The organism is Bradyrhizobium frederickii (assembly GCF_004570865.1).
Taxonomy (GTDB): domain Bacteria; phylum Pseudomonadota; class Alphaproteobacteria; order Rhizobiales; family Xanthobacteraceae; genus Bradyrhizobium; species Bradyrhizobium frederickii.
The window spans coordinates 454174-511844 of the sequence record NZ_SPQS01000001.1 but is presented as its reverse complement, the minus strand read 5'-3'; the positions used below and the strand labels follow the sequence as shown (position 1 = coordinate 511844).

The following is a 57671-nucleotide window of genomic DNA, read 5'->3' as shown; positions in this document are numbered from 1 at the left end:
CGAAGAAGGCCGACTATCAGCAGCGTACCACCGATGCTGCCGAGAGCCAGCTTGCCATGCTGGAACGACTCGAGCTGCCGCAGGCCGCGCATCGCACGCTGATCGAACGGGCCACGGAGCGCGGTATCGAATTCCTGTCGACGCCGTTCGACGACGCTTCGCTCGCCTTCTTGCTGTCGCTGGGGCTGCCGCGCATCAAGATCGGATCCGGCGATCTCACCAATGCACCGCTGCTGCATGCGGCCGCGAAAGCCGACGCGACGTTGATCCTGTCGACGGGCATGGCAACGCTCGGCGAGATCGAGGAGGCGCTGGGCGTCCTTGCGCATGGCTACGGCCCATCCGACGACCCACCCGGTACCGCCGCCTTCCGCGCGGCATGGCGCGATCCGGCCGCACGCACGGCGCTCGCACGGCACGTCAGCCTGCTCCATTGCACGACCGAATATCCCTGCCCCATCGGTGACGTGAACCTCGCGGCGATGGCGACGATGCAGACCGCATTCCAGCTTCCGGTTGGTTATTCCGATCACACCGATGGTTTCGAGGTTTCGGTGGCCGCCGTCGCGCTCGGCGCGACGGTCATCGAAAAGCACCTGACGCTCGACCGCAAGTCGCAAGGCCCCGATCACGCCGCCTCGGTCGAGCCGGACGATTTCAGGCGCATGGTCGTCGCCATCCGCAACGTCGAACGCGCGCTCGGCGACGGCGTGAAGACGCCAAGGGGATCCGAGATCAGGAACGTCCCTGTGGCGCGCAAGAGCATCGTTGCGGCGCGTGCGCTGAAGGCTGGCGAGACCATCGGACCCGCCGACATCACCGCCAAGCGACCCGGCGGCGGCCGGCCGCCGATCGACTATTGGTCGCTGGTCGGAACGGTCGCGCCGCGCGCGCTCGAGCCGGACGAACCGATCTAGCCTTGCGGCTTGGCTGGAACGCCGCGCAGGGCGGAGCCCGGCGGGCATGGAGCCGTGACCACCGACCCCATCGCGACCAGCGTATCGTTACCGATCGCGATATGATCCCTGACCCGGCTACCGAGACCGATGAAGCAGTTCTCGCCGATCTGGGCGCCTCCACCGACCACGGTTCCCGGCGACAGATGCGTGCAATCGCCGATCCGCACGTCGTGCTCGACGACGACAGCGGAATTGATGATGCAGTGATCGCCGATCCGGCTCCGCGCATTGACGATCGCGCCCGGCATGATGACGGTACCTGCGCCGATCATGGCCGACGGCGAGACGATCGCACGAGGGTGAACCACAGATGCCCAGCGTTTGACCTGCATGCGGTCGACGATCTGCCGGCGTGCGGGCCCCGCCTGCATCGATCCGATTCCCACTACGAAGGCAGCATCGGGATACTCAGGCGCGGCCTCGTCGGTTCCGAGATAGCTGACGTCGCCAAGCGTTCCGGGTTGGCGATCGAGGAAGCCGACGACCCTGAACTGGCCGGACGAGAGCGCCGCCTCGTAGACCATGAAGGCATGCTCGCCGCCGCCTATGATGATGAGATCATCCATCGCGATTCCCCTGCGCAGGGCGATCTTAACGGGGGACCGCGGGTCTTCAAACCGTCGATTCAGACCGCGAAACCCTGAGGTTAACAGAGGTGCTCACGGGGTGCCGTTGGGGTTGACGCCGCCTCTCGCAGCCGCGATATAGCAGGCTCAGCGGTGGGCCACCCCCGATATCTGGCGTAAACGAGGCAGATTGCCATGAAATCCTGGCGTAAGGCCGTCGTTGGAACGCGGGCGACCGTGGGCGAGGCTATTGCCGCCATCGAGAGCGGAAGCATTCAGATCGCGCTCGTGCTCGACGACCAGAATCGCCTGCTCGGCTTGGTCACCGACGGTGACGTGAGGCGCGGGCTGCTGCGGGGTGTACCGCTCACCGGCCTTGCGACCGACATCATGAACCGTGCACCGGTGTCGGTTCCTGCGACGCTGCCGCGCGAGGATCGCCTGCAGTTGATGCGGCAGAGGTCGATCAAGCAGCTCCCGCTTGTCGACGAGGGCGGCCATCTGGTCGTGGTCGAGACGCTCGATGAGCTGCTCGAGCCGGCTCACTATCCGAACCCCGTCCTGATCATGGCGGGCGGCCTCGGCGAGCGCCTGGGCGCGCTGACGCGCGACGTGCCGAAGCCGATGCTCAATGTCGGCGGCCGACCGCTGCTCGAGACGATCGTCCGCAACGTCGTGCAGCAGGGTTTTGGCAACATCTTCATCTCGGTCAACTACAAGGCAGAGACGATCAAGGACTACTTTGCCGATGGCGCCGCCTTCGGCGCCAATATCCAGTACATCCACGAAACCGAACGCCTGGGGACTGCAGGCGCGCTCGGACTGTTCAGGACGCCGCCGGACCTGCCGATGATCGTCACCAATGGCGACATCCTCACCACGATCAATTATGGGGCCCTGCTCGATTTCCACAACGGAACGCCGGCGGAAGCGACGATGGCGGTGCGCGAGCACAAGGTCCACGTCCCCTATGGCGTGGTATCCACCTCGGACGGTTTTCTCGATGCCATCCGCGAGAAACCGACGGAGAGCTGGTTCGTCAGCGCCGGGATTTACGTGATCGGCCAGTCCGTCTTCAGCCACGTTACGCCCGGCGTCAGCATCGACATGCCGACGGTGCTGGAGCGGGTGATCGCCGACAAGGGACGGGTCGCAGTCTATCCCATTCGGGAATACTGGCTCGACATCGGCCGCCTGGAGGATTTCGAGCAGGCTCACGCGGAGTTTCACGAGGTCTTCCCGTGACCTCGACAAAAGCCGTCGTGGTTGGCCTAGGCTCGATCGGTACAAGGCATGCGCGCATCCTGCGCGAGCTCGGGCTGGGGGTCGCGACCGTCAGCCGCCGCGAAGGCGGCGACTACGGGTCGATCACGCAGGCCATCGTGGCGGCGCAGCCGGACTACGTGGTGATCGCCACCGAGACCGCTCGCCATGCGGCCAATCTGCAAGAGCTCGCGCAGGCCGGCTTCGATGGCAAAGTCCTTGTCGAAAAGCCGCTGTTCGCGACACCGGCTCCTCCCCCGAAATATCCGTTCGCCCATGTCAGCGTCGGATACAATCTGCGCTTTCATCCCGTGATGACGACGCTGGCCGAACGACTGCGCGGGCGCAACGTGATCACCGTCGCCGCCTATGTCGGCCAGGACATCAGGGACTGGCGGCCCGGCCGCGATCATCGCGCGACCGCATCCGCCACGGTCGATTCCGGAGGCGGCGTGCTGCGGGATCTCAGCCACGAACTGGACTATCTCCTGTGGCTGTTCGGGCCGTGGCATCGCGTCGCGGCGCTCGGCGGCGCATCCGGCGCGCGCGACATCGACGTCGACGACCACCTCGACTTGCTGCTCGATATGCAGCGGGCGCCATCGGTCCACGTCCATATGGACTACCTCGACCGGCAGGGCATCCGCCGCATCCGCGTCAATGTCGATGAGGACACCATCGAGGCCGACCTCGTCGGCAGCCGCCTCACGGTCAACGGCAAGACGACGGAGATCCCCAGCGAGCGCGACCAGAGCTATCGCGACATGCATGTCGCGGCGATGCGTGGCGCCAGCCCGGCTTGCTCGCTGCCCGAGGCGCTCGGCGTCGTCCATCTAATCGACGCCAGCGAGCGGGCTCTACGCACCAAGACCTGGATATCGCCATGAGTCTCCTCTGCACCATCTGCGCGCGTGGGGGCTCGAAAGGGGTCGTCGGCAAGAATGCGCGCGATCTCCTGGGCAAGCCCGTGCTCGCGTGGAGCATCGCGCAGGCGCGCGAGACCGGCTTGTTCGATGCGATCGCCTTCAGCAGCGATTCCGACTCGCTGCTCGACTCGGCCCTGAAGGCCGGCGCCGACATCGCGGTCAAGCGTCCCGACGAGATGGCGACCGACACCGCGCCGAAGCTGCCGGCGATCCGCCACTGCCTCGAGCAGGCCATCGCGCAAACGGGCAAGACGCCGGAGATCTTCGTCGACCTCGATGTCACCTCCCCGCTCCGGCTGGCCTCCGACATCGCCGGCGCTGTGGCACTGCTGCGCGAGAGCGGCGCGCGCAACGTCATCACCGGCGCGCCGGCGCGCCGCTCGCCCTATTTCAACCTGGTCGAGCAGCGCACCGATGGCAGCATCGGCCTTTCCAAATCCGCCAATCCTCCGATCACGCGCCGGCAGGATGCGCCGCGCTGCTTCGACATGAACGCGTCGATCTATGTCTGGCGCGTCGCGCCGTTCCTGGAGCAGCCGGCGGTGTTCTATCCCGACACGCGTCTGTTCGAGATGCCGGAAGAGCGCTCGATCGACATCGATTCCGATCTCGATTTCGCGCTGGTCGAACTGTTGCTGCGCCAACGACTGTCGGCCTGAGGAGGCCCAAGCGATGACCACGAGCTTCAAGGCTCTGTTCGATCTGACCGGCCGCACGGCCGTCGTCACCGGCGGATGCGGCATCCTCGGCCGTCGCTTCGCCGAAGGCCTCGCCGAGTTCGGCGCCAATGTCGCGATCGTCGATCTCGATCAGGCTGCGACCGATGCGGCGGCCACCGACGTCACATCACGCCACGCCGTCCGCGCCAGGGGCTATGGCTGCGACATCACCGAGCCCAGTTCCGTCCGCACCACGGCCGATGCGATCGAGGCCGACCTCGGGCCAGTCTCGATCCTGCTCAACAACGCCGCCAGCAAGACCCGCGACGTCGATGCCTTCTTTGCGCCCGTCGAGAAATTTTCCCAGGACACCTGGCGCGAGATCATGGCGGTCAACCTGGACGGCATGTTCAACGTCGCGCAGGTGTTCGGCGGCCGGATGGCCGAGCGCGGATATGGCGCCATCGTGCAGACCGCCTCGATCTATGGCCTGATGGCGCCCGACCAGCGCATCTACGAAGGCTCCGAATATCTCGGCCGCGCCATCAACACGCCCGCGGTCTACACGGCCTCCAAGGCCGGCGTCATCGGCCTGACGAAGCACTTGGCGACCTACTGGGCGGCGAAAGGCGTTCGGGTCAATACCCTCACCCCCGGCGGGGTGGAGAGCGGCCAGAACGAGACCTTCAAGGCGCGCTATGGCGCCCGTATCCCGCTCGGCCGCATGGCGCGCGCGGACGAGATGGTGGGGACCATGCTGTTCCTGGTGTCGGATGCCGCGTCCTACGTGACCGGCCAAAACATCGCCGTCGATGGCGGACTGAGCGCGTGGTGAGCCGGCCGGGCATGCTCAGACAGCTGATCCGCAACACGTTGATATCCAGCGCGGCCTTCGGGATCTCGGCGGTGCTCGGCCTCGTCGTTATACCTGTCATCATCCGCACCTGGGGCGTGACCGAGTTCGGCCTGATCGTGCTGGCCCGTATCCTGCTGCCGAGCGGCATGATGGGACTGCTCGATCTGGGCCTCTCCGAGGTCACGACGCAAGCAGTCGCGCGGGCGCGGGAGCATCGCAATTGGCGGATCGCCGGCCAGCAGCTGGCGCTTCTGACCGTGATCGCGGGCTGCCTCGCAGGACTTGTCGCGGCCGCCATCTGGATCAGTGCGCCTTACCTGACCATCGCACTCCGTGTCGATACCGCTCACGCCGACAGGTTCTCGGATATTTTGCGCTACACCGCACTTGCCAACCTGGTGTTGATCCCGGCGCTGGTCTGGGAAGGCATTGTCAAGGGCTTTGAGCGCTACAACGTCCTGCGGCTCGCGGAGGTGAGCTCAACGATAGCCTACGTCGCCTGCACGATCTGGGCCGCCAATGCCGCGGCTTCGTTCGAGCTGGTCGCCTATATTTACCTCGCCAGCACCTTAATGCGCGCATGTCTGGTGTTCGTCGCTGCCTTCGTCGCCGTCGTGCGCAAAGTCAGACTTGCTATGTGGGACGCGCCGATCCGGCGCGAGCTCATTCACCGATGCGCGCTGTTCGCGCAGGGGAAGCTGACGGGCGGATTGGCGCTGCCGGTTCAACCCTTCCTGGTCGGCCTCTTGTTCGGGCCCAAGGGTGTCGGGGTGTACGACACCTTGGTCAGGCTGCCTCGGGTATCCAAGGTCGTCGTTGGTCTGCTGACATCGGCCCTGCTACCGGTGGCAAGCCGCCTCGACGAGCGCGGCAACGCTGCGGCGTTCCAGCGCCTCGGCGAATTTGGGCTGATCATCCTGCCGATGTTCACGGTTCCGCCGCTGGTGGCGGCCGCCGTGCTATCCCGCGAGATCATGCAGGCATGGATCGGCCCACAGATGGCTCCCTACGCCTTCTGGATGGGCTTGAGCTTCCTGGTCCCGATCTGCGCTCAGTACCTCGCCTTCGGCAACGTCATGTTCTTGACCCGAACAGACGTGCAGTCGCGTCTGAACCGGCTCATGATCTATCAATTGGCGGTGTGGACCGCAGTCGCGCTTGCGACGCTGCACCTGTTCGATGAACGAGCGTTGATCCTTGGCCAAGTAGTGGGGAACGCCGTCATTCTACCGTTGCAGATCCGGGCCGTGAGCCGCGGGTTGCAGCTTGACTCCTACCGCCTCCTGAGAGCACTTCTCGCCCAGGCCGTCATTCTGGTGGTCCTGGGCCTGTTGCTGCTCAAGCTTGCAGACCATTTGGCAATCCACAGCCTCTGGGGACTCGGGCTTGCGATCACCTCGTTCTGCGCGGTGAGCTGGGCCATCCAGTATTTTCTCGTTCTGGAAGACCGCCAGCGGGCGATCTTCGCGGAACTTGGCCAGCGTTTCGGCTGGGCGTCGACCTAGCTCGCAATGTACACCAGTATGTTCAGGAGATCGATGAACACCTTGATCGACACCAGGAGACACGAACGGTGCGCATAGGCCTGGTGGTCGATCACCCCAAGCGTGACCTGCCGGGGGCAGTCATGCTCGGTTATCAGCTCGCCCGGCGCGGCGCCGCCGTCGCGCTGGTGCCGATGTACGAGCAGGCCGTCGATGTCCCGCGACTTGGGCTGGACGCACTGGTCGTCAACTACGCACGTCCCGTCAATCTCGACCTGATGCGCAGCTTTGCCAGAACTGGCCTGGCGTTGTACGTGCTCGATACCGAAGGCGGCGTGCTGGCAGAAAAAGGCGGCAACTCGCCGCCGGCGATGGCCGCCCACATCAAAAGCAGCGGCTACGCCGACATATTGGCAGGCTATTTCTTCTGGGGTAGCCGGCTGCACGACGCCTTCCTCGCGGCCGGAACCATGAAGCCGGAGCAGCTTCATCTCACCGGGTGTCCGCGCTTCGATTTCGCTGCCCCGCGCTGGCGCGCGCTGCTCGACGGCGAGCCGCGAGGCTATCTGCTCGTCAACGCCAACTTTCCGCTGGTCAATTCGCGCTTCACCGGCAAGCCGGGCGGCGAGCGCGAGGCCATGGTGCGGGCCGGTTGGGACGGCGCCTACGTCGATCGCTTCATCGCGGACCTGAAGCAGGTCTTCGCCAACTATCTCGTCGAGATCGACCGGCTCGCCGCCGCGCGGCCCGACCGCAACATTCTCGTGCGTCCACACCCCTTCGAGAGCGAGGACGTCTATCGCAATGCGCTCTCGCGCCACGCCAACGTCCTGATCGACGGCACCGGCAGCGTGCTCGACCGCATCCGCAATGCAGCCGCGGTCATCCATCTCAACTGCGGGACGGCCGTCGAATCGGTATTGCTCGGAAAGCTTCCGCTCCAGCTCGAATATTTGAACACCCCGACCACGGCAGGCCACGCCGCGTTGCCCGCGCGTGTCAGCCGTCAGGTCGCCTCGTTCGAAGAGCTGCTCGGCGCGATCGATCACATCGAGCGCGAGACTGAGACCTTCGATTTCGCCCGCGTTCACGCCGCCGATATCGAGGCCTTCTTCCATCTCAACGACGGAAAAGCCGCCGAACGCGTCGCCGATGTTCTGATTGGCACAACGAGCTCGCACCGGCCTTACGTCTCGCTGCTTGCCACAGTGAAGGGAACGCGTGCCAAGCCGAGCCTTGGTCAGATCGTCAAGGGCGCCGCCAGCGCCGCGCTCGGCTCGGCGGTCACCGAGCGGCTACGCAGCCAGTTCAATCCGGCCCGGCGCGACAAACGGATCGCGCCGCCCTTCGTCCAGTCCCTACTCCAGCGCATCGCCGCTCACGATCAGGCCAGTCCGTCTCGATTTACGGCAAAACGCGCGCATTGCGCGACGACGGGCTTGCCGCTCGCGAGCATTGCGATCGAACACGCCAAATAGAGCCATGGCAACATCTGCAAAGACCATTCTCATCACCACGCTCGCCGAATACCAGACCCGGTTCTGGATTCCGGTCGCACAGCGATTGCGCGCGGCAGGCCATGACGTCGAGTTGCTTGCCTTCGACGATCGCAGCGCGGAGATGTCGGCTGCGGAGGGCGTTCCGGTCACGAATATGTATCGCGAGGGCCTCAAGGCCGGCCCCTCACCCGACGATCGCGGCGCGTTCGACGCGCGCGTCGCATCCTACGGGCTCGACGGGACCAATTTCCTGTTCAGCCACGAGCGCTTCACCTTCGGCATCCGCGACACTGCCGCGCTGCGTCGGCGCTTCATGATCTATGGCAACGCGATGGAGACGGTGCTCGACCGGCTGGAGCGGCAAGGCAAGCGCGCCGAGCTGGTGCAGGAGCTGGGCGGCTTTCTCTCGGTGCTCGCGAGCTTCTATGCCGCCAAGCGCCGCAACATTCGCAACTGGTTCATCGAGCCTTCGTTCTTTCGCGGCCGCATGTACTTCACGCCCGACACGCTCGGTGCACCCGACGTGATGCCGGCGCCGGCGGACGCCGTGTCTTCGGAGGTGCGCGCCTATCTGGACGACACGCTGACGCAGCGCGCGATCGTCATCCCCAAGAAGGACCAGCATCATTATTCGGCGGCCTTCAAGAAGGTCGTGAACCTGCGCAACGCCCGCCGTCTCAGCGAAAAGCTGTGGGACCAGTTCGCACTCGGCAAGCACCAGGAGTTCGGGCACAATCTGCGTCACGCCCGCGTGCACGCCGCGATGGCGCTCAACGCGACACGGCTGCGCAAGCTCTACAAGCCAATGCCCGAGGCGCCCTTCGTCTACTATCCGTTCCACGTCCCGGCCGACATGGCGCTGACGCTGCGCTCGCCAGACTATCTCGACCAGGTCGCGACCGTCGACTTCCTGCTGCGGACGATCCCGGACTCGCATGTGCTGGTGGTGAAGGAGCATCCCGCTCAGATCGGCGCGATCTCTGCCGACCGCCTGTTCGAGCTGGCGCGCCGGTTCGACAATTTCGTGCTGCTGCCGCCGCAGACCAACAATTACACCGTGCTCAATCGTGCCGATGCGGTCATCTCCGTCAACAGCAAGTCGGGTGCCGAAGCGCTGTTGCTCGGCAAGCCGGTCGTGGTGATGGGCGATGCGTTCTACCGCTCTTGTCCGCTGGTATATGCGGTCGATCGTCTGGCCGACGTACCTGCCCGGCTGCGCGAGGCGCTCTCCGCCGGGTCTTTCGATCCGGCCAAAGGCGCACCCTATTTCGAGTCTGCCTGGCGCCGGTCTTATCCGGGCGAGCTCTATATCAGCGATCCCAAGCTGCTCGACACGTTTGCGGCCTCCTTGCGCGCGGCAATCGCCGAGCCGGCCCGCGTGAACTGAACGGACCCACCATGCCGCTCGTCTCGATCATCACACCGTCCTGGAACGTCGAAGGCCTGATCGAGGAGACGATCCGCTCGGTGCAGCGCCAGACATTCGCCGATTGGGAGCTCTTGATCGCCGACGACTGCTCGACCGACAAGACGCCTGCGATCATCGCCGCCATCGGCGAGCGCGATCCGCGCGTCAAGCTGATCCGCCAGGCCAGGAATGGCGGCCCGGCGCTGGCGCGCCAGGCGTCGATCGACGCCGCGCAAGGCCGCTATCTCGCCTTTCTCGACAGCGACGATCTGTGGCTGCCCGAGAAGCTGGAGCGGCAGCTTGCCTTCGCCCAGGAGAAGCAGGCCGCGCTCAGCTACACCGCCTTCCGCCGCATCAACGAGACCAGCACGATCACCGGACGGCTGATCGAGGTCCCGGCCTCGCTCACCTACGACCAGCTCCTGAAGAACACCGCGATCGCGACGCTGACGGCGATGGTCGACCGCGAGATCGCCGGCCCCATCGCGATGAAGAACGAGGGCTATGACGATTTCTGCCTGTGGCTCTCGATCCTCAAGCGTGGCCACACCGCCTACGGCCTCAACGAGGATCTGGCGCGCTACCGCGTCAGGGGCTCCTCGGTCTCCAGCCGCCCGGTGCGCTCGGCCAAATGGGTCTGGCAGATCTACCGCAATGTCGAGCACCTCTCCCTGGTCCGATCGGCCTGGTGCTTCGGCCATTGGGGGGCACGGGCCTGGTTGAAGCGGCGGGAGTTCTAGGCTGATCGCCGGGCGACCGGCGCGCCCGCCACAAAAACTGTGAAAACAACCCCATGCACAGTAGAGGTGTTTAGATACCTCGATCCAAGGCATTTGGCTATTGGCGAGTCCGGCCGTTGCCGATACCACTCAGCCGCTCCCTTGCGAACAATCTGGAACCGATCATGCCGTTTGAAAACTACAAGAACAGCCGCATCCTTGTGACCGGGGGAGCCGGGTTCATCGGATCCCACCTCTGCGAGCGACTGCTCGAAACCGGGGCCGAGGTGGTGTCCGCGGACAATTATTTCACGGGCAGCCGGCGCAATATCGCCCATCTGATCGCAAATCCGCTGTTCGAGGCGGTCCGGCACGACGTCACCTTCCCGCTCTATATCGAGGTCGACGCGATCTTCAACCTGGCCTGCCCGGCCTCGCCGATCCACTACCAGCGCGACCCCGTGCAGACCACCAAGACCTCGGTGCACGGCGCCATCAACATGCTGGGGCTCGCCAAGCGGCTCAAGGCGCGCATCTTCCAGGCCTCGACCAGCGAGGTCTATGGCGACCCGCTGATCCATCCGCAGACCGAGGATTACTGGGGCAACGTCAATCCGATCGGCATCCGCTCCTGCTACGACGAGGGCAAGCGCTGCGCCGAGACCCTGTTCTTCGACTATTGGCGCCAGCATGGCCTGCCGATCAAGGTCGCGCGCATCTTCAACACCTATGGCCCGCGCATGCAGCCAAATGACGGCCGCGTGGTGTCGTCCTTCATTGTCCAGGCTCTCAAGGGCGAGCCGATCACCGTGTTCGGCGACGGCGGACAGACCCGCTCGTTCTGCTATGTCGACGACCTCGTCGAGGCCATCATGCGGTTGATGGCGACTGCGGAAGAGGTCACCGGCCCGATCAATATCGGCAACAATTCCGAGTTCACGATCCGCGAGCTCGCCGAGAAGGTCATCAAGCTCACGGGCTCGCGTTCCAAGCTGGTGTTCAAGCCGCTGCCGCAGGACGATCCGCGCCAGCGCCAGCCCGACCTTGCCAAGGCCAAGGCGGTTCTGAACTGGGAGCCGAAGGTCGCGCTCGAGGACGGGCTGAAGGAGACGATCGCCTACTTCAAGCACACGCTCGACATCGCCTGAGCTGCTGCGGATGTCCGCAGCGAGCTTCCGGAAATGGGCGCGCCGCGCGGCATGTTCAGCGATTTACGCGCCCGGCTGGACCGGAACGCGGTGCTGACGGCTTTGGGCCGCTACACAGCGCCGCCACCGGCCTGTCGCTGAGGTGATCTTCGGCAGGGCCGTCGGCTACGGACCGGAGGTGGGCTGCGGTTCACCGCTGATCTTGCGACCGTCACTTTGTGCCGGCCCCTCCCGGGCCGACTTGCGGGCGCGGCCGCGCCCCCCAACGACAGTGGCCCTCCCTGCCCCAACTGGCCCGATCCGTGGCGTCATCAACCCACCGTCCGCCACCGAACGGGCTCGGGCATTCCGGCCTGCCCCGTTGCAATGCATGAATATGTTGCCCGGTAGCCACGACGGCTGAAAATGCAAGGCGAAACAGGCCGGAAACGAGCGCAAATGGATCGCCATTCATTGCAGGTCGTTGCGGCGCCATGGGAACATGGCGTGGGTATCGGGCCAATACACGCATAGGCTGCATATTCCCGATGATTTCTTTGTTGATTTGAGAAGAGCTGATGGCCGGACCGACAAAGGCAGGTGGACGGATCGGATACGGGCTGCGATCCATCGTGCGCCATTCCCTGGCGACACTCCTCGCCACCACCGGGCTCGGCGTCGTCACTGCGCATGCCGTGGACGGCACCTGGAGCGGCGGCTCCTCGGACTGGACCAATCCGGCCAACTGGTCGTCCAACCCCAGCGTGCCCGACGGGACCGCGACCTTCGCCAACACTGGCAGCACGGCGGTCGACAACAACAACGGCGGCGTCAGCATCGGCACCATCCGCTTCGCGAACACCTCGCAGGCCTACACGTTCACGATCGGCAACCCGTTCGTCGTCAACGCAACGGGCATCATCAACAACGACACGGTCAATACCCAGAACTTCGAGGTCACCTCCGGCAACAATCTGGTGTTCCAGAACAGCAGCACCGCGAGCGGCGGCGCCGGAATCGTGATCATCACGAACGATGTCGGCGGCAACGTCAGATTCATTCAGAGCAGCACGGCCGGAACGGCAAGTCTCGCCAACAGCGGCATCGTCACGTTCGAGGATTCGGCCTCTGCCGGCAGCGCCACGATCACCACCGACAACGGCGCCACGACGAACTTCACCGGCACTGCAACCGGCGCCAGCGCCAAAATCATCACCAATGCAGGCGGCACCTTCGATATCTCGGGCCTGACCAGCGGTGGAATGACGGCCGGATCGATCGAAGGCGCCGGCAATTATGTGCTCGGTGCCAACACGCTCACGACCGGCAGCGTCAACACCTCGACCCAGGTCGACGGCATCATCTCCGGCACCGGCGGCCTAACCAAGGTCGGCACGGGCACGCTGACGCTGGCCGGCACGAACACCTACACCGGCGCCACGACGATCTCGGCCGGAACGCTGGCGATCTCCGGCTTCGGCAGCATCTCGTCATCCAGCGTCGTCACGGTGGACGCGACACTCGACATCTCGGCGTCGGCCGTTCCGTTCAACGCAATCACGACGCTTGCCGGCAGCGCTTCCGGCGTCGTCAACATGGGCGGCAACGGGCTGGTGATCACCAACGGTTCGACCGAGTTTGCAGGCACGATCCAGGGCACCGGCGGGCTCGAGATCTTCGGTGGAACGCAGACCCTGTCCGGCGTGAATACCTACTCGAATGCGACCCAGATCGATGCCGGCGCCACGTTGGCACTGAAGGGGGCGGGCTCGATCGCAAACTCGGCGTTCGTCTCGTTCAGCGCGGCGAATGCCACGCTCGACATCTCGCAGACGACCTCCGGCACGTCGATCCGCGGCCTTGGTTCGCCGGGCGGCAGCGGCATCGTCGCGCTGGGATCGAAGACGCTGACGATCACGTCCGGCAGCACGTTCGGCGGCGTGATCCAGGACGGCGGCATTGCCGGCGGCAGCGGTGGCAGCGTCGTCATCGCCGGTGGTGCCGTTCAGGCGCTCGGAGGCGTCAATACCTATACCGGGACGACCACGATCCAGGCCCTCGGCGAGCTGGACCTCGTCACCTCCGGGGGCACCGATGGCAGCATTGCGACCTCGAGCAACGTGATCGCCAACGGCGTCTTCGACATCACGGCCTTGAGCACCGGCACTGCGATCAAATCGCTCTCGGGCGCGGGCACCGTCAATCTCGGCGCCAACACGCTGACGATCACGAGCGGCAGCGGCACTTTTGCCGGCGTCATCGACGACGGCGGCGCCGGCGGCGGACTCACGCTCACCGGCGGCACGCAGACGCTGACCGGCATCAATACCTATACCGGCGCCACCAATGTGAATGGCGGCACGCTGGTGGTGGACGGCACGCTTCTAAACAGCCCGACCACCGTCAATGCGGGAGGCACGCTCGCCGGCAGCGGCACGATCGCGGGCGTCGCGGTCAACGGTGGTACGCTGGCGCCCGGCAGCACGACAAGCCCGTTCGGCCCAATGACAATCAGCGGATCACTGACCTTTACCGCCGCCTCGACCTATCTGGTGCAGGTCTCCTCGGCCAACGCCAGCCTCGCCCAGGTCACGGGCGCAGCCGGTCTCGGCGGCGCGGCGGTGAGCGTCAACTTCACATCGGGTACGGTCAAGAAGCAGTATACGATCCTGACAGCGGCCGGCACCCTGGCCGGCAGCACCTTCAACCCGAACGTCGCCTCCAACGTGCCGACGCTCAACGGGACGCTGAGCTACGACCCCAATAACGTGTTCCTCAACGTCAACGTCAATTTCGCGCAAGGTGGCGGACTCAACGTCAACCAACAGAACGTCGCGAACACACTGACCAACTTCTTCAACGGCACCGGCAGTATTCCCTTGGCCTTCGCGGCACTGTCGCCGGCGGGGCTGACCACCGCCTCGGGCGAGCTCGGCACCGGTATCATCCAGGCGGCGATCAATGCCGACGGCCAGTTCCTCAACCTGATGCTCGACCCGACCGTCGTCGGACGCAGCGGTGGCTTCGCCAGGGCGGGCAGCGTCGCACAGTTCGCCGAAAGCAATGAGGCAGCCACCTACGCCGCGATGCGGCCGGCCACCGCGCGCGAGCGCGAGGCCTATGCAATGGCCACCAAGGCGCCGCTCCTTTCCTCGGGCCCAAGCAGCCGCTGGAGCGTCTGGGCCGCCGGCTATGGCGGTTCGGCCGAAGTCGGTGGCAACGCAGCGGTCGGCTCGCAGGATCTAACGGCGCGGGTCTGGGGCGGTGCCGCCGGCGCGGATTACAGGATCTCGGTGGACACGCTGGTCGGCTTTGCGCTCGGCGGCGGCGGCCTGAATTACTCGCTCGCCAACGCGATGGGCTCGGGCTCGGCCGACCTGTTCCAGGCCGGCGTCTACGGTCGGCACAATTTCGGGCCGGCCTACGTCTCGGCTGCGCTCGCCTATGGCTGGCACGACGTCACGACCAACCGCACCGTGGCGCCCGGCGGCTTCGATCAGCTCCAGGGCCGTTTCAAGGCCGACACATTCTCGGCCCGCTTCGAGGGCGGCTATCGCTTCGCGACGCCGCTGGTCGGCATCACGCCCTACGCTGCCGCGCAGGTGACGAATTTCAATCTTCCCAATTACTCCGAGGTCAGCCTCAACGGCGGCGGGCTGTTCGGGCTGAACTATGCTTCGCAATCGCTGACCGATACCCGCTCTGAGCTTGGCCTGCGCACCGACAGATCCTACGCCATGCAGAACGGCGTGCTGACGCTGCGCGGCCGCGCCGCCTGGGCGCACGATTACAATCCGAGCCGCGCAATCACCGCGCTGTTCCAGACCCTGCCCGGCACCAGCTTCGTGGTGAACGGCGCTCAAGTCGATGCCGATTCCGCACTCGTGAGCGGCAGCGCCGAGATGAAATGGCTGAGCGGCTTCTCGATCGCCGCCACCTTCGACGGCGAGTTCTCAAGCAACGTCACCAGCTATTCCGGTAAGGGCGTGTTCAAGTACGCTTGGTGAGCTGCGAAGCCGAGGCGCGCGGCAGCCGTCTTTGAAATCGCGCCGGACAGCCGCCTACACTTGCGTCGATCAACACGACCCACGCCGTCAGCTCAGCAGGAAACCGTGTTCCTGCTGGTTGTGAAGAAAATCGGCCAGAATGTCGCCTACAGCCGTGTCTGGGCTTCCCGATTGTTGCGCCCACAGCTCTGACGCTGTCTGCACAATTGCAGGCGCAGGCATGGCGTCCGGCAACTCGAACGAGGTGGTCCCGCCCTGGGTGAAATTGAAGGCAAAGCCTTCGCCGAACATATTGAGCCCGGCAGTCGCGGGCGGCGCTGCGCCCACGGCGCCATCGCCATTGAGATCCTGCTGCAGCGTCGGCTCGAGCGCCTTCAGGGACGGATCGGTCCCGAGCACTTCGGGAGCCGCGGCAAGCGTCGTCACGAAATTGCCGCTGCTGTCGGTGCTCCAGACGGAATAATGTCCGTTCGCCGAATTCTTCCAGACCACGTCGTAGCCGCCGCCCGAGACCTGCTCTGCGGCAATGACCGACCATGTGGTGTAATTGGCCGTGTTCACCACAGAGCCTGCATATTTCAGCGTAGGCCCGGTGCCGGTCGAGATGTTGTCCAGATAGTAGTTGCCACCGGACACGACCACACTGGTCGATCCGATTGCCTCGATCGTCAAAGGCGGGGCCACCGGCACCCCAATCGTCCCGTCGCCGTTGAGATCCTGCTGCAGCGTCGGCTCAAGCGCCTTCAGGGACGGATCGGTCCCTAGCACTTCGGGAGCCGAAGCAAGCGTCGTCACGAAATTGCCGCCGCTGTCGGTGCTCCAGACGGAATAATGTCCGTTCGCCGAATTCTTCCAGACCACGTCGTAGCCGCCGCCCGAGACCTGCTCTGCGGCAATGACCGACCATGTGGTGTAATTGGCCGTGTTCACCACAGAGCCTGCATATTTCAGCGTAGGCCCGGTGCCGGTCGAGATGTTGTCCAGATAGTAGTTGCCACCGGACACGACCACACTGGTCGATCCGATTGCCTCGATCGTCAAAGGCGGGGCCACCGGCACCCCAATCGTCCCATCGCCGTTGAGATCCTGCTGCAGCGTCGGCTCCAATGCCTTCAGAGAGGAATCGGTCCCCAGCACTTCGGGGGCCGCCGCAAGTGTCGTCACGAAATTGCCGCTGCTGTCAGTGCTCCAGACCGAATAATGTCCGTTCGCCGAATTCTTCCAGACCACGTCGTAGCCGCCGCCCGAGACCTGCTCGGCGGCAATGACCGACCAGGTGGTGTAATTGGCCGTGTTCACCGCAGAGCCTGCATATTTCAGCGTAGGTCCGGTGCCGGTGGAGATGTTGTCCAGATAGTAGTTACCGCCCGACAGCACGACGCTGGTCGATCCGATTGCCTCGATCGTCGCAGGAGGGGCAACCGGCACCCCAATCGTGCCGTCGCCGTTGAGATCCTGTTGCAGCGTCGGCTCCAGCGCTTTCAGAGAGGGATCGGTCCCCAGCACTTCGGGGGCTGCCGCAAGCGTCTTGACGAAATTGCCGCTGCTGTCGGTGCTCCACACCGAGTAATGCCCGTTCGACGAATCCTTCCAGACCACGTCGTAGCCGCCGCCCGACACCTGCTCGGCGGCAATGACCGACCATGTGGTGTAATTGGCCGTGTTCACCACAGAGCCTGCGTATTTCAGCGCAGGTCCGATGCCGGTGGAGATGTTGTCCAGATAGTAGTTACCGCCCGACTGGACCACGCTGGTCGATCCCAGCGCCTCGATCGTGACGACGTTGAGGCCAATCGTCCCGTCGCCGTTGAGATCCTGCTGGAGGGTCGGCTCCAACGCCTTCAGAGAGGGATCGGACCCCAGCACTTCCGGGGCCGCCGCAAGTGTCATGACGAAATTGCCGCTGCTGTTCGTGCTCCAGACCGAGTAATGCCCGGTCGACGAATCCTTCCAGACCACGTCGTAACCGCCGCCCGACACCTGCTCCGCGGCAATGACCGACCAGGTGGTGTAATTGGCCGTGTTCACCGCAGAGCCTGCATATTTCAGCGTAGGTCCGGTGCCGGTCGAGATGTTGTTCAGGTAATAGTTGCCGCCCGACTGGACCACGCTGGTCGATCCGAGCGTCTCGATCACGGTCGTCACCAGAGTGGAGCTGGCGACCGCGACGCCGGCAAACTGGAAATATTCGACCCCGGTGACGGTATCGGTGCCGTCAGGCGAACCGCTGCGCAGGTCGACCAGGGTGAAGGTCTGCGTCGTGGTGTTGTACGTAATCGTGTAATTGGCCTGGCCGCCTGAGTACACCGCGGTGTCGGTGCCGGCGCCGCCGGTGATGGTGTCGTTGCCCGCCCCGCCCGTGATCGTGTCGTTGCCGCCGCCGCCGTTCAGCGAATTGGCGATGGCGTTGCCGATGATGGTGTCGGTGCCGGATCCGCCGATGGCGTTGTCGATGTAGGAGCGTGCGTCGCCGTTGTAGAGATAGGCGTTGTAGACGTTGCCCGAGGCGTAATGGCCGTCACCGAGATACGCCAGTTGCACGGAGGAGAATACCGACGAAGCGCCGGGATTGAGGTTGATGCTCAGGTTCGTCGTGTAGTTCGACAGGTCGTAGGTATCGACGCCGCCGCCGTCCCAGACCGTCTCGTAGATGCGGTTGGCCGAGCCGCCGACCCCGCCGCCCGGCGCGAGCTGCCCGACGCCGTTGATGGATTGCTGCCCGGTGGTCGGATTCCAGGTGTAGACGGTGTTGCTGCTCTGGGTCGTGTAGTCCGCGCCGTACATCGTCTGGAGCGCGAGGATATCGTTCGCCATGTAGGTCTGCGAATATCCGTACGCTTCGTTGGTGTAGCCGGACGTCGTTGAACCACCGACATAGCTGCGATAGCTCATGACGGTGTATTCGCTGCTGTCATGCGCGCCCGGCACCGCGACGTTGGCGGGGCCGCCGGCCTCCTGGCTGTGCTTGAGGCCGAGGGCATGGCCGAGCTCGTGCAGCGCGGTCGTGAAGTAATAATTGCCGAGCTTGGCCAGCGAGAAATTGTATTGGGTGCCGAACCAGATGTCGCCGCCGGGCGCATAATTGACGGGATAGTAGGCGTAAGCAGTCGGATTGGCCGCCGGCGACTGCGCGATCATGATGTCGGCGCCGTTGGTGCCCGCGTACTGGATATTGGCGTTGGTGTAACCGAGGATCAGCCCGATCGCGTAGTTGATCGCCGCCTGGATCTGGGTGGGCGCCGAGGCAAAGCCCGACGTGGTCGGCTCGCCGTCGCCGTAATAGGGATTGGGATAGTCGCTCGATGCGTCAGGAAAGCTATAGGTGATCGTGCCGGTCCATTTGTAACCGGACAGCAGGCCGTCGATCTCGGCGTTGTTGGTGGCACTGACATTGACGGCGGTGGCCAATTGACTCTCCAGAGCAACGCATTGGGCGTGATTCGCGGCGAAGGCGTATGATTCTAGCCTGAGAGTTAAACGTTTGGTTTAAATGGGGCAGTGGCGTCCGTGCCCCTTCGATAAGAGTATGTTAGCCATCAAGACCCGTAGTCAAACGGGCCGCTAAAAAAGAATCTCGGTTCCCGGAACACCCGCAATTTGCAGGGTCTCATGACACGACCTCGATTCCAAGCTCGTCTGTTTGGCGCCCTGCTCGCGCTCGCCGGACTGAGCCATCAACCCTTCGGAGGACTGCCTGTCATGGTGGAGAAGGCCAAGGCCGACGACAAGGGCAAGGCGGTGCGCGCGCCCGTCATGCCGATGGCCCGCGACCCCGCTGTTGCGGTGACAGAGGAATACGAAGCCGCGCACCGGAAGGGAACGCGGGAAGCCCTTGAACTCTTCATCGCACGCCACCCCGACGATCCCCTGGCCGCGCAGGCGCGCGTCGAGCTGAAGCGTCTGTCGCGCTGACCTTACAGGCACCGCATCAGGCATGGCATTTCGGCAGGCGGGATCGGCGTCGGGCCGGACTTGTGGCGTGATCTTTCGGCACTATGGTAGGCCCGCAATCTGTCCCGGAGCCTTTCAAGATGCCCTTTCCGCATGCCTCGGAAGCCCTGTCGCGCTTCACCGTGCTCGATCTGACCCGCGTCCGTTCCGGGCCGACCTGCGTGCGGCAACTGGCGGACTGGGGCGCGAATGTCGTCAAGATCGACGCGTTGACCGAGGACAGCGGCGGCGAGCAGCCGGGCGGCCCCCGCCAAGGTTCCGACTTCCAGAATCTGCACCGCAACAAGCGGGCCATGACGCTGAACCTGAAGGACGAGCGCGGGCTCGCCGTGTTCAAGCGCCTCGCCGCCAAGGCCGATGTCGTGGTCGAGAATTTCCGGCCCGACGTGAAGAAGAAGCTCGGCATCGACTATGACAGCCTCGCCAAGATCAATCCGCGCATCGTCTATGGCAGCATCTCCGGCTTTGGCCAGGACGGCCCCTATCACAAGCGGCCCGGCTTCGATCAGATCGCGCAAGGCATGGGCGGGCTGATGTCGATCACCGGGGCGCCGGGCCAAGGCCCGATGCGGGTCGGCATTCCCGTCGCCGACCTGACGGCCGGCCTGTTTTGCGCCATGGGCATCCTCACCGCGCTGCTCGAGCGCGAGGTGTCCGGCAAGGGTCAGTGGGTGCAGACCTCGCTGCTGCAGGCCCAGATCTTCATGCTCGACTTCCAGGCCGCGCGCTGGCTGATGGAGAAGGAGGTTGCCAAGCAGGCCGGCAACAACCACCCGACCAGCATCCCGACCGGCGTGTTCAAGACCTCGGACGGGTACATCAACATCGCCACGACCGGTGGACGGATTTGGGAGCGCTGCGCGCAGGCGATCGGCGCACCGGAGCTCTATGCCCATCCCGACTATGCGACAGCCCCTGCCCGTTCCAGGAACCGCGACGCGCTCAACGCCGAGATCGAGAAGCGCACCGTGACGAAGTCGACCGAGACCTGGGTCCGCGAGCTCAACGAGGCCGGCGTGCCCTGCGGGCCGATCTATGCCATCGACCAGATGTTCGAGGACGCCCAGGTCAAGCATCTCGGCATCGCCCAGGACGTGCCGAACGAGGAGGGCCGCCAGATCCGCCTGGTCGGCCAGCCCGTGACGCTGTCGCGGACGCCGAGCAAGATGGTGGCGCGGCCGCCGGAATTCGGCGAGCAGACCGACGAGGTCTTGAAGGAATTCGGCCTCAGTGCGGACGAGATTGCCAGGCTCAGGGACGCGAAGGTGGTGTGAGCTAGGCCGGAAACGACAATGCCCGGCAGGATAGCCGGGCATCGAAGGCAGTTCGTGCTGGACAGCTCAGTATTTCGCGACGACGGGCGTCGGCGTGAACGCATAGTTGAAGCCGGCGCGCAGCACGTGATCGTGGAAGCTGACGTCCGCCTGGTTGGCGGTGCCCGCGAAGTAAGTCTTACTGCCGAAATCCATGTAGAGATATTCGAGCTTGGCCGACCAATTCCGGGTGAACTTGCGTTCAACGCCCGCGCCCACCGTCCAGCCGACCCGGGTATCGGTGCTAGTTGCCCCCGCCCCGATTGGTAAGCTGAAACCGCCGAGCGGAGTCGTGCCGCCGAGACCCGGCCCGAAGACCTGGATTCCAAGCGTGGTCGCGGACGAATATTTGAACTCGCCGACGGCGAGACCACCGGTCGCGTACCAGAGAGTCTGCGGATCCGACAGGATACCGACGCGCCCGCGGAACGTCGCGAACCACTGCAGGTCGTAGGAAAGATTTGCGGTGAGCGTCGCGATGGAATTGAAGTCGGTGCCGATCGGCAGGCCGATGATATTCGAGCCGTAACGCGCGCTTGTCGTGGTCACCGTCCGCGACGAACGCTCGCCGGTCGCCTGAATGTCGCCCTCGAGGCCGACGACCCATTTCGGATCGACCTGCCAGTTGTAGCCGAGCTGACCGCCGGCCAGCCAACCGTCGACATTCTGGCCAAACGCGCTGAATTGTGTGGCCGGGAACGGCAGTGCGATCGGCGCGACGGTCGTCTCCGCCCTGCCCCAGCTGTATCCGGCGTTCAATCCGGCATAGAAGCCCGTCCAACTCCAGACCGGATCGACGACGGGCGGGGCCTTCACGTAGGGTTTCGATGCCAGATCGGCGGCCAATGCGCTGCTCGCGACCAGCGATGCCGCCACAATTCCCATCACCACCTGCTTCATTGCAACGCCCCCGTGAAAAACAATAAATCTAGGGGCAGCATAAGCGCAAAGCCCCGCCGAGGCTGTCGCGCAAGAGCAACATTTGGAAACAACTATTGTGCGCCAGCAACAGGACTACGGCGACACAATAACACTAAGATATTGATTGAAATGATTTTTCTTGCGCCGCCGGTTTATCTCGATGCCTTCCAGCCGACACGGCCGAGCAAGCCCTCGATCAGGGGCCAGAACAGCAGCACGATCGCCAGTGTCGTGATCGAACCGACCAGTCCGTTCGACCAGAACACCTTCAGCGTCCCGCCGGAGCCGATCATCGAGAGGCGAAAGGCATCCTCGGCGCGGTTGCCGAGCACGAGGGCCAGGGTGAACGGCGCCAACGGAATGCCGATCTTCTTGAAGACGTAGCCGACGACGCCGAAGCCGAGCATCAGCCAGATGTCGAACATCGCGTTCTGGATCGCGTAGGCGCCGATCGCGCAGGACACCACGATCATCGGCGCCACCGCCGCAAAAGGCACGCGCAGGATCGAGGCGAAGATCGGCACCGTCGTCAACACCAGCACGAGGCCGACGACGTTGCCGAGATACATCGAAGCGATCAGGCCCCAGACGAAGTCCTTGTGCTCGACAAACAGCAGCGGCCCCGGATTGAGCCCCCACACCATCAGCCCGCCGAGCAGGATCGCCGCCGTGCCCGAACCGGGAATGCCGAGCGCCAGCATCGGCAGCAGCGCCGAGGTGCCGGAGGCATGCGCCGCCGTCTCCGGCGCGAACACGCCCTCGATGCGGCCCTTGCCGAAGCTCTCCGGCTCCTTGGCGAAACGCTTGGCAAGGTTGTAGCCCATGAAGGAGGCCGCGATCGCGCCGCCGGGGGTGATGCCAAGCCAGCAGCCGATGAAGGAGGAGCGCAGCAGCGTCACCCAGTATTTCGGCAGGTCCTTCCAGACGCCGAGCACGACGCGCAGCGAAATGCTCGCCGCATGTCCGCGCAGCGCCAGCCGCTCCTCCATCGTCAGCAGGATCTCGCTGATGCCGAACAGGCCGATGACGGCGACCAGGAAGTTGATGCCGCGGAGCAATTCCGGCGAGCCGAAGGTCATGCGCAGATTGCCCGAGACGGTATCCATGCCGATGCCGGCCAGCAGCAGCCCCAGCGACATCGAGATGACCGTCTTGTGCTTGGCCTCGCGTCCCAGTCCGACGAAGGAGCAGAAGGTGAGCAGATATACCGCGAAGAACTCGGGCGGACCGAATTTCAGCGCGAAGGACGAGATCATCGGCGCAAGGAAGGTGATCAGCAGCACCGCGACCAGCGAGCCGATGAAGGAGGAGGTGAACGCCGCGGTCAGCGCCTCCGCGGCCCTGCCCTGCTGCGCCATCGGATAGCCGTCGAAGGTGGTCGCGACGGACCAGGCTTCGCCGGGAATGTTGAACAGGATCGAGGTGATCGCACCGCCGAACAGCGCGCCCCAATAGATGCAGGACAGCATCACGATCGCGGAGGTCGGATCCATCGTGAAGGTGAGCGGCAACAGGATCGCGACGCCGTTGGGACCGCCGAGGCCCGGCAGCACGCCGACGAAGATCCCGAGCACCAGCCCGACCATCATCAGAACGAGCGTCTTCCACGTCAGCAGGACGGCAAAACCGTGAAGCAGGAGTCCGAAAGCTTCCATTGCAGGCCCGCCTAGCGGCCGAAGGCCGCTTCGAGCGGCCCTTTCGGCATGATGACATCGAAGGCGATGTCGAAGGTGACGAACATGATCGCCGTGAACAGGAAGGCCGTGAGCAGCGACTTCCACAGCGCGATCTTGCCGACGAAGCGCATGAAGCCCGCGATCAGGAGGAAGCTCGCGACATAGAGGCCGAGGAACTGCATCACCAGGCAGAACAGCAGCGTCGGCACGAACACCGCCAGCACGCGGCGCGCCTGCGCGTGTGTGACGAAGGTCTCGGCCGCCTTGCGGTGCGCGACCAGCGCCGCGATCAGGCCATAGAGGCTGCCGCCGCCGAGGATGGCCGAGAGGTAGAATGGGAAATAGCCGGGCTCGGGCCCGGTCGAATCCCAGGACGCGCCGGTGCGCCAATTGTCGTAGCCGAGCGTGACGGCCAGCGCGAGCAGCAGGAGGCAGACAACGATCTCGATCGTGCCGGAGGACACGACGGAGGGCGAGTCGTCTTCAGGCGCGGTCGGATCGTCGACGACGATTTCGATATCGGTTTGGGACATGAGGCTCTGATGCAAGTCGAGGAATTGTTCACCTCTCCCCGTTCTTACGGGAAGAGGTCGGCGCGAAGCGCCGGGTGAGAGCCCCCCCACGGGCTCGACTCGCGGAAAGAGCCCCTCACCCAACCCTCTCCCCGTAAGAACGGGGAGAGGGGAAAGACTCGGCTACTTCGCGACGAAACCGGCTTCGGTCATCAGCGACTTGTTGAGCGCGTCGTCCTCCTCGAGGAACTGCACCATGTCCTTGCCGGTGAGGAAGATCGGCTTCAGCGCCTGCTTCTCCATGTACTCCTTGTATTCCGTGGTCTGCGTCACCTTGTGGAAGAGATCGACATAGAACGCCTGCTGCTCGGTCGTCACCTTGCCGGGCAGGAACATCGCGCGCAGCATCAGATATTGCACGTCGACGCCCTCCTCCTTGCAGGTCGGAATGTCGGCCCAGGACTGGGTGTCCGTCACCTTGCTGGTGTAGGAGATGCGCTCCTTGTCGAACACGCAGAGCGGACGCACCTGGCCGGCGCGCCAGACTTCGAGATTTTCGGATGGGTTGTTGACGTTGGCTTCGGTGTGGTTGCCGACCAGCTGGGTCGCGGCCTCGCCGCCCGACTTGTAGGGCAGATAGGAGAACTTCGCGCCGGTCTTCTGCTCGAGGAACACGGTGAGCACGTGGTCCTCGCGCTTGGAGCCGGTCCCGCCCATCTTGAACGGCGCGCTCGCGGCCTTCGCGGCCGCGACGAATTCCTTCACGGACTTGGGGCCAGCGCTGTTGTCCCACAGCACGAACTGGTCGAGCGCGACCACCGAAACCGGGGTCAGCTCACGCCAGTTGAAGGGGATCTTCGCCGAAAGCGGCAGCATGTAGATCAACGAATAGGCGATCAGCACCTTGTTCGGATCGCCCTCGCTGGACTTCATGTACATCAGCGCTTCCGCACCCGAGGCGCCGCCCTTGAGCGAGACGACGATCGGCTGCTTCATCAGATTGTTCTTCTGGATCGCCGCCTGCATCATCCGCGCCATCTGGTCGGAGGCACCGCCCGCGCCTGCCGCCACCACGATCTCGACCGGCTTGGCCGGCTCCCAGCCGGCAACAGCCGGCGCGCTCAACAACAGCGCCATTGCAGCGCCCACGGCTTTCACTGGAATTCGCACGAGTTTCGTCCCCTGAGTTTTTTTGAGTTGTAGCGCGGAAACTTTAATCCCTGCATTGTGCGGACTAATACCGACGAGTTCAAGCAAACCGGCCAGTCGAACCATATGACTTTCGGCTGACGAAGCCGAAAGCGCATGAGACTTACCTGCCCTTCCAGACAGGCGCGCGCTTGTTGAGGAAGGCGTCCATGCCCTCGCGGAAATCTTCGCTCATATAGGCCTTCAGGATCAGGTCCTCGCCCTCTTCGCGCGACAGCGTGCGGCGGATGCGGCGCACGGCTTCCTTGGTCGCCTCCAGCGTGAGCGGCGCGTGGCTGGCAACGAGCTTTGCGGTCTCGTCGGCCCGACGCTGCAGCGTCTCGACGTCGGGCACGACCTCGTTGAGCAGGCCCAGCGCCAGCGCTTCTTGCGCCTCGACGAGGCGCGCCTTGAAGATCAAATCCTTGGTGCGGGCGGGTCCGACCAGCGCGACGACGCGACTGATGTTGGACATGGACAGGCAGTTGCCGAGCGTGCGCGCAATCGGAAAGCCCATTCGCGTCGTCTCGGTGCCGATGCGGAGATCGCAGCAGGCGGCAATGCCGGCGCCACCGCCGGTGCAGGCGCCGGCGATGGCGGCGATCACGGGCACGCGGCACTGCTCGAGCGTACCGAGCACGCGGTCGATGCGGGCCTCGTAGTCGAGCGCGTCCTGCGCGGTCTTGAATGCACGGAACTGGGAGATGTCGGTGCCGGAGGCGAACGCCTTGTCGCCGGCGCCGGTCAGGATCAACGCCTTGATCGAACGGTCGGCGTTGATCTCCAGGCAGATCTCCGCCATGCGGTCATACATGGCGAAGGTCATGGCGTTGCGCGCCTGGGGGCGGTTGAAGGTGATCCGCGCGATGCCGTCCTGGACGGAGTAGAGCAGGTCTTCGTTGGCGGTCGCAGGTAAATTCATCGCGCGCTCACTTCAGTGTTGTTGTTCTCAGGCCACCTGAGCCTTGGTCATCGGGACCACGTCGCGCCCCTTCAGGACGTCCATGGCCGCCAACACGCCGCCGCTCCGGTGCGGAATTTTTGCGAGATCGAGGCCCATCTCGACGCCGGCGAGCGTGCCCATCAGCATCAGATCGTTGAAATGGCCGATATGACCGATGCGGAACACCTTGCCCTTGACCTTGTTCAGGCCGGTGCCGAGCGACATGTCGAAATTTTCCAGCACCACCTTGCGGAAGGCGTCGGCGTCAAAGCCCTCAGGCACGCGCACGCCGGTCAGCGCCGGCGAGTGCGCGGCCGGGTCGGAGCACTGCGTCTCCAGGCCCCAGACCTTGACCGCGGCACGCGTGGCCGCGCTGTGGCGCTGGTGGCGGGTCCAGACGTTCTCCAGCCCCTCCTCTTCCAGCATCTTGACCGCTTCGCGCAGGCCGTAAAGCAAATTGGTGGCGGGCGTATAGGGGAAGGTGCCGAGCTTGTTGAAGCTGATGACTTCCTGCCAGTCCCAATAGGAGCGCATGCCGGGATTGGCCTTAGCGACCGCGAGCGCTTTTTCCGAAACGGCGTTGAAGCCGAGGCCGGGCGGCAGCATCAGGCCCTTCTGAGAGCCGGCAACCGAGACGTCGATGCCCCAGGCATCGTGCTCATATTCCATCGAGCCGAGGCCGGAAATGGTGTCGACCATCAAGAGGGCCGGATGCTTGACCCGATCGAGCAGCTTGCGCACCTCCAGCGGCGGCGTCACGCAGCCGGTCGAGGTCTCGTTATGGACGACGCAGACGGCCTTGATCGTATGCTGCTTGTCCGCGGACAGGCGCTTCTCGATCTCGGCGAGGTCGGCACCATGGCGCCAGTCGCTCGGGATGAAGTCGACGTCGAGCTTGAACTTGTCGGCGATGCCGCGCCACAGCACGGCGAACTGGCCGGTCTCGCACATCAGCACCTTGTCGCCCGGCGCGAACACATTAACCATCGCCGCTTCCCAGGCGCCGGTGCCGGACGACGGAAAGATGACCACCGGCTGCTTGGTGCGGAACACCCGCTGCATTGCGGCAAGGACGGCAAAACCGAGCTCGGCGAACTCCGGACCGCGGTGATCCAGCGTCGGCATGTCCATCGCCCGCAGCACGCGGTCGGGCACGTTGGTCGGTCCTGGAATCTGTAGGAAATGCCTTCCAGTATGCACGGTCATCGGCGTCCTTCCCGGTTGAGCCTTGGTTTGGTGGGCGCCGAATAGCACCATTTGACCGGCTTGTCCCCTCTCGAAAGGGTTCGTCCGTGCTTGGCGGACGGGCCCGCCCTCGCCTGCCTTTCCTTCCATCGCGGCCCCTTACGTGCCGACGATCTTCAGATGCGGCGAGGCATTGCCCTGCGGGCGCTGCTCCAGGAGCTTCATCGCGACGTCGACGCCGCCGGCGCGGTGCGGCACGCCGGCGACCGAGAGGCCCATTTCGACGCCCGTGAGCGCACCGAGCAGCGTCAGCGCATTGCATTCGCCGAGATGGCCGATGCGGAAGACCTTTCCCGCGACCTTCGACAGGCCCGAGCCGAGCGACATATTGTAATTGTCGAGCACGACTTTCCGGAACTGGTCGGCGTCATGCCCCGGCGGCATCAGCACCGCGGTGAGCACCGGCGAGTACTCGGCCGGCTCCTGGCAAAGGATCTCGAGCCCCCAATGATTGACGGCGGCGCGCGTCGCCGCGGCCAACCGCTGATGGCGCGCGTACACGTTGTCGAGCCCCTCTTCCAGCAGCATCGCGATCGCCTCGCGCAGACCGTAGAGCAGATTGGTCGCGGGCGTGTAGGGAAAGAAGCCTTTTGCATTCGGCTTGAGCATCTCCTCCCAGTCGAAATAGGAGCGCGGCATCCGGTTGGCTTTGGACGCAGCCAGCGCCTTCTCCGAAATCGCGTTGAAGCCGAGGCCGGGCGGCAGCATGAAGCCTTTCTGCGAGCAGCTGACGCTGACGTCGACCTTCCACTCGTCATGACGGTAGTCGACCGAGCCGAGCGAGGAGATGGTGTCGACCATCAGCAGCGCGGGATGCGACGCGCGGTCGATCGCAGCGCGGATCTCGGCGATGCGACTGGTGGCGCCGGTCGAGGTCTCGTTCTGCACGACCATCACGGCCTTGATCGCGTGCGCCGCGTCTTGGGTCAGCTTGGCCTCGATCACGGCCGGATCGGCGCCCCGCCGCCAGTCGCCGGGAACGAAATCGACCTCGATGCCGAAGCGGCCGGCCATCTGCCGCCACATCGTGGCGAAATGGCCGGTCTCGACCATCAGCACCTTGTCACCCGGCGACAGCGTGTTGACGATCGCAGCCTCCCAGGCACCCGTGCCCGAGGAGGGGAAGATCACGACCGGCCCCGTGGTCTTGAAGATCTGCTGGCTGCCTTCGAGCACGGCGCGGCCGAGCTCGCCGAACTCCGCGCTGCGGTGGTCGATGACAGGCATGTCCATGGCGCGCAGGACGCGCTCAGGGACCGGGCTCGGGCCAGGAATCTGAAGGAAATGACGTCCCTGATGCATGAGGCCTCCCTGGCCGCGGTCTTGGCAAAGCCGATAGCCATTTTGCATTCATTTTTTGCCGTTTCAATCGATTTTTGGTATGCGATTGTGGACATCGACGCGATCGAACGGGCAAACTATTGTGCTGCAAATGAAATCCACGATTCCCGACAGCGGGGTTCCGATCACCCTGGCCGCAGGCAATGGCGCTGACCGCCACGAGGCCTCGCTCCACGGCGAGATCCTGCTGCGGCTGCGCGACTACGTGGTGGAAGGCAATATCCCGGAAGGAGCCCGCATTCCCGAGCGGCAGCTCTGCGAGATGCTCGGCATCTCCCGCACGCCCCTGCGCGAAGCCCTGAAGGTGCTTGCCGCCGAGGGCCTGATCGAGCTTTTGCCCAACCGCGGCGCTCGGGTCCGCCAGCTCAGCCAGCGCGACCTCGAAGAGCTGTTCGACGTGATGGCGGGGCTGGAGAGCCTTGCCGGGCGCCTTGCCTGCGAGGCGATCAGCGACGCGGAAATCACCGCGATCGAGCAGCTGCATTACGAGATGTACGGCCATTATCTGCACCGCGACATGCACGGCTATTTTCAGGCCAACCAGCGCATCCACGAGAGCATCGTCGCGGCCGCGCGCAACGAGGCGCTGAAGACGGCCTATGCCAATTTCGCGGGGAGAATCCGCCGCGTCCGTTACTCCGCCAATTTCGCCCGCAAGCGGCAGCGCTGGGCGGAAGCGATGCGCGAGCATGAGGCCATCCTCGATGCGCTGCGCCGGAGAGCCGGCAGCGAGCTCAGCGACATCCTGTTCCAGCACCTGCGCAACAAGCGAACGGCGGCGATCGAGCACCTGACCGAGCCCCAAGAGCCTGCACCGGCCTCGCCCTGAGGGCGGCCAGCCTGCTCATTTTTGAATTCATAATGCGTCGGTCGGGAACAACAATGAATAACTCAGCAGGGCGGGGCCTTACTGGATCAGTCCGGGATCAGGGATGACAAACGCCTCCTCGCTCGAACGACGCCTGCGGTCGGAACTGACCGGCGACGTCCTGTTCGACCCCTTCAGCCGCGGCCGCTACGCCACCGACGCCTCGTTCTATCAGATCGTGCCAGCTGGCGTGGTGGTGCCCAAGACCATGGACGAGGCCCTGCGGGCGCTGGCGATTGCCCGCGACGAGGGGCTGAAGGTCACCCCGCGCGGCGGCGGCACCTCGCAATGCGGCCAGACCGTCAATGACGGGCTCGTGGTCGATCTCTCCAAGCATCTGAATCGGATCCTGTCGCTCGACGTCGAGGGCCAGACCTGCGTGGTCGAGCCCGGCATCGTGCTCGACGACCTCAACCGGCAATTGAAGAAGCACGGGCTATGGTTTCCGGTCGACGTCTCCACCGCCTCGCGCGCCACCATCGGCGGCATGGCCGGCAACAATTCCTGCGGCGGCCGCAGCCTCCGCTACGGCACGATGCGCGACAACACGCTGTCGATGGAGGCGTCCCTCGCCGACGGCACGCTGAGCCGTTTTGGCGAGGTGTCGCGCGATCTCTCCGACGTCGAGACCAGCGACACCGCCCGCGCGCTGTTTCGCGACATGCTCGATCTCGGAATGCGCGAGGCCGGGGAGATCGCGGCGCGCTTTCCCAAAGTGCAGCGCCGCGTCGGCGGCTACAATCTCGATGCACTGGTGCCGCGCAACGCGCCGAACAACATGGCGCATCTCTTGGTCGGCTCGGAAGGCACCCTCGCCTTCACCACCAAGGTCGAGCTGAAGCTGTGGCCGGTCATCCGCAACAAGGCGCTCGGCGTCTGCCATTTCGGCAGCTTCTACGAGGCGATGGACGCGGCCCAGCACCTCGTCAAGCTCAAGCCGATCGCGGTCGAGCTGGTCGACCGCACCATGATTGCGCTCGGCCGCGACATCGCGATGTTCAGGCCGATCATCTCCGCCGCCATCAAGGGCGATCCGGATGCCGTGCTGGTGGTCGAGTTCGCCGAAGAGGACCAGGCAGACAACCTCCTTCGTCTGAAACAGCTCGGCGAGCTGATGGGCGATCTCGGCTTCGGCTGGACCAACGACACGCGCAAATGGGGCGGCGTGGTCGAGATCACCGAGCCCGCGCTACAGAGCGGCATCGCCGATTTCCGCGCCGCCGGCCTCAATGTCATGATGTCGATGAAGCAGGAAGGCAAGCCGGTCTCCTTCGTCGAGGATTGCGCGGTGCCGCTGCCGCACCTTGCCGATTATACAGCGCGGCTGAACGAGGTCTTTGCCAGGCACGGCACCAGCGGCACGATGTATGCGCACGCCTCCGAGGGCTGCCTGCACGTTCGTCCCGTGCTGAATTTGAAGCTGGAAAAGGACGTCAAGGCGATGCGCGCCATCGCCGAGGAGGCATTCGCGCTGGTGCGCGAATACAAGGGCTCGCATTCCGGCGAGCACGGCGACGGCCTGGTGCGCTCGGAATTCCACGAGACCATGTTCGGCGCGCGCCTCGTCGCCGACTTCAGGGAGGTGAAGCAGCGCTTCGACCCCGACGGCGTCCTCAATCCCGGCAAGATCGTCGATGCGCCCAGGATGGACGATCGCTCGCTGTTTCGCTTCAAGCCCGATTATCGTGTTGGCGAGTTGAAGACAAAACTCGACTGGTCTGCCTATCCCGGCGCCGGCGGCGGTTTCCAGGGCGCGGTCGAGATGTGCAACAACAACGGCGCCTGCCGCAAGCTCGAGGGCGGCGTGATGTGCCCGTCCTATCGCGCCACGCGCAACGAGAAGGACGTCACCCGCGGGCGCGCCAACACGCTGCGGCTCGCGATCTCCGGCCAGCTCGGCCCCGATGCGCTATCATCCGACGAAATGATGGAGACGCTCAAACTCTGCGTCTCCTGCAAGGCCTGCCGCCACGAATGCCCGACCGGTGTCGACATGGCCAAGATGAAGATCGAGGTGCTGGCGGCACGAGCAGCGAGCCATGGCCTGACGCTGCGCGACCGCCTGGTCGGCTATTTGCCGCGCTATGCCGGCCTCGCCTCGCACTTCGCGCCGCTGGCGAATTTGCGCAATCGCAGCCCATGGCTGCGACGATTGTTCGAGCGCTTTGCCGGCATCAGCGCGCGCCGGGCGCTGCCCGCCTTCCGCAGCGACGTGTTCGCGCCGCCGGCCGAAAGCGTTGGCCCGGAAGCCGGCCGCGAGGTCGTGCTGTTCGCCGACACCTTCAATCGCATCTATGAGCGGGAAAACCTCGAGGCCGCGCTGCGCGTGCTCGTGGCCGGCGGTTATCGCGTGCATCTGCCGAAGCCAACGGCCGGCACCCGTCCGCTGTGCTGCGGCCGCACCTTTCTCTCTGCAGGACTCGTCGATCAAGCGAGGACCGAGCTCGACCGGCTCGTGGCCGCCTTCGCGCCCTTCGCCGCGCGCGGCGTGCCGATCGTCGGCCTCGAGCCGAGCTGCCTGCTGACGCTGCGTGATGAGCTCGCTTCACTGCGCAAGGACAAGGATGCCAAGGCGGTCGGCGCCCATGCGTTGACCTTTGAGGAATTTCTGGTGCGCGAGGCCGAAGCCGGCCGGCTGCAACTGCCGCTCGGCAGCGTCGCCGACAAGGCCGTGGTGCACGGCCATTGCCACCAGAAATCCTTTGGCGCCTTCAAGCCGGTCGAGCAGGTGCTCCGGCTCGTGCCGGGCCTCAAGGTCGAGACCATCGAGTCGAGCTGCTGCGGCATGGCCGGTGCCTTCGGTTATGGCGCCGACACCTATGATGCCTCGATCGAGATGGCCGAGCTGTCGCTGCTGCCCGCCGTGCGGCGCGCAGGTGAGACGACGCTCGTCGTTGCCGACGGCACATCTTGCCGCCACCAGATTCACGACGGCACGGGGCGCGAGGCGCTCCACGTCGCACGCGTGCTGGCGCTGAGCCTCGAGCGCGCCGAGCCCAATTCCACTTCCACCACTGCAAAGGAACCCAGCCATGGCTGACCTCACACTCGACACCGCCCGCAAGATCCTCGACGCCGCCCTCGCGAAGGCCGGCGAACTCAAGCTGAAGCCGCTGGTCGTGACCATCCTCGACGTCCGCGGCGTGCTCAAGCTCGCAGCCGCGCAGGACGGCACCAGCCTGATGCGCGCCGAGATCGCCCACGGCAAGGCCTATGGCGCGCTCGCGATGGGCATGGGTTCGCGCGCGCTGTTCCAACGCGCCCAGGAGCAGGCCTATTTCATCGACGCCGTGAACACGATTGCCAAGGGCGCGCTGGTGCCGGTACCCGGCGGCGTGCTGATCATGGACGGCACGACCCTGCTCGGCGCCGTCGGCGTCTCCGGCGACACCTCCGACAATGACGAGGCCTGCGCGGTGGCGGGTATCCAGGCCGCGGGGCTGAAGGCAAATGCGGGGTAGTCGTCCCAGAGCGCATCACATTGAACCATCACCGTCACCCTGAGGTGGCCGCTTCTTCAGGGCCCTCGAAGGGCGACGGCCCGGCTGCATCTCGGCCGCGCATCCTTCGAGGCTCCCGATGCGATGCTAGACGCACCGCGCCACTCGCACCTCAGGATGACGGATCAACCAGCAGCCTTCTCTCACCGCCCCGTCCAGACCGGCTTCCTCTTCTCGCTGAACGCCTTCAGGCCTTCCTTGGCGTCCTCGGTCATTGCGAGCAGCGCGATCTGGCTTTCGGTGTAGGCGATGCTCTCGTCGAACGACATCGCGGCGATGGCCCGCATGGCGTACTTGCCGCGGCGGATCGCGGTCGGGGACTTGTCGACGATGCGGCCGATCAGCCAGTCGACCTTGGCGTCGAGCTCGGCCGCGGGCACCACGTAGTTGAGCAGGCCCGCGGCCTGTGCGGCCTTGGCGTCGAACGGCTCGCCCGTGAGCGCCCATTCGTTGACGAGGCGCGGCGGCGCGATGCGCTGAAGCAGGCTCAGCACCTGCATCGGGAACACGCCGACCTTCACCTCCGGCAAGCCGAACACGACGTGGTCGGCCGCGACCGCCATGTCGGTCATGCAGAGCAGGCCCATGCCGCCGGCCATGCAGACGCCGCCGACCCGCGCAATCGCCGGTTTGGTGGCGTTCTGTGACAAACGTAACAGATCGGCATAGTCGACATTTGGTTTGGAATGGTCCATCGCGAAAGCGGCGCCGGAATTCTGCAAATCGGCGCCCGCGCAGAACGCCTTGTCGCCCGCGCCCGTCAGCACGATGACGCGGACGTCCTCGTCGTCATGCGCGTCGCGATAGCCCTTGGTGATGCCGGCGATGACGTCGCCGTTCAATGCGTTGCGCTTTTCCGGCCGGTTGATGGTGATCCAGAACGCCTGCCCGCGCTTCTCGGTGATGATTGCTGTGGTGTCGGTCATGGTAGGCTCGCTTCCCTGGCTCCGTTTTGCAGCCATTTGCGGCAGGACGGGCGGCGCGCGCAAGGGCAATCTGCCACCCCGTCACCATAGCGTGTGGGCGCAACTTCACTTGCCGATTGTATTGTGAGTGACGGCCGCTATCCTGTCCGGAGATTTTGATCACCATGAGCCATTTCATGCGCGCCGCGATGATGGTGTTGCTAACAGCCCTGCTGGTGCTGAGCAGCGGGCCTGCAAGCCGCGCGGCCGACGTCGCGAAGATCGCGCTGGTGATCGGCAATTCCAGATATCCGGACAACGAGTTCGTGCTGAGCGACGTCGCCAACGACGCACAGGACGTCGCTGAAGAGTTGAAGCGCGACGGTTTCGTCGTCGACCGGCAGAGCAATCTCACGGCCGACGCCATGCGGCAGGCGCTTGATCGCTTCTATGCCCGCATCGAACGCGGCGCAGTGGCGCTGATCTTCTTCGACGGCTTTGCCATTCAATCCAACCGGCAGACCTATTTGCTTCCGGTCGACGCGCAGATCTGGACCGAGCCCGATGTGGCGCGCGACGGCTTCAGTCTCGACAGCATCCTCGCCGAAATGAACACGCGCGGTGCCGCGATCAAGGTCGCGCTGATCGACGCCTCGCGGCGTAACCCGTTCGAGCGGCGCTTCCGCCGCTATTCGGCGGGCCTTGCGCCGGCGATCGCGCCGAGCAATTCGCTGGTGCTCTACTCCGCGGCGCTCGGCGCGGTCACGGCCAGCGGCAAGACCGATCACGGCCTGTTCGTCGCCGAGCTGCTCCGCGAGATGCGTGCGCCGAACATCAGCGCCGAGCAGGCCCTGACCAACACCAAGAACGGCGTGATCGCCGCCACCAAGCGGGAACAGGTGCCGTGGCTGTCGTCCTCGCTGACCACGGAATTCTCGTTCGCAGGCCCGGTGACCCGGCCGCCCGACAGCAAGGGCGACCCGACGCCGACGAAGCCCGAGCCTCAGAAACCGGAGCCGCAGAGGCCGGTCTGCGAGGCGCCGCAGGCAGAGCCTCCCCCGAGCACCGACGATCTCGCCAGGGATCCGCTCATCGCCGACCTCAGCCGCAAGATCGCGGCGAACGCCAATGACGTCGTCTCGCGCTACAAGCGCGGCCAGGTCTATGCGATCAAGCGCGCTTATGCGCTCGCCAGGCAGGATTTCGACCTCGTGATCAGCAGGAATTCGAGGGATGGCGAGGCGTTCAACAACCGCTGCTGGGTGCGCGCTGCGACCGGCGACCTGCAGGGCGCGCTGGCCGACTGCAATCTGGCGCTCCAGATCGATCCCGGCTTGAGCGATGCGCTCGACAGCCGCGGGCTCGTCAACCTCAAGCTCGGCCGCAACGCGGAAGCGATCAAGGACTACACCGACGCGATCCAGCGCAATCCGCGCTCGTCATCGTCGCTGTTCGGCCGCGGCATCGCCACCCGCAAGAGCGGCGGCGACGGGGCCACCGATATCGCGCAGGCGAAATCCATGAATCCCGATATCGCGAAGGAGTTTGCCGGCTACGGCGTCACGGAGTGTGGCCCCTAAGCCGTCGCGGCCTTCCTGATCCAGACCTTGTTGTCATGGAATGCGGCCCCACCGATCGGCGCGACGGTTTCGGCGCCCGTCAGCATGTTGATGCCACGGCCGCCGATATGGTTCTTGTTGGGGTGAACGGATTCCGCAATCAGAACGCCGCGCCGCACGCCGTCGAACAGGGTTGCGATCAGCGTGGTCTCGCCGCGCGTATTGCCGAGCGTCACCGCGTCGCCGTCCGCGATGTCGAGCGCGGCGGCATCCAGCGGATGGATCATCACGCTCGCCTTGCCCTCGCGCGCCTGCGAGGACGGCGTCTCGTTGAAGGTGGTGTTGAGGAAGCTGCGCGAGGGGCTGGTCGCGAGCCGGAACGGATGGGCCTGATCGGTTTGCTCGATCACGGCCCAATGATCCGGCAAGGACGGCATCTTGTCGACATCGCCCATGGTCACGCCGAAGGGCGGGTGCGCCCAATCGGCCCTGAAGTGGAATTTGCCGTCGGCGTGGGCGAAGCCGTCGAGATAGTGGGACGTGCGGAAATCCGGTTGCAGGTCGCGCCAGAGATCGGCCTCGAGGCTGCCGATGTCGCCGTGGCCGCTCAGCTTCAGCGTCGCGTCGATCAACTCGCGCGGCGCCATCTCGAAACCCTGATGCCTGGCGCCGAGCCGCGGCGCCAGCGCCTGCAGGACCTCGTGGTTGGAGCGGCATTCGCCGGGCGGGTCGATCAGCTTCGGCCCGACCGAGATGTGCTGGTGGCCGCCGCCGTAATAGAGGTCGTCGTGCTCCATGAACATGGTCGCGGGCAGCACGATGTCGGCCATCTGCGCCGTCTCGGTCATGAACTGCTCGTGCACCGCGACGAACAGATCCTCGCGCGCAAAGCCCTGCCGCACCAGCGCCTGCTCCGGCGCCACCGTCATCGGGTTGGTGTTCTGGATCAGCATTGCCTTGACCGGGCCCTTGCCTTGCAGGGCTTCGGCATCGCCGGTGAGGATGCGGCCGATCTGCGACTGGTCGAGCGCGCGCGTAGACTTGTCGATCGCGTCGTGCCCTTCGATGATGGATTCGTTGAAATGCCACAGCGCGTAATTGTTGAAGAAGGCGCCGCCGCCTTCGTATTGCCAGGCGCCGGTCACCGCGGGAATGCAATTTGCCGCGTGCATCTGCGTGGCACCGTTGCGGCTGCGTGTAAAGCCGTAGCCGAAGCGGAAGAAGGTGCGCTTGGTCTCGCCGACGGCCTTGGCAAAGGCCTCGATCTCCGCCACCGGCACGCCGCAAATGGCGGACGCCCATTCCGGCGTGCGCGTCTTCAGATGCGCCTCGAGCTCGGCAGGGCAGTCGGTGTATTTGTCCATATAGGCGCGGTCGGCATAGCCGTCGCGGAAAAGGACATGCATGACGCCGCAGGCAAAGGCGCCGTCGGTACCGGGCCGCAGGATGATCTTGATGTCGGCCTGCTTCATGGTCTCGTTGTCGTAGATGTCGACCGCGGCGATCTTCGCGCCGCGCTCCTTGCGCGCACGGGCGGCGTGCGTCATCACGTTGACCTGGGTGTTGACGGGATTGGTGCCCCAGATCACAACGAGATCGGACAGCGCCATCTCGCGCGGATCGACGCCGGCGATCTTGCCGGTGCCGATGGCAAAGCCGATGCGGGCGACGTTGGCGCAGATGGTCTGATAGAAGCGCGAATATTTCTTTACGTGCGTGAGGCGGTTGAGGCCGTCGCGCATCACCAGTCCCATCGTGCCGGCGTAGTAATAGGGCCAGATCGATTCCGCGCCGAACTCGCGCTCGGCCGCGTTGAAACGGTGCCCGATCTCGTCCAGCGCCTCGTCCCAGGAAATCCGCGCGAACTGCCCGGAGCCCTTCGGTCCAGTGCGGCGGAGCGGGTACATCAGCCGCTCAGGATGATGGATGCGCTCGGCGTAGCGGGCGACCTTGGCGCAGACGACGCCGGCCGTGTAGGTCTGCTTTTTCGAACCGCGGACACGACCGATGCTGCGGCCCTCGACCACCTCGACATCAAGGGCGCAGGCGGAGGGGCAATCATGCGGACAGGTCGAATGGCGGATTTCGATCTTGGCGTGCTGGTTCATGTCCCAGTTCGTAACACCAAAATACCAGCCAGCCGAGGGCATTTATCCGGCAGCGCCCATGCGATTTGCTCAAACCGTGCGCGCCGGCGGTTCCTGCTGCAACAGCGAAATGCAGCATGCTCTCGCGAACCTTGCCGGGGAAAAGCTCATCGTCCCCTCCTCGATCACGGATGTCGGCCGGGTCGAGACCGCGCTGGCGGCCCGCAGCCATGATCCCAAGGCGACGGTGACGACCGAGGCCGATCTGCGCGAAGTGCTGCGTGGCGCCGACGCGATTTACGTCCCGGACACCAAGGCCTCGACCGCGGGGCAGCACGTCGCAAGAGTGCTGGACCAGCTCGGCATCGCCCATGAGGTCGCCTCGCGCCTCAAGGATCCTTCCGAACGGCGCGACCGCAATGCGCGAGCTTGCGAATTCGACCGCGACGCGGCCGATCGGCTGCACCCAGGCGACCGAGATCATCGCGACCGACGGCATCACGCTATCGGGATCGCTGCCGCCGGGCTGCGAACTCGTGACGATGTACACGGTCGGCGTGACCGTGCGCGCCGCACATCCGAAGCAGGCCGCCGCGCTGATCGCACTGCTGACCGGCGCAGATCGAAAGGATCTGCGCCAGCGCATCGGCTTCGTTGGATAGACAACCGCCTATTTGTGCAGCTGGGTGAGACCGGTCGGCGGACCGTCGACGGCGGTCCAGCCGCCATCGACGAACAGCGTGCTGCCGCTGACATAGCTTGCGGCGTCCGAAGCGAGATAGGCGACCGCGGTCGCGACCTCGTCGGCACTGCTCCAGCGGTTGAACACGGTGTGGCCGGCGTAGAGATTGTAGATGTCGGGCCGCTGCTTGAACGGACCGGTGAGCGCCGTCTCGGCGATGCTGGGCGCGATGGCGTTGACGCGCACGCCGGCATGGCCGACCTCGGAAGCGAAGCCCTTCACCAACAGGCCGATCGCCGCCTTGGTCGAGCCGTAGACGCCGAGCCCCGGCTCGATGGTCACCGCGCGCACCGAGGAGCAGGCGATGATGCTGCCGCCCTTCTGCGCGACCATGATGCGCCCGAAAGCCTGGAAGAAAAAGACCGTGCCCTTGACGTTGAGGCTCAGAACGCGATCGAGATCCTCCTCGGTATAGTCGAGGATGGTCTTGCGGATGTTGAGCCCCGGCGTCGTCACGGCGATGTCGAGTCGCGGGAATTTCTGCATCACGACCTTGGCGAGCGCATTGACGTCCGCAGCGCTCGCGGCGTCGCAAGCAGCTGCTTCCGCCCAGCCACCCTTGTCGCGAATGCCGCCGGCGGTCGCCTCCGCTCCGTCAAGCGCGCGATCGGCACAGACAACGCGGGCCCCCAGCCCGGCCAGCGCCTCGGCCGACGATTTGCCGATACCCGAGGCGGCGCCGAGCACCACGGCCGTCTTGCCGGTGAGGTCGAAGAGCTTGCGATAGTCCGTCACTGATAGCTTCTCCTGTGCTGCTGCTATCCCTTGTAGCCCATCAAGAGGCGCGGCAGCCACAGCGAGAACGCGGGGACGTAGGTCACGAACATCAGAGCTGCGATCAGCGCAGCGTAGAATGGCAGGATGGTGCGCATCACCGCGCCCACCGAGATGCCACCGATGGCGCATCCCACGAACTGCGTCGTTCCGACCGGCGGGGTGTTCAGCCCAAGGGCGCAGTTGATCAACATCAACATGCCGAACTGCACCGGATCCATGCCCGCCTTCATCGCGATCGGCAGGAAGATCGGGGTGCAGATCAGGATGGTCGCCGCCATGTCCATGAACGTGCCGAGCACGAACAGGATGACGTTGATGAGCAGGAAGACGACCCAAGGCTGCGTCGAAACCTTGCCCATCATTTCGCCGGCGAGGTCGGCCACCTCGTAAAGCCCCATCAGATACTGGAACATGGTGGAGACGCCGATCAAGAGCAGCACCACGCCCGTCGTCTTCACCGCCTTGGCGGCCGCGCGCAGGAAGTTCTGCAGGGTCATGGTGCGGTAGATCAGGAACGTCAGCAGGATCGTGTAGGTCACCGCAACGGCTGCGGATTCCGTCGCCGTGAAAACGCCGGACAGGATGCCCGCCAGGATGATGCCGACGATCAGAAGGCCCGGCAGCGCGGCTGCCAACGAGCGGAACACCTCGGCCCAACCCGGGAACTTGCCGGCCGGATAGCCGCGCTTCACCGCGACGGCGTAAGCAGCGACCAGCATGCACACCATCAGCACGATCGCCGGCAGCAGGCCGGCGGCGATCAGCGCGCCGATCGAGACCTTGCCGCCGGCGGCGAGCGCATAGATGATCATGTTGTGACTGGTCGGCATCAGGGCCCCGACCAGCGAAGCGTGGGTGGTGACGTTGACGGCGTAGTCGGTGTCGAACCCTTCCTTCTTCATCATCGGAATCATCACCGCACCCATCGCCGACACGTCGGCCACGGGCGAGCCGGAGACGCCGCCGAACAGCGTGCAGGCGACCACGTTCGACATGCCGAGGCCGCCGCGGATGTGTCCGACGAGATTCTTGGCGAGCTGGACGATCTTGTCGGCGACGCCGCCATGCAGCATCAGCTCACCGCTGAAGACGAAGAAGGGAATCGCGAGGAAGGAGAAGATGTTCATCCCCGACATCATCTGCTGGAAGATGACGGCAACCGGCAGGCCTTCGTAGAGGATGGTGCAGATCGCGGAGAGGCCAATCGCGAAGGCAACCGGGACGCCGAGGATCAGGAATCCGAAGAAGGTGGCGCCGAGGATGATCAGTTCCATGACGGGACGACCTCTTCGCCGCGCAGAAGAGCCATGATGTGCTCGATGGAAAAGGAGACGATCAGGAGGCCGGAGGCGATCAGCGGCACGTAGCGGATCACCTCGGGAAGGCCGAGATTGGGAATCTTCACGGTGCCGACAGACGAACCGAGGATCCAGCCGTTATAGGCCATGGCAATGCCGAACACGGCGACCAGCACGTGGATCACGATCTCGATCTTCTCTCGCGCGTGGTCGGGAAGCATCACCAGCAGACTGTCCATGCCGATATGTCCGGCATCGCGCACGCCGACGGCGGCGCCGATCAGCGTCACATACAGGATCAGCACCAGTGCGAGGTTCTCGGTCCAGGTCGGGCTGGAATTGAGCACGTAACGTCCGAATACCTGGTAGAAGACGATGGCGACGATGACGAGCAATCCGGTCACGGACAGATACATGCCCACGCGCGCGACAGGTGCGTTGATCCGCGACAGCAAGCCAGTGGACGGGCGTGCGGCGACCGCGTCATGCTCGTGATCTGCAACGTGTGGGTCTGTCATCCCGTGTCTCCTTGCGAGAGCCCGGGTCGCCTCGCGGCGACGCCGGGCCCGCGCCGCTGGCCTTCTACTTCGTGCCCTGGATACGCTTGACGATGCCCTGCAGCTTCTCGTCGCCGGCGAACTTCTGATAGACCGGCTTCATCGCATCGACGAATTCCGCCTTATTGGCGATCGTGACGACCTGAACGCCGGCCGCCTCGACGGTCTTGCGCGACGCCTGCTCACGCTCGTCCCACAGCTTGCGCATTACCGGCACCGATTCCTTGGCCGCCTTGCGGATCATCGCCTGATCCTCCTTGCCCAGCGTGTCCCAGACCTTTTTCGACATCACGAGAACTTCGGGCGCGAGGGAGTGCTCGGTGATGTTGTAGAACTTGGCCGCCTCGAAATGGCGCGAGGACTCGTAGGACGGCCAGTTGTTCTCGGCCGCATCCACCAGGCCGGTCTTCAGCGCGGTGTAGACCTCGCCATACGGCATCGGCGTCGGGTTGGCGCCGAGGCTCTGGATCATGCCGACCCAGAGATCGGATTGCTGGACGCGGATCTTCAGGCCCTTGAGGTCGGCGAGCGACTTGACGGGTGCCTTGACGGTGTAGATGGACCGGGCACCGCTGTCGTAATAGGCGAGACCGACCAGGCCCGCAGGCTCCATGGCGGCCAGGATCTCGTCGCCGATCGGCCCATCGAGCACGGCGCGCATGTGCTGCGTGTCGCGGAATACGAAGGGCAGGCACAGGGCGATGGTCTCGGGCACGAAGTTGTTGAGCGGCGATGCGTTGATCCGCATCATGTCGAGTGCGCCGATCTTGAGCTGCTCGATGGTGTCCTTCTCGGAGCCCAGGGCTCCATTTGGAAACACCTTCACGCCGAGCTTGCCGCCGCTCGCGGTCGCGAGCTGCTTGCCCATGAACTTGACGGCCTCGACGGTCGGATAGTCGGCGGGGTGGACGTCGGCCGAACGGAAATCGCGCGCGGTCGCCAGCGGCGCTGAGACCGCCAGTGCAACGGCTGTGATGATACCGGTGAGTGTCTTCATCTGGGCTTTCCTCCTGGGTTGATTATGTCGTTGTCGGCGGATGCTGCGGGCCGGCCTTGGGTCGCTCCACCTCAGACATGAAGTCAAGCGCCAATGTCGTGCCTAGGGCGCGCGGCATTCTCTGTCCAAGCCAAATCCGGCATCGATCGATGCAACAGTTGCATCAATCGATTTCTGGCGCAATTCGCATTACGGCGGGTCGGGTGGGCCGGCTGACGTCGCCGGCACGTGACTTGACGCCAGCAATCGGGGCCCCTCAAGATGGCCGACGCAGCGGACCATCTCGAAGGAATGCCCATGCCGCGGAAGCTGATCGATATCTCGGTGCCGCTCAGAAACGACGTGACGGCCGATCCGCCGGGCAACCATCCGACCATCCAGTATATCGATCACCAGCAGGGCCTGCCGCGGATGCTGCAATTCTTCGACGGCCTCAAGGCCGAGGATCTGCCCGACGGACAGGGCTGGGCCGTCGAGCAGGTCTCGCTGTCGACCCACAACGGCACGCATCTCGACGCGCCCTGGCACTTCCATCCGACCATGAACCGCGGCGAGCGGTCATGGACGATCGACGAGGTCCCGCTGGAATGGTGCTTTCAGCCGGGCGTCAAGCTCGACTTCCGGCATCTGCCCGACGGCTGCGTGGCGAGCGCCGACGACGTCGAGAAGGAGCTGAAGCGGATCGGGCACAAACTGTCGCCGCTGGAGATCGTGGTGGTCAACACCAGCGCCGGCGCAAAGTTCGGCAAGGCCGAATACGTCAATTCCGGCTGCGGCATGGGCTATGAAGCCACCATGTACCTGCTCGAACGCGGCGTGCGGCTGACCGGCACCGACGGCTGGAGCTGGGACGCGCCGTTCGTCTACACCGCGAAGAGATATGCCGAGACGCACGACGCCGGCCTGATCTGGGAGGGCCACAAGGCGGGACGGCATATCGGCTATTGCCATCTCGAGAAGCTGCACAACCTCGACCAATTGCCCTCGACCGGGTTCACGGTCTCATGCTTTCCGGTCAAGATCGAACGCGCCTCGGCGGGGTGGACCCGCGCGGTCGCCATCATCGACACTTAGGCAGACGCCGTCACTCGCCGCCGAGGCCGCTCTCGGCGAGTTCGCGCAGCGCATCCGTATCCAGCACGACGATGGCGCCGTGCTCGAGGCGAACCCAGTTGCGGCCGGCCCAGGCGCGCAATTGCTTGTTGATGCTCTCGCGCGTCATGCCCACCATCTCGCTGATCTCCTGCTGCGTGATGGCGAGCGTGCCGCTGCCGGAGTCGAACTTGCGCTCCTCGGTGAGACCGAGCAACGCGCTCGCGAGCCGCCCCGGCAGATTCTGCAGGATCACCTGCTCGACCTGCTGGCTGGTCCAGCGCAGACGGGCGCAGAGCAGCTCGATGAACTTCATCGCCAGCGCCGGCTGGCTCTTCACGAACGGCAGGAAGTCCCGGCGGTCGATGACGTAGAGCTCGCAATTGGTGTTGGCGGTCGCATCGGCCGATCTCGGGGCGCCGTCGAGCACCGCGATCTCGCCGAAGATTTCCCCGGGACCGATCAGATTGAGAATGGCGTTACGGCCGTCCGGCGAGGAGGAGGAAATCTTCACCGTCCCCGAGATCACCGCGAACAGGTTGTTGCCGGGATCGCCCTTTGCGGCGATCGTCGCGCCGCGCTTCACGGTGGTGTGCTTGGCGTAGCGACAAAGCTGATCGAGCGCTTCCGGCTCCAGATCCGCGAAGATCGGGTGCTTGCGCAGGACCGATAGCTTGTTGCCCGCCGAGTGTCGGGGGTCGCCGGTCTTGTCCTGAGGCACGCCGCGGGGCTCCTAAGACTGCGAGGCAGTGAGGTTCCTGCGTAGTCAACGTTATCAGGGTTTTCAACCGGAAAGCACGCGCGCGGTTTGAGGCAAATGCCGCGAAAAAGCCGCGGGCGGGCCGAAAGCCCGCACCCGAAGGATGCACCTGGACGTTCCAATCGATGCAGAGTTGCAGGCGGAGCGAGCCGCGATTGCGTTGAGGCGCTGGCGAACAGCCGGGCCGGCCGGACGAGCCGTCGGCCTGTTGGCAGGTCTTAGCGGACTACGATCTCGGGAGCTTCAGCGCCTGGAATCCGGGTCGAGCCGGACGGAGCTGGTTTGCCGATCGGCCCAGGCCAGGACAGCGGCAAACACGACGAAAATTGCGACGACGACAACGGTCACCAGCAACGCGTCAGCGGGCATTATTCCCTCCCCAAAGTTTGCGGCATTATTTTGCTGCAGTCGGCCGGCGTCATTGATCGAGATCAAAAACGTCAGGGCGTTGCGGCGGAATGTCAGGCCGCGGCCATCGCCTCGGCGCGCGCGGGATCGAGCAGGCTGATACCGCCGTGAATGATCTCGATCACGCCATGACGCTCCAGCTTGGTGAAGGTGCGACTGACGGTTTCGATGGTCAGGCCGAGATAGTCGGCGATGTCCTGACGGCTCATCGGAAGCGGAACCGTGTCGGACAGGCCCTTGCGCGCGACCAGCCGTTCACGCCAGCCGAGCAGGAAGGTCGCCACCTTCTCGTCGGCCGAACGGCGGCCGAGCAGCACCATATGATCGCGCGCCTGGCTCAACTCGCGAATGGCCAGCTCGTTGATCCGCTTGAGCAGAAGCGGCCGGTCTTCGATGAAACGGTTGAACGGGGCTTTGGCGAACTGGCACACGGTCACGACACCGATCGCGTCGGCCGAAAAATTGTGCCGGCCGGAAATGTTCATCCCCAGGAAATCGCCGGGCAACGCGAAACCGACGATCTGCCGCCGGCCGTCCGGCAGCAGCTTGTACAGCCGCATGACGCCTTCGAGGACGTTGTAGAACGAGGTCGTGATGTCCTCTTCGGAGAAAACGGTCTCGCCCGAGTCGAAATGAACGCGGCGCCCGAGATGCTCGAACTCCCTGAGCTCGGTCGCATTCAGCGACGAACAAACCGCCGCACCGCGTACGACACAATCGTTGCAAAAATGTCCGTTCGGCTCAATCATGACCACAAGGCTTCATCCACCGCTCCCCGCGCCGGCTGCGCCCAGCCCCAGGCCGAGTCCACCGCGCGGCTGGATTTTACTGCACTGCGCCAAAGCCAATTGACTCAGATCAAATTTGGGTGGCATCCCCGTCTTATTCTGCTCCAGCGTTCGACGGGATCACTTTTCTATGCTGCAAGGCGCCCTGCGTCACAGCCTGATTGGGCTGCTTCTGATTACTCCTGCCCTGGCGGCGCCGACCGCCGAACAGCGTGGCAAGGCCTTTGCAAGGGCCAATTGCGCGCGCTGCCATGCCATTGACCGCGCCTCCCGCAGCCCGCTCGAGGGCGCTCCCCCGCTGCGCATGCTGCATCGGCGTTACCCGATCGAGACCCTGGGCGAGGCGCTGGCCGAGGGGATTTACACCGGTCACGCCGACATGCCGGCCTTCGAGCTCAATCCAGACCAGATCCACGACCTTCTGTCCTACCTGAAAACGCTGGAATAGACCGCGCTATACCGCCTGCACGGTCCACCCGATCAGCTCCTTGGCGATGCGGGCAAAGGCCGCGTCGAAGGCGGCGACTGAAGCGGCGGGCTCGACCTTGTCGAGCTTCTCGCTGGTCTCGACCAGGCGCGAGGCAACCACCTTGCCGTTCTTGTCGACGATCCGCGCCGACAGTCCGATCTCGACCCTCGCCTCGCCCTCCGTGACGATCCGAAAGCGCCGGATGTCGATCAGGAGCTGGTAATCCGCCTGACCGAGATCGCTCGCGCGCAACGGGGCGTGGGCGATGTCGTAATTCTCGAAACTGTCGATCAGGCGTGCCTGCACCAGTTTCGGAATGCTGTCGGCCCAGAGGAAGTCGGCAAAGCCCGGTCTGTCGCCGACAGGCGCGAACAGCATGCGCTGGGTCTGCAGCATTGCGACCGCGCTCGGCTCGGGGATGGCCAGTGATGCCGACAGTGTCTTGCCGGCGGGCCCGAGGTTCTGCGGGATGTGCAGGTCGTAGGTGACCTTCTGCGCGGGAGCGCCGCCGCCGGTCATCTTCTCCAGGCCGGCCAGAATGCCGTCGACCTTGCCGGTGTTGCGCGCGAGCCCGTCGGAGAAGGTCTTGAAATTCGCGATGGTGTCCTTGAGCGGGCCGGAATTGTCCTGAAGCACCGTATCGACCCGCCGCAGCGCATCCCGCGCCGCCTGCGTCATGCTCTGGCCGGCGCCGGCCTCGGCGATCAGGGTCACGGGCTCGCCGGATTTGGCGACGATCGCGCCGCCCTCCAACGTCACCACCGGCACGCCGGTCAGGCCCTGAAATTCGAGACCGACCCTGGTATCGGAGCGGACCGGCGTGGCGGTCGCAACCGAAATCGTGGCATTGACGAAGCGCGGATTGTCGGGCGCGAGCCCGAGCTGGGTCACCTCACCGACGCGGATGCCGTTGAACAGCACGCCGGCGCCGACCAGCAGGCCTGGGACCGGCCCCTGGAATTGCACATGGTAGTTCGTGCGCGGTCCGATGCCGCCGGTGTTGCTCAGCCAATAGACGAAGCCGAACACCGCAAGGATCGCGGCCAGCACGAAACTGCCGATCAGCACGTAGGGAGCGCGGGTTTCCATGTCTCATCTCATCTCGTGTTGCAGCATCTGCGAGCGCTTGCCGTGGAAATAAGCGCGCACCCAGGGATGCTCGGATTGCAGCAATTCGCGCATCGGGCCGATCGCCACGATCTTGCCGTCGGCGAGCGCGGCGACGCGGTCGCAGACCGTGGTCAGGCTCGCAAGATCGTGGGTCACCATGAACACGGTCAGCCCCAGCGTCTTTTGCAGCGTCTTGATCAGCGCATCGAATTCGCCGGCGGCGATCGGATCGAGGCCGGAGGTCGGCTCGTCCAGGAACAGGATCGGCGGATCGAGCGCGAGCGCGCGGGCCAGCGCCACGCGCTTGGTCATGCCGCCGGACAGTTCCGCCGGATATTTGTCGGCGTCCTGGGCACGCAAGCCGACCATTTCGAGCTTGGCGATCGCGATCTCATCCATCAGCTCCTGCGACAGGACCAGATTTTCGCGCAAGGGAAACTGGACGTTCTGGCGGACCGTGAGCGAGGAGAACAGCGCGCCCTGCTGGAACAGGATGCCCCACGTCGTGGCTGCGCCTCGACCGTGCCCCCCGGTGGGTTGTCCCATCACTTCGATGGTCCCGCCCCGGCGCGGGATCAGGCCGATGATGGTCCGCATCAGTACCGACTTGCCGCCGCCGGACGCCCCGACCAGCCCAAGGATCTCGCCGCGGCGGACGTCGAGTGACAGATGATCGAGCACCGTCTGGCGGCCGAAGCCGACCACGAGGTCACGGACGCGGATCGCGAACTGGTCTTGCGGCGCGTCCATCGTCACATTCCGATCGAGGCAAAGAAGACCGCAAACAGGCCGTCGAGCACGATCACCAGGAAGATCGATTTCACCACCGACGTCGTGGTCTGTCGCCCGAGCGACTCGGCGCTGCCCTTGACCCGCAGTCCCTCGCTGCAGGCCACGATTCCGATCACCAGCGCCATGAACGGCGCCTTCAAGATGCCCACCTCGAAATGCGTGACCGAGATGGCCTCGTGCAGCCGCGCCATATAGATCGCCGGTCCCATATCGCCATAGAATTGTGCGACGAGACCGCCGCCATAGAGCGCGGCAATCGATCCAATGAAAGTGAGAATGGGCAAGGCAATGACCAGGGCCGCAACGCGCGGCAGGATCAGGACCTCCACGGGATCGAGCCCCATGGTGGAGAGCGCGTCAATCTCCTCGCGCATCTTCATCGAGCCGAGCTCGGCAGTGTAGGCACTTCCCGACCGGCCGGCGACCATGATGGCGACGATCAGCACGCCGAGCTCACGCAGCACCAGGATGCCGACCATGTCGACAGTATACGATTCCGCGCCGAATCTGCGGAAATGGAAGAAGCCCTGCTGCGCGATGATGGCGCCGATCAGGAAGGTGATGAGCGCGACGATGGGAATCGCCTGCCACCCGATGCGGTAGAGCTGATAGACCAAAGAGGTCAGCCGCAGCGATCGCGGCCGGCGCAGCACACCGATCACCGCCATGAACAATGCGCCGAGCAACTCGAGGAAGATCGTGACGTCTTCGCGGGCGCCGACCGTGGATTTGCCGAGATCGCCGAGCCTCGCCAACACCGGGTTGGGCGCGGCCGTGGGGGCCGGCGTGTGGCGGTTGACTTGGCGCACCTCATCCATCAGCCCGCTGAAATGATCAGCGACGCCGACGAACTCAGCCGATCTTCCGGATGATGCGGCCCTGCGCGACAGCTTCTCGAGGACCCAGGCGCCGAGCGTGTCGAGCGCACTGACGCCCGACATGTCCAGGGTGACGGCGCGCGAGCGATCGACGTCGGCTCCGACCGAGCGGGACAATGTCTCGAGCATGACCACATTCGCGGCGGTCCAGGGCCCTTCGGGACGCAGGTTCAGCACGTCGCCGGACGGCGTCGCGAGCAACAGCGGTTCGTGGTTCACGCTTCCACCTCGTCGGGACAATCAGTCCCATTCAGACGGCATTTCTAGGCCAGCATATGGCGGCCGGCTTGACCTGTCTCAAGAGCTGAACTGCCCTGCCGATTGACGCAAATCAAGCGTGATCGCGTACGCGGGCCCTAGGCTTGCGTCCGTTCAATGGGGATATCAGGTCCATGTTCGACCGTGACAGGATGAGCGAAGAATTGCGCACGCTGAAGGTTGATGTGACGCGCTTGCTGAGCACCGCCGGCGAGGAGATGTTCGAGAGCTCGAAAGATCGCGCCGAGGCGCTCGCCGATCAGATCAGGGCTGCGCTCACCGAGCTCGGCGAGACCGTCGAGGAAGAGCAGGAGCAGCTTCGGGGCCTCATTGCGGACCGTCCTATCGCATCGCTCGCCTCCGCCTTCGCGCTCGGCGTGGTCGTCGGCTTCATGCTGAGGAGACACTAGGTGAATACCGAGAACGTGGTCAAACATCTGCGCGTGCTGTGGCGCACCGACAGGATCATCGCGGACATCAGGCTGCGTCATCTGCTGATCGGCCTCGGCCTGCGCGCCTTCGCAGCACTGGTTGCGGCGTTCGGGCTTCTGATGCTGGAGCTGGCGGCCTATTTCGCGCTGGTCCAGATCTGGAGTGCGATTGCCGCGGCGGCCATCCTCGGTGCCGTCAATTTCGCCATCGCGGCTGCCATCTTCATCATCGCCGGCCGCGCTCCGTCCGGCCGGGACATCGAGCTCGCCGGCGAAATCCACGACGCCTCCATCGAAGCCCTTCAGCTCGAGGCGCGCGCACTCCAGGCCCAGGTGTCGGGCGCGGTGCATCATCCGCTCAGCACGATCGTGCCGGTGCTGGTGCCGCTGATCGCGATCATCGTGAAGAATTTGCGGTCGACGGCCGGAACATCGGCCAAGACATCTGGCAAGACATCCACCGCCGCAGGTTCGGCCGAAGCGCGCTCCTGAGGGGTGCGCTCAGAGCTTCAACTTGACGTCGCAGATGTCGGGTTCGGCCGGGTCCGGTCTGACCTCGAAGCCGAGGTTTCGGCACATTTCGAGCATCACGGTGTTCTCCTGGAGCACGTCGCCCGAAATGACCTTCAGCCCTTCCGACTTGGCATAGTCGATGATGAGCTGCATGAGGGCCCAGCCGAGCCCCCTGCCCTTCAGGTCGGAGCGCAGCAGGATCGCATATTCACCGCTCTCGTAGATCGAATCCGAATGGAGCCGGACCACGCCGACCATCTCGCCGGTGGCCTCGTCGAATGCAATGAAGGCCATCGCGCGCGCATAGTCGAGCTGGGTCAGGCGCGCGATGAATTCGTGGGTAAACTCCTTCATCGGCGCGAAGAACCGCAGGCGAAGGTCGTGCGGCGTGACGTGGCGCAGGAATTCGTGGATGGTCGGCTCATCCTCCGGGCGCATGGGCCGCACGAAGATGCGCCAGTCGTCCTTGAGCTTGAGGCGGCGCTCCCATTGTGACGGATAGGCGCGAACGGCGAAATTGGCCGGGCCGGAGCCGACGAACTTTCGTTGCGGCGGGGCGACCGCGACGCGGGCATCCACCGCAGTCACGCCGGTTTCGTCCGCCAGCAACGGATTGATGTCGAATTCCCGGATCTCGGGAATATCGGCGGCCATCTGCGCCAGCTTGACAAGCACCATGGCGACCGCGTCTTGCTTGACCGCTGGCACATCACGATACGCCTTCAGCAGCCGCGACACGCGCGTGCGGTCGATCAAATCGCGGGCGAGCTGCAAATCCAGCGGCGGCAGCGCGAGCGCCTTGTCGTTGATGATCTCGACCGCCGTGCCGCCACGACCGAACACCACGACCGTGCCGAAAGTGGGATCGTCCGCGAGGCCCAGGATCAGCTCGCGCGCCTTCGCCTTGACGACCATGGCCTGGACGATGACGCCGCCGATGCGGGCCTCGGGCCGCAGCTTTCTCGCCCGGGCGAGAATATCGGAGGTGGCCGCACGCACGGCCTCCGGCGTTGTCAGATTGAGCACGACGCCGCCGACATCGGATTTGTGGACGATGTCCCGCGACATGATCTTCAACACGACGGTGCCGCCCTGTGCGAAGATTTCCCTGGCATAGGCTACCGCCTGCTCGACATCGGCTGCGGCATAAGTCGGCACCATCGCGATGTCATAGGCTTCGAGCAGATGCTTGATCTCGACCGGCTCGAGCCATTGGCGGCCGTCCGCGATCGCGGCGGTGACGATCTGCCGCGCCCCTTGTGCGTCCGGAACGAATGTGTCGGGCATCGCGGGTGGAACCTGACTCAGCTCCTCCACCACTTCCCGGTGCCGGACCAGATGCATGAAGCCGCGCACGGCGTCGTCCTCGGTCGGATAGTTCGGCACACCGGCGCTGGAAAGCGCCTGAATGATGTCCTGGTCGGCACCGACCCAGGCCGCCAGCACCGGCTTGGCCCATCGGCGGTGCTCGTTCCGATATTTGCCGACGAGCTCCGTCACGGTCGCAGCGATCTCGGCCGCCGAGGCGATCGCGGTTTGCACATTGAGAACCAGAACCGCGTCATTGTCGCGATCGGCCAGCAGCAGCTCCAGCGCCGCCGCATAGCGCGCGGCGTCGGCGTCACCGACGATGTCGACGGGATTTGCACCTGACCAGGTCGGCGGCAACGCAGCATCCAGCTTCTTACGCGTCTCCGCCGAAATGGTCGCCGGAATTCCACCGAGTTCGACCAGTCGATCGACGGCGAGCACGCCGATGCCGCCGCCATTGGTCAGGATGGCGAGGCGCTTTCCGGCCGGCGATTCGAGGCGGCCGAGTGTCTCGGCACAATCGAACAGCTCACGCAGATCGGAGACCCGCAGGATGCCCGCGCGGCGGAACGCCGCGTCATAGACGGCGTCAGCGCCGGCGAGGGCGCCGGTATGAGTGGCAGCCGCCTTCGCGCCCTGCGCCATGCGGCCGGACTTCACCACGACGACGGGCTTCACGCGCGCGGCGGCGCGCGCCGCCGACATGAACTTGCGCGCATCCTTGATGGACTCGATGTAGAGCAGGATCGCGCGCGTCTTGTGGTCCATCGCGAAATAGTCGAGCAGATCGGCAATATCGACGTCGATCTGATCGCCGATCGAGACGATGCCGGAGAAGCCGACGCCGCGTTGGGCGGCCCAATCGACCATGCCGGCAGCGATCGCACCCGATTGCGAGATCAGCGCGAGGCTGCCCGCCCCCGGCATATGCGCGGCAAAGCTGGCATTCAGGCTGACGCCGGGCATCATGATGCCGAGACAGTTCGGTCCGATCAGCCGCATGCCGTATTTGCGGGCTGCGGTGCTGGCAGCCTCGTGCAGAGATCCCGGTCCGTGGCCGAGCCCGGCCGAGACGATCAAGGCGCCCGCCGAGCCGCGACGCCCGGCCTGGTCGATGATACCTGGAATCTCACGCGCAGGCGCGGTGATGACCACGAGCTCGGGCACGAAGTCCAAAGCGTCCATGCTCTTCACCGCGGCGATGCCGCCGATTTCGGCATGACGTGGATTGACGAGGCCAAATCGCCCCTTGAATTCAGCCTTGCGAATGTTCTCGAGAACGGCGCGTCCCACCGAGACCGGACGGGCGCTCGCGCCGACGAGCGCAACTGAACGCGGCGCCAACAGATTATTCAGACGATAAGTTGACATGAAAGCAAATGCGCCCGGTCGGCGACTGTTCCGATGGTTGACGATCAGGCAGGACGAATGGCGAGCCTAGTGCGAGATCATAACCCAGCATGGTGGCTCACCGATGACGGTCTTTGTCACACCGCCCCAGACGATCTCGTTCAGACGCGAATGATGATAGGCGCCCATCACGATGGCGTCCATGCCATGGGAATTCGCCCAATTTCCCAGGACCTTGCCGATCGAGCTGCCGCGGCTCTTCGCCGCTTCGAAGGAGGCATGGACACCGTGTTCCCTCAGATGATCGACCAGAGCGGTTCCGGATTGCACGATCGCGTCGGTCTTCTCATCCGCCACGGTCACCACGCGAACCGAGGCCGCCGCCTGCAGGACCGGCAACGCGTCGCCGACCGCTCGCGCCGCACGCGCGGAGTGGTCCCAGGCGATCATGACGTTCCCGAATTTGGGGCGAAGGTCTCCTGCGAGATGTTCCGGACAGAGCAGAAGCGGCCGGCCGGATCCCAACAGGAAGGCATCAACGATGCTCTCCGTTCGACTGTCATGCGGCTTCACGGGGAGCAGCGTGAGATCGCTGAAACGAGCGTGTTCGGCAAGGATGGCCGGGATCTGGTCCGCCGGCACCTTGCCCGTTCGGCTCTGGGCGCGAATGTTGGCGCGTGATGTCGCATTGGTAAATGCATTCAGGAGCTGCTGCACGTCGCTCATTTCGCGCAAACTGCCGGGCTCCGCAGACTCGCGATCGTAGGGCAGCATCACCTTCGGCCGCTCGTAAACCTCTTCCTCAAGCGCGAGCGCGGTGATCCTGGCGCCGAGATCGGCAGCAACGGCCACGCATTTCTCGATCGCAGCCAGGGCCGGCCCGCGCGGCTGGCCGACAAGCGGCAGAAAGACGTCCTTGATGGGCATCGGGATTCTCCTTGGCCGCCACAATAGGCCGGCTTTGGTCGAGACCCTTGATCCTCGTCAAGCCAAGGGAACTCGGTCCGGCCCGGACAGCGTTGACCGGCATCAAGGACTGGCCGCATAGCTGTTCTATGGGTAATTCAGTCGGAGCGGTTCGCCCTGGAGAAGCTCATGCGTGCGATGGTGTTGCCGGCCGCACGAACGCGGCTCCAGATGGAGGAGCGGCCCGACCCGATCCCCGGCGAGGGGCAGCTCCGGGTAAAGGTCAGCGCCTGCGGGGTCTGCCGGACCGATCTTCACCTCGTCGACGCCGAACTGCCCGAAGTTCGCTATCCGATCGTACCTGGTCACGAGATCGTCGGTCGGGTCGATCTCGTGGGCCCGAATGTCGCAACGCATGTGCCCGGTGATCGGGTCGGCATTCCCTGGCTCGGCTTTACCTGCGGACATTGTCGCTTCTGCCGGGACGGCATGGAAAACCTGTGTGACGCACCGCTATTCACCGGATATACGCGCGATGGCGGCTACGCGACCCACACCGTCGCCGACGCACGCTACGCCTTTCCCCTTGGTGAGGACGGCAACGACGTGGAGATCGCGCCTCTGCTATGCGCGGGGCTGATCGGCTGGCGCTCGCTGGTGCTGGCCGGCCCTGCCGAACGGCTCGGCCTCTATGGTTTCGGCGCGGCCGGCCACATCATTGCGCAGGTCGCGCGCTGGCAGGGACGATCCGTCCATGCATTCACGCGACGCGGCGACGCCGCTGCGCAAGATCTTGCACGTCGTCTCGGCGCGGTCTGGGCGGGAGCATCTGACGAAGTGCCCGAGGAGCCGCTCGACGCCGCCATCATCTACGCACCATCAGGCGAGCTCGTCCCGGCTGCGTTGCGCGCGGTCCGCAAAGGCGGGCGCGTCGTATGCGCGGGCATCCACATGACCGACATTCCAAGCTTTCCCTATGATCTGCTCTGGCAGGAACGGCAGCTGGTGTCGGTCGCCAATCTCACCCGACAGGATGGCCTCGATTTCCTCAAGATCGCGCCGCAAGCTGGTGTGCGCACCGAGACGACGGCATTTCCACTCGAGCAGGCCAACGAGGTTCTGACCATGCTGCGGGCTGGTCAGATTCTCGGCGCGGCCGTGCTGACGCCCTGATGGTGCTCCGGATGTCCGTTTCCATGAAGGACGAAATGGCAGCCCAGGAGCGGATCTTCCGGACGCTGACCGACCATCCCGGCGTGACGCGGATCGACACGCATGGCGCCTCGGTGTTCCTCGACGGGAGGCGCGCGTTGAAGATCAAGCGCGCTGTCCGGTATCCCTTTCTCGATTATTCGACACTCGATAAGCGCAAGGCGGCCTGCGAGGAGGAGATCAGGATCAACCGGCCGCTGGCGCCGCAGATCTATCATCGCGTCGTGGCGATCACGGAAGAGCCGGATGGATCGGTGCAAGTTGGCGGCGCCGGCCGGCCGATCGAGTATGCGGTGGACATGTCGCGCTTCGACGAAAGCAGAACGCTGGATCATCTGGCAAAGGCCGGGCCGCTGGATGCAAAGCTCGCCTCGGCTGCCGCCGATGCGGTCGTGGCTTCCCATGGCGCCGCCACAAGCGCGGATGCCGTAGCATGGGTCTCCTCCATCCCCGCCCTGATCGACGGCAACAGTCACGGCCTGCAGGCCGGCGGCCAACTCAACGCGGGAGACATCGACAAGCTCAGCCGAGCCTCGCACGAGGCCTATTTGCGCCTCCGCCCCCTGCTCGTGGAGCGCGGCCGGAAAGGTTTCGTGCGCCGCTGTCATGGCGATCTGCATCTCGCAAATATCGTCCTGATCGATGACCGTCCCGTGCTGTTCGACGCCATCGAGTTCGATGCGCAGATGGCGACCGTCGACGTGCTCTACGATCTCGCATTCACGCTGATGGACCTGTTGCACCACGATCAGGCACACGCGGCCAACATCGTCCTGAACCGCTATCTCGCCGCGACGCCCGCCGATAATTTCGACGCGCTCTCGGCCCTGCCGCTGTTCATGTCCGTCCGGGCGGCGATACGCGCCCAGGTGGCTCTGGCACGGCTGAGTCCGCCGCATTCGGACGACCCCGGCATTCTCGAGCAGGCACGGCGCTATTTTGACCTCGCCAGGATGCTGATCCATCCTGCCGCTCCGCGCCTGATTGCCGTCGGCGGATTGTCAGGCACGGGCAAGACGGTTCTGGCGCAAGCGCTGGCGCCCCGCATCGCACCGCCGCCCGGAGCCGTCGTGCTGCGCAGCGACATCGTCCGCAAGCAGATGTTCGGGGTCGAGGACACCCACCGCCTGCCGCCCTCCGCCTACACGCCGGAGCATGCAGCCCGCGTCTACGACACGCTGGCTCAGCTCGCCCGGCGGGTGCTGGCGCAAGGCCATTCGGCGATCATTGACGGCGTATTTGCCCGCGAGGACGAACGAGACGCGATCGCCGCACTGGCGCGCGAGTGCAACGTGCCGCTGGACGGCCTGTTTCTGGTTGCAGATCTTGCCACCCGGCAAACGCGGATCGGAAGCCGCCGGGGAGACGCATCCGACGCCACGCAAGAGGTTGCCGCGCTGCAGGAGCACTATAGTATCGGCCATGTCGGTTGGGCGACCATCGATGCATCCGGGACGCAAGAGCAGACGCTCCAGAACTGCCGGAACGCGATCACTGAAGGCAAACAAGGCAATCTGATTGGCGCGGGCAAAAATGGCGCGACCTAGCACGACCTCGGCGGCCGCTCGCGTCGCGCCGGCGGCACGTCGCAATGCCCTGCCCGGCCGCCTTAGTCCCGGCATGGCCTGCGATACGGCGTTCCGGATCATCGCGCGCCGTCACCTTGCTGCCGTCCTCGCCCAGCATGACGGCACCTGCCGCGGCGATCCCGACGCGCTGCACCAGATCCGGATCGCACTGACGCATCTGCGCACCGCCATCCGCTTCTTCTCGCCGATGGTCGACGACGCTCTGCGGCCGACTATCTGGGCCGAGCTGAAATGGCTGAACAGCCAGCTCGGCATGGTGCGGGACCTCGATGTGGCGATCGAGCGGGTCGTCGCCGAGAGCGGCGACGAGCTCGCCGTGATCGCCGAGCTTCAGCACTGGGACGAAAAACGCGCCGAGAGCCACCGCGAGCTGGCGCGCGCACTGCAATCCCCGCGGTATCGCCGCCTTGTCGAGCAGACCTCGGCCTGGATCGAGAGCGGCCCCTGGTCGACCCGGCGCAGCAAGGAGGCCATCCGATTGCGCCGCTGCACGCTCGCCGACCATGCAGCGCAGCGGCTGGCTGAGTGGGAAACGACGCTGCTCAAGAAGGCGCGAAAGCTCCGCAAGCTCGACGTCGAGAAACGCCACAAGCTGCGGCTTCTCAACAAGCGGATGACCTATTCGATCGAGTCGCTCCAGGACCTGTTCGCCGATGAATCACTGACGAAACAGAAATCCATCCTCAAGAAATTGCGCCAGGCGCAACGGTCACTCGGACAATTGAACGACGATGCGCGGGGACAAGCGCTGGCGGCGTCATTGAATGGCGCCGGCCAAGAAGCCGGCAATCGCTTCCTCAACCGCAAGCGGGAGAAGAAGCTGTTGCGGAAGGCGTCAACCGCCTACCGCAAACTGGACAAGGCCAAACCCTTCCGCTCCTCGGATCTCGCGCCAAGGTCCGAGCCGGAGGCTTAGGTGTGGACGTAGTCCCCCGGCGCATCGGGCAGTCCCGGAGCGTCTCCAACTCCGGTCTGCGGCGGATCGCAGGGCGCGCCGGAACGCGCCGCTAGCCAATTAGCCCATTCCGGCCACCAAGAGCCCTCGACGTGCGGAGCCAGCTTCAGCCATTCGTCCGGACCAACATAGGGCGCATCGGCAGGCTTGATCAGCACCTGATAGCTGTGGCCGGGCTCCTCTGGAGGTGCAACGACACCGGCATTGTGGCCGCCGCTGGTCAACAGGAACGTCACGTCGGCATCGACCTGATAGTGGATCTTGTAGGCGGATCGCCACGGCGCCACGTGATCGGCGAGCGTGCCGACCACGAACATCGGCGCGTGAATATCGGACAGCGAAACGCTCCTGCCGTCGACCTGATAGCGTCCGCCGGCCAGATCGTTGTCGAGGAACAGCTTACGCAGATATTCCGAATGCATGCGATAAGGCAGCCGGGTTGCATCGGCGTTCCAGGCCATCAGGTCGCTCGGCGGTGCGCTCTCGCCCATCAGATAGTCGTGTGACAGACGCGACCAGATCAACTCGTTGGAACGAAGCAGCTGAAAGGCGCCGGCCATCTGCGTCGTGTCGAGATAGCCTCGCTGCCACATCACGTCTTCGAGAAAGGCGACCTGGCTCTCGTTGATGAAGAGCGTCAGCTCCCCGGCCTCGGTGAAATCGGTCTGGGCCGCAAGGAGCGTGACGGTGCCGAGGCGGTTGTCGCCGTCGCGTTCCATCGCCGCCGCGGCGATCGACAGCAGCGTGCCGCCCAGACAATAGCCGAGCGCATGCGTCTTCCGCCCCGGCATGATCAGGCCGATCATGTCCAGCGCCGCCATGACGCCCAGCTTGCGATAATCGTCAAAGGCGAGATCCCTATCTCTCGCATCCGGATTGCGCCAGGAGATCGCGAACACGGTGAACCCTTGACCGGTCAGATATTTGACCAGCGAGTTCTGCGGCGAGAGATCGAGAATGTAGTACTTCATGATCCAGGCCGGCACGATCAGGATC

General features: G+C 64.8%; 49 protein-coding genes and 1 pseudogene (2 of these 50 only partly in view). 26 read left to right on the top strand and 24 right to left on the bottom strand.

Annotation, left to right across the window (positions count from 1 at the left end; genetic code table 11):
• Nucleotides 1–917 carry the 3' portion of an N-acetylneuraminate synthase gene (gene neuB / locus E4K64_RS02370; protein ID WP_135161975.1) on the top strand. 154 nt of this gene lie to the left of the window's left edge, so only the last 917 of its 1071 coding nucleotides appear in the window; its start codon lies beyond the left edge, outside the window; it ends in the stop codon at nucleotides 915–917.
• Here the strand turns inward: neuB and E4K64_RS02365 are convergent.
• Nucleotides 914–1525 (bottom strand): acetyltransferase, encoded by a 612-nt coding sequence (locus E4K64_RS02365; RefSeq protein WP_135161974.1) that lies wholly within the window; start codon nucleotides 1523–1525, stop codon nucleotides 914–916. The genes neuB and E4K64_RS02365 overlap by 4 nt on opposite strands.
• Before the next feature lie 195 nt (nucleotides 1526–1720).
• On the opposite strand from E4K64_RS02365, the gene E4K64_RS02360 reads away from it, so the two are divergent.
• The 10 genes from E4K64_RS02360 to E4K64_RS02315 all read left to right on the top strand — a co-directional run bounded on the left by E4K64_RS02360 (nucleotide 1721) and on the right by E4K64_RS02315 (nucleotide 15473).
• Complete coding sequence (locus E4K64_RS02360) at nucleotides 1721–2770, top strand: nucleotidyltransferase family protein (protein WP_135161973.1); 1050 nt, start codon at nucleotides 1721–1723, stop codon at nucleotides 2768–2770.
• Nucleotides 2767–3675 (top strand): Gfo/Idh/MocA family protein, encoded by a 909-nt coding sequence (locus E4K64_RS02355; protein ID WP_135161972.1) that lies wholly within the window; start codon nucleotides 2767–2769, stop codon nucleotides 3673–3675. The genes E4K64_RS02360 and E4K64_RS02355 overlap by 4 nt, the downstream gene beginning before the upstream one ends.
• The gene (locus tag E4K64_RS02350; RefSeq protein ID WP_135161971.1) at nucleotides 3672–4373 is read left to right on the top strand and encodes an acylneuraminate cytidylyltransferase family protein; all 702 of its coding nucleotides are present in this window, start codon (nucleotides 3672–3674) and stop codon (nucleotides 4371–4373) included. The genes E4K64_RS02355 and E4K64_RS02350 overlap by 4 nt, the downstream gene beginning before the upstream one ends.
• 13 nt (nucleotides 4374–4386) lie before the next feature.
• On the top strand, nucleotides 4387–5208 hold the full coding sequence (locus E4K64_RS02345; RefSeq protein WP_135161970.1) for an SDR family oxidoreductase: 822 nt from the start codon (nucleotides 4387–4389) through the stop codon (nucleotides 5206–5208).
• A gap of 11 nt (nucleotides 5209–5219) precedes the next feature.
• Entirely contained in the window at nucleotides 5220–6734 is a 1515-nt protein-coding gene (locus E4K64_RS02340; protein WP_135161969.1) for a lipopolysaccharide biosynthesis protein, read from the top strand.
• Between the two features lie 68 nt (nucleotides 6735–6802).
• Entirely contained in the window at nucleotides 6803–8191 is a 1389-nt protein-coding gene (locus E4K64_RS02335) for a surface carbohydrate biosynthesis protein (RefSeq protein ID WP_167771760.1), read from the top strand.
• A gap of 4 nt (nucleotides 8192–8195) precedes the next feature.
• The gene (locus tag E4K64_RS02330) at nucleotides 8196–9599 is read left to right on the top strand and encodes a capsular polysaccharide export protein, LipB/KpsS family (RefSeq protein WP_135161968.1); all 1404 of its coding nucleotides are present in this window, start codon (nucleotides 8196–8198) and stop codon (nucleotides 9597–9599) included.
• Between the two features lie 11 nt (nucleotides 9600–9610).
• Nucleotides 9611–10360: a glycosyltransferase family 2 protein gene (locus E4K64_RS02325; protein WP_135161967.1), complete on the top strand. Its 750-nt coding sequence runs from the start codon at nucleotides 9611–9613 to the stop codon at nucleotides 10358–10360.
• Between the two features lie 164 nt (nucleotides 10361–10524).
• Nucleotides 10525–11487 carry a UDP-glucuronic acid decarboxylase family protein gene (locus E4K64_RS02320; protein ID WP_135161966.1) on the top strand — a complete coding sequence of 321 codons (963 nt, stop codon included), beginning with the start codon at nucleotides 10525–10527 and terminating at the stop codon, nucleotides 11485–11487.
• A gap of 557 nt (nucleotides 11488–12044) precedes the next feature.
• The gene (locus tag E4K64_RS02315) at nucleotides 12045–15473 is read left to right on the top strand and encodes an autotransporter domain-containing protein (protein WP_135161965.1); all 3429 of its coding nucleotides are present in this window, start codon (nucleotides 12045–12047) and stop codon (nucleotides 15471–15473) included.
• A gap of 87 nt (nucleotides 15474–15560) precedes the next feature.
• Here the strand turns inward: E4K64_RS02315 and E4K64_RS02310 are convergent, their stop codons facing one another.
• Nucleotides 15561–18881, bottom strand: coding sequence for a M10 family metallopeptidase C-terminal domain-containing protein (locus E4K64_RS02310; RefSeq protein ID WP_135161964.1), 3321 nt, complete (start codon nucleotides 18879–18881; stop codon nucleotides 15561–15563).
• Between the two features lie 291 nt (nucleotides 18882–19172).
• Between E4K64_RS02310 and E4K64_RS02305 the strand changes: the two genes are divergently transcribed.
• The gene (locus E4K64_RS02305) at nucleotides 19173–19385 is read left to right on the top strand and encodes a hypothetical protein (protein WP_347338619.1); all 213 of its coding nucleotides are present in this window, start codon (nucleotides 19173–19175) and stop codon (nucleotides 19383–19385) included.
• Nucleotides 19386–19504: 119 nt separating this feature from the next.
• Nucleotides 19505–20698, top strand: coding sequence for a CaiB/BaiF CoA transferase family protein (locus tag E4K64_RS02300; protein ID WP_167771759.1), 1194 nt, complete (start codon nucleotides 19505–19507; stop codon nucleotides 20696–20698).
• Nucleotides 20699–20764: 66 nt separating this feature from the next.
• Here E4K64_RS02300 and E4K64_RS02295 read toward each other — a convergent pair whose 3' ends face one another.
• The 7 genes from E4K64_RS02295 to E4K64_RS02265 form a co-directional block, all read right to left on the bottom strand.
• A complete protein-coding gene (locus tag E4K64_RS02295) occupies nucleotides 20765–21637 on the bottom strand; it encodes an outer membrane protein (RefSeq protein ID WP_135161961.1) in 873 nt (290 codons plus the stop codon).
• A 173-nt stretch (nucleotides 21638–21810) separates the two neighbouring features.
• Nucleotides 21811–23313, bottom strand: coding sequence for a tripartite tricarboxylate transporter permease (locus E4K64_RS02290; RefSeq protein WP_135161960.1), 1503 nt, complete (start codon nucleotides 23311–23313; stop codon nucleotides 21811–21813).
• 11 nt (nucleotides 23314–23324) lie between these two features.
• Nucleotides 23325–23867, bottom strand: coding sequence for a tripartite tricarboxylate transporter TctB family protein (locus tag E4K64_RS02285; protein ID WP_135161959.1), 543 nt, complete (start codon nucleotides 23865–23867; stop codon nucleotides 23325–23327).
• A 162-nt stretch (nucleotides 23868–24029) separates the two neighbouring features.
• Nucleotides 24030–24983: a Bug family tripartite tricarboxylate transporter substrate binding protein gene (locus tag E4K64_RS02280; RefSeq protein WP_135161958.1), complete on the bottom strand. Its 954-nt coding sequence runs from the start codon at nucleotides 24981–24983 to the stop codon at nucleotides 24030–24032.
• A 175-nt stretch (nucleotides 24984–25158) separates the two neighbouring features.
• Entirely contained in the window at nucleotides 25159–25956 is a 798-nt protein-coding gene (locus E4K64_RS02275; RefSeq protein ID WP_135161957.1) for an enoyl-CoA hydratase/isomerase family protein, read from the bottom strand.
• Nucleotides 25957–25983: 27 nt separating this feature from the next.
• Nucleotides 25984–27183 carry a pyridoxal-phosphate-dependent aminotransferase family protein gene (locus E4K64_RS02270; protein WP_135161956.1) on the bottom strand — a complete coding sequence of 400 codons (1200 nt, stop codon included), beginning with the start codon at nucleotides 27181–27183 and terminating at the stop codon, nucleotides 25984–25986.
• A gap of 138 nt (nucleotides 27184–27321) precedes the next feature.
• Entirely contained in the window at nucleotides 27322–28524 is a 1203-nt protein-coding gene (locus tag E4K64_RS02265; RefSeq protein WP_167771758.1) for a pyridoxal-phosphate-dependent aminotransferase family protein, read from the bottom strand.
• A 130-nt stretch (nucleotides 28525–28654) separates the two neighbouring features.
• Here E4K64_RS02265 and E4K64_RS02260 point away from each other — a divergent pair, with 130 nt between their 5' ends.
• From E4K64_RS02260 to E4K64_RS02250, 3 genes are all read left to right on the top strand, one after another.
• Nucleotides 28655–29392, top strand: a complete 738-nt coding sequence (locus tag E4K64_RS02260) for a GntR family transcriptional regulator (protein ID WP_167771757.1) — start codon at nucleotides 28655–28657, stop codon at nucleotides 29390–29392.
• 103 nt (nucleotides 29393–29495) lie between these two features.
• Nucleotides 29496–32471 (top strand): FAD-binding and (Fe-S)-binding domain-containing protein, encoded by a 2976-nt coding sequence (locus E4K64_RS02255; protein WP_135161953.1) that lies wholly within the window; start codon nucleotides 29496–29498, stop codon nucleotides 32469–32471.
• Nucleotides 32464–32892, top strand: coding sequence for a GlcG/HbpS family heme-binding protein (locus E4K64_RS02250; RefSeq protein WP_135161952.1), 429 nt, complete (start codon nucleotides 32464–32466; stop codon nucleotides 32890–32892). The genes E4K64_RS02255 and E4K64_RS02250 overlap by 8 nt, the downstream gene beginning before the upstream one ends.
• 182 nt (nucleotides 32893–33074) lie before the next feature.
• Here E4K64_RS02250 and E4K64_RS02245 read toward each other — a convergent pair whose 3' ends face one another.
• Nucleotides 33075–33857 carry an enoyl-CoA hydratase/isomerase family protein gene (locus E4K64_RS02245; RefSeq protein WP_135161951.1) on the bottom strand — a complete coding sequence of 261 codons (783 nt, stop codon included), beginning with the start codon at nucleotides 33855–33857 and terminating at the stop codon, nucleotides 33075–33077.
• A 164-nt stretch (nucleotides 33858–34021) separates the two neighbouring features.
• Between E4K64_RS02245 and E4K64_RS02240 the strand changes: the two genes are divergently transcribed.
• Nucleotides 34022–35416 (top strand): caspase family protein, encoded by a 1395-nt coding sequence (locus tag E4K64_RS02240; RefSeq protein ID WP_209311928.1) that lies wholly within the window; start codon nucleotides 34022–34024, stop codon nucleotides 35414–35416.
• Here E4K64_RS02240 and E4K64_RS02235 read toward each other — a convergent pair.
• Nucleotides 35413–37503 carry a molybdopterin oxidoreductase family protein gene (locus E4K64_RS02235; RefSeq protein WP_135161950.1) on the bottom strand — a complete coding sequence of 697 codons (2091 nt, stop codon included), beginning with the start codon at nucleotides 37501–37503 and terminating at the stop codon, nucleotides 35413–35415. The genes E4K64_RS02240 and E4K64_RS02235 overlap by 4 nt on opposite strands.
• On the opposite strand from E4K64_RS02235, the pseudogene E4K64_RS41745 reads away from it, so the two are divergent.
• Together E4K64_RS41745 and E4K64_RS41030 are read left to right on the top strand one after the other, a co-directional pair.
• Nucleotides 37403–37816: pseudogene (locus E4K64_RS41745) on the top strand (hypothetical protein); the annotation flags it as partial. The gene E4K64_RS02235 and the pseudogene E4K64_RS41745 overlap by 101 nt on opposite strands.
• An 85-nt stretch (nucleotides 37817–37901) precedes the next feature.
• Entirely contained in the window at nucleotides 37902–38144 is a 243-nt protein-coding gene (locus tag E4K64_RS41030) for a hypothetical protein (RefSeq protein WP_235884481.1), read from the top strand.
• An 8-nt stretch (nucleotides 38145–38152) separates the two neighbouring features.
• On the opposite strand, the gene E4K64_RS02225 is transcribed toward E4K64_RS41030, so the two are convergent.
• From E4K64_RS02225 to E4K64_RS02210, 4 genes are all read right to left on the bottom strand, one after another.
• Nucleotides 38153–38959, bottom strand: coding sequence for an SDR family NAD(P)-dependent oxidoreductase (locus tag E4K64_RS02225; RefSeq protein WP_135161949.1), 807 nt, complete (start codon nucleotides 38957–38959; stop codon nucleotides 38153–38155).
• 23 nt (nucleotides 38960–38982) lie between these two features.
• Nucleotides 38983–40275 carry a TRAP transporter large permease gene (locus E4K64_RS02220; protein WP_135161948.1) on the bottom strand — a complete coding sequence of 431 codons (1293 nt, stop codon included), beginning with the start codon at nucleotides 40273–40275 and terminating at the stop codon, nucleotides 38983–38985.
• On the bottom strand, nucleotides 40266–40817 hold the full coding sequence (locus E4K64_RS02215) for a TRAP transporter small permease (protein WP_135161947.1): 552 nt from the start codon (nucleotides 40815–40817) through the stop codon (nucleotides 40266–40268). The genes E4K64_RS02220 and E4K64_RS02215 overlap by 10 nt, the downstream gene beginning before the upstream one ends.
• Before the next feature lie 64 nt (nucleotides 40818–40881).
• Nucleotides 40882–41853 (bottom strand): TRAP transporter substrate-binding protein, encoded by a 972-nt coding sequence (locus E4K64_RS02210; RefSeq protein WP_135161946.1) that lies wholly within the window; start codon nucleotides 41851–41853, stop codon nucleotides 40882–40884.
• Between the two features lie 297 nt (nucleotides 41854–42150).
• On the opposite strand from E4K64_RS02210, the gene E4K64_RS02205 reads away from it, so the two are divergent.
• Nucleotides 42151–42927, top strand: a complete 777-nt coding sequence (locus E4K64_RS02205) for a cyclase family protein (protein WP_135161945.1) — start codon at nucleotides 42151–42153, stop codon at nucleotides 42925–42927.
• Between the two features lie 10 nt (nucleotides 42928–42937).
• Here E4K64_RS02205 and E4K64_RS02200 read toward each other — a convergent pair whose 3' ends face one another.
• From E4K64_RS02200 to E4K64_RS02195, 3 genes are all read right to left on the bottom strand, one after another.
• Nucleotides 42938–43666 carry a Crp/Fnr family transcriptional regulator gene (locus E4K64_RS02200; RefSeq protein ID WP_135161944.1) on the bottom strand — a complete coding sequence of 243 codons (729 nt, stop codon included), beginning with the start codon at nucleotides 43664–43666 and terminating at the stop codon, nucleotides 42938–42940.
• 282 nt (nucleotides 43667–43948) lie between these two features.
• The gene (locus E4K64_RS41580; RefSeq protein ID WP_283812305.1) at nucleotides 43949–44074 is read right to left on the bottom strand and encodes a hypothetical protein; all 126 of its coding nucleotides are present in this window, start codon (nucleotides 44072–44074) and stop codon (nucleotides 43949–43951) included.
• Between the two features lie 92 nt (nucleotides 44075–44166).
• Nucleotides 44167–44862, bottom strand: a complete 696-nt coding sequence (locus E4K64_RS02195) for a helix-turn-helix domain-containing protein (RefSeq protein ID WP_135161943.1) — start codon at nucleotides 44860–44862, stop codon at nucleotides 44167–44169.
• Nucleotides 44863–45031: 169 nt separating this feature from the next.
• Here E4K64_RS02195 and E4K64_RS02190 point away from each other — a divergent pair, with 169 nt between their 5' ends.
• Nucleotides 45032–45349, top strand: coding sequence for a c-type cytochrome (locus tag E4K64_RS02190; RefSeq protein WP_135161942.1), 318 nt, complete (start codon nucleotides 45032–45034; stop codon nucleotides 45347–45349).
• 6 nt (nucleotides 45350–45355) lie between these two features.
• On the opposite strand, the gene E4K64_RS02185 is transcribed toward E4K64_RS02190, so the two are convergent.
• Genes E4K64_RS02185 through E4K64_RS02175 form a run of 3 tightly spaced genes read right to left on the bottom strand, consistent with a single transcriptional unit; the run spans nucleotide 45356 to nucleotide 48369 of the window.
• Complete coding sequence (locus tag E4K64_RS02185) at nucleotides 45356–46459, bottom strand: ABC-type transport auxiliary lipoprotein family protein (RefSeq protein WP_135161941.1); 1104 nt, start codon at nucleotides 46457–46459, stop codon at nucleotides 45356–45358.
• Nucleotides 46460–46462: 3 nt separating this feature from the next.
• Nucleotides 46463–47230 carry an ABC transporter ATP-binding protein gene (locus E4K64_RS02180; RefSeq protein ID WP_167771756.1) on the bottom strand — a complete coding sequence of 256 codons (768 nt, stop codon included), beginning with the start codon at nucleotides 47228–47230 and terminating at the stop codon, nucleotides 46463–46465.
• Between the two features lie 2 nt (nucleotides 47231–47232).
• Complete coding sequence (locus tag E4K64_RS02175) at nucleotides 47233–48369, bottom strand: ABC transporter permease (protein ID WP_135161939.1); 1137 nt, start codon at nucleotides 48367–48369, stop codon at nucleotides 47233–47235.
• 173 nt (nucleotides 48370–48542) lie between these two features.
• Here E4K64_RS02175 and E4K64_RS02170 point away from each other — a divergent pair, with 173 nt between their 5' ends.
• Together E4K64_RS02170 and E4K64_RS02165 are read left to right on the top strand one after the other, a co-directional pair.
• Nucleotides 48543–48818 (top strand): hypothetical protein, encoded by a 276-nt coding sequence (locus E4K64_RS02170; protein ID WP_135161938.1) that lies wholly within the window; start codon nucleotides 48543–48545, stop codon nucleotides 48816–48818.
• Complete coding sequence (locus tag E4K64_RS02165; protein WP_135161937.1) at nucleotides 48819–49331, top strand: phage holin family protein; 513 nt, start codon at nucleotides 48819–48821, stop codon at nucleotides 49329–49331. It begins immediately after the preceding gene.
• A gap of 9 nt (nucleotides 49332–49340) precedes the next feature.
• On the opposite strand, the gene E4K64_RS02160 is transcribed toward E4K64_RS02165, so the two are convergent.
• Together E4K64_RS02160 and E4K64_RS02155 are read right to left on the bottom strand one after the other, a co-directional pair.
• A complete protein-coding gene (locus E4K64_RS02160; RefSeq protein WP_135161936.1) occupies nucleotides 49341–52034 on the bottom strand; it encodes a bifunctional acetate--CoA ligase family protein/GNAT family N-acetyltransferase in 2694 nt (897 codons plus the stop codon).
• Between the two features lie 66 nt (nucleotides 52035–52100).
• Nucleotides 52101–52940: a universal stress protein gene (locus E4K64_RS02155; protein ID WP_135161935.1), complete on the bottom strand. Its 840-nt coding sequence runs from the start codon at nucleotides 52938–52940 to the stop codon at nucleotides 52101–52103.
• Between the two features lie 168 nt (nucleotides 52941–53108).
• On the opposite strand from E4K64_RS02155, the gene E4K64_RS02150 reads away from it, so the two are divergent.
• From E4K64_RS02150 to E4K64_RS02140, 3 genes are read left to right on the top strand one after another with little or no spacing between them, the layout of a single operon-like run.
• On the top strand, nucleotides 53109–54092 hold the full coding sequence (locus tag E4K64_RS02150) for a zinc-dependent alcohol dehydrogenase family protein (protein WP_135161934.1): 984 nt from the start codon (nucleotides 53109–53111) through the stop codon (nucleotides 54090–54092).
• A gap of 23 nt (nucleotides 54093–54115) precedes the next feature.
• Nucleotides 54116–55678, top strand: coding sequence for a bifunctional aminoglycoside phosphotransferase/ATP-binding protein (locus tag E4K64_RS02145; RefSeq protein ID WP_135162074.1), 1563 nt, complete (start codon nucleotides 54116–54118; stop codon nucleotides 55676–55678).
• Nucleotides 55665–56636, top strand: a complete 972-nt coding sequence (locus E4K64_RS02140; RefSeq protein WP_135161933.1) for a CHAD domain-containing protein — start codon at nucleotides 55665–55667, stop codon at nucleotides 56634–56636. Before E4K64_RS02145 ends, E4K64_RS02140 begins: the two co-directional genes overlap by 14 nt.
• Here E4K64_RS02140 and E4K64_RS02135 read toward each other — a convergent pair.
• Nucleotides 56633–57671 carry the 3' portion of a PHA/PHB synthase family protein gene (locus tag E4K64_RS02135; RefSeq protein WP_135161932.1) on the bottom strand. It continues 815 nt past the right edge of the window, so the window shows 1039 of its 1854 coding nt (coding positions 816–1854); its start codon lies off the right edge, out of view; it ends in the stop codon at nucleotides 56633–56635. The genes E4K64_RS02140 and E4K64_RS02135 overlap by 4 nt on opposite strands.

Coding starts and splice junctions, on each gene's coding strand:
- E4K64_RS02325 (WP_135161967.1), top strand. CDS start 9,611: ATGCCGCTCGTCTCGATCATCACACCGTCCTGGAACGTCGAAGGCCTG.
- E4K64_RS02350 (WP_135161971.1), top strand. CDS start 3,672: ATGAGTCTCCTCTGCACCATCTGCGCGCGTGGGGGCTCGAAAGGGGTC.
- E4K64_RS02170 (WP_135161938.1), top strand. CDS start 48,543: ATGTTCGACCGTGACAGGATGAGCGAAGAATTGCGCACGCTGAAGGTT.
- E4K64_RS02260 (WP_167771757.1), top strand. CDS start 28,655: ATGAAATCCACGATTCCCGACAGCGGGGTTCCGATCACCCTGGCCGCA.
- E4K64_RS02290 (WP_135161960.1), bottom strand. CDS start 23,313: ATGGAAGCTTTCGGACTCCTGCTTCACGGTTTTGCCGTCCTGCTGACG.
- E4K64_RS02250 (WP_135161952.1), top strand. CDS start 32,464: ATGGCTGACCTCACACTCGACACCGCCCGCAAGATCCTCGACGCCGCC.
- E4K64_RS02155 (WP_135161935.1), bottom strand. CDS start 52,940: ATGCCCATCAAGGACGTCTTTCTGCCGCTTGTCGGCCAGCCGCGCGGG.
- E4K64_RS02195 (WP_135161943.1), bottom strand. CDS start 44,862: ATGATTGAGCCGAACGGACATTTTTGCAACGATTGTGTCGTACGCGGT.
- E4K64_RS02340 (WP_135161969.1), top strand. CDS start 5,220: ATGCTCAGACAGCTGATCCGCAACACGTTGATATCCAGCGCGGCCTTC.
- E4K64_RS02330 (WP_135161968.1), top strand. CDS start 8,196: ATGGCAACATCTGCAAAGACCATTCTCATCACCACGCTCGCCGAATAC.
- E4K64_RS02150 (WP_135161934.1), top strand. CDS start 53,109: ATGCGTGCGATGGTGTTGCCGGCCGCACGAACGCGGCTCCAGATGGAG.
- E4K64_RS02190 (WP_135161942.1), top strand. CDS start 45,032: ATGCTGCAAGGCGCCCTGCGTCACAGCCTGATTGGGCTGCTTCTGATT.
- E4K64_RS41030 (WP_235884481.1), top strand. CDS start 37,902: ATGCGCGAGCTTGCGAATTCGACCGCGACGCGGCCGATCGGCTGCACC.
- E4K64_RS41580 (WP_283812305.1), bottom strand. CDS start 44,074: ATGCCCGCTGACGCGTTGCTGGTGACCGTTGTCGTCGTCGCAATTTTC.
- E4K64_RS02245 (WP_135161951.1), bottom strand. CDS start 33,857: ATGACCGACACCACAGCAATCATCACCGAGAAGCGCGGGCAGGCGTTC.
- E4K64_RS02305 (WP_347338619.1), top strand. CDS start 19,173: ATGGTGGAGAAGGCCAAGGCCGACGACAAGGGCAAGGCGGTGCGCGCG.
- E4K64_RS02255 (WP_135161953.1), top strand. CDS start 29,496: ATGACAAACGCCTCCTCGCTCGAACGACGCCTGCGGTCGGAACTGACC.
- E4K64_RS02315 (WP_135161965.1), top strand. CDS start 12,045: ATGGCCGGACCGACAAAGGCAGGTGGACGGATCGGATACGGGCTGCGA.
- E4K64_RS02360 (WP_135161973.1), top strand. CDS start 1,721: ATGAAATCCTGGCGTAAGGCCGTCGTTGGAACGCGGGCGACCGTGGGC.
- E4K64_RS02300 (WP_167771759.1), top strand. CDS start 19,505: ATGCCCTTTCCGCATGCCTCGGAAGCCCTGTCGCGCTTCACCGTGCTC.
- E4K64_RS02185 (WP_135161941.1), bottom strand. CDS start 46,459: ATGGAAACCCGCGCTCCCTACGTGCTGATCGGCAGTTTCGTGCTGGCC.
- E4K64_RS02160 (WP_135161936.1), bottom strand. CDS start 52,034: ATGTCAACTTATCGTCTGAATAATCTGTTGGCGCCGCGTTCAGTTGCG.
- E4K64_RS02345 (WP_135161970.1), top strand. CDS start 4,387: ATGACCACGAGCTTCAAGGCTCTGTTCGATCTGACCGGCCGCACGGCC.
- E4K64_RS02180 (WP_167771756.1), bottom strand. CDS start 47,230: ATGGACGCGCCGCAAGACCAGTTCGCGATCCGCGTCCGTGACCTCGTG.
- E4K64_RS02280 (WP_135161958.1), bottom strand. CDS start 24,983: ATGGCGCTGTTGTTGAGCGCGCCGGCTGTTGCCGGCTGGGAGCCGGCC.
- E4K64_RS02265 (WP_167771758.1), bottom strand. CDS start 28,524: ATGCATCAGGGACGTCATTTCCTTCAGATTCCTGGCCCGAGCCCGGTC.
- E4K64_RS02145 (WP_135162074.1), top strand. CDS start 54,116: ATGAAGGACGAAATGGCAGCCCAGGAGCGGATCTTCCGGACGCTGACC.
- E4K64_RS02140 (WP_135161933.1), top strand. CDS start 55,665: ATGGCGCGACCTAGCACGACCTCGGCGGCCGCTCGCGTCGCGCCGGCG.
- E4K64_RS02275 (WP_135161957.1), bottom strand. CDS start 25,956: ATGAATTTACCTGCGACCGCCAACGAAGACCTGCTCTACTCCGTCCAG.
- E4K64_RS02295 (WP_135161961.1), bottom strand. CDS start 21,637: ATGAAGCAGGTGGTGATGGGAATTGTGGCGGCATCGCTGGTCGCGAGC.
- E4K64_RS02220 (WP_135161948.1), bottom strand. CDS start 40,275: ATGGAACTGATCATCCTCGGCGCCACCTTCTTCGGATTCCTGATCCTC.
- E4K64_RS02285 (WP_135161959.1), bottom strand. CDS start 23,867: ATGTCCCAAACCGATATCGAAATCGTCGTCGACGATCCGACCGCGCCT.
- E4K64_RS02240 (WP_209311928.1), top strand. CDS start 34,022: ATGAGCCATTTCATGCGCGCCGCGATGATGGTGTTGCTAACAGCCCTG.
- E4K64_RS02365 (WP_135161974.1), bottom strand. CDS start 1,525: ATGGATGATCTCATCATCATAGGCGGCGGCGAGCATGCCTTCATGGTC.
- E4K64_RS02215 (WP_135161947.1), bottom strand. CDS start 40,817: ATGACAGACCCACACGTTGCAGATCACGAGCATGACGCGGTCGCCGCA.
- E4K64_RS02205 (WP_135161945.1), top strand. CDS start 42,151: ATGCCGCGGAAGCTGATCGATATCTCGGTGCCGCTCAGAAACGACGTG.
- E4K64_RS02235 (WP_135161950.1), bottom strand. CDS start 37,503: ATGAACCAGCACGCCAAGATCGAAATCCGCCATTCGACCTGTCCGCAT.
- E4K64_RS02270 (WP_135161956.1), bottom strand. CDS start 27,183: ATGACCGTGCATACTGGAAGGCATTTCCTACAGATTCCAGGACCGACC.
- E4K64_RS02210 (WP_135161946.1), bottom strand. CDS start 41,853: ATGAAGACACTCACCGGTATCATCACAGCCGTTGCACTGGCGGTCTCA.
- E4K64_RS02320 (WP_135161966.1), top strand. CDS start 10,525: ATGCCGTTTGAAAACTACAAGAACAGCCGCATCCTTGTGACCGGGGGA.